Here is a 53,321-nt window from a genome sequence, read left to right as displayed (position 1 = left end):
CCAGCCGCCGCATCCGTCTGGTCTACGATATCCTCGCCGATGAACTGCGCCGGCTGGTCATGTCGGGAGCCGATCCCGGCGAGACACCGGAAGACGCGGACAAGACCGGATGAGGGATCCGGGACGTATTCGGCGTGGCGATGGTCCCGATCTCGCCGCGATCGGCGGGTTGTTCCCGCCGGAACAGCGCCGTCCTGCATCCTCACCGTCACCCGGCCACGGCATGCCGGGGAACAACGCGCCGCCCGGATCGGTTACGCAGACGACTCGGGTGAGGGAGCGGGCCAATGCGGGATCGCCGCGATGCCGACCGTTTTCGGACCGTGCCTCTCCATGGGGCGCTGGGCGCGCTGCTGGGCGCCGCGACCTATCTGCTGATCATCGCCTTCGACATCGGCTTCGTGGGTGGCCTGCTGGCGGCCGAGGCCGAGCAGACCCAGCTTTTCCTGGTGATGCTCGGCATCTTCGCCGGCCATGGTGCGGTCGGCTCGGGCCTCACCGCCTTCTGGTTCCTGGCGACGCAGGACTGACTGGCGCCGCAAGACTGACTGGCGATGCAGGACTGACCGGCGATGCAAGGCTGACGGCGGCAGGCCGGCCTCACTGGCATTCGGTCACCTCGCCGCCCGCGACGCGATGCGTCTGGCAGCGCGGAGGCTCGCGCCCGCAGGAGGCCGAAAGCGTCGCCAGCAGCAGGACGACGCCGATCGGGACGAGCCATGTGTGCCGTGAGGTCATGAGCGGCTTTCGCTGGGGGGCATCGGCGTCGGCCGGGGTCGATTGCAAACCGTTAACGGGCATCGTAGCGATGGTCCATGAAACGCGCTTTGATCGGCATCGGCGGCGCCCTGATCCTGATGACCTTGATCGCGTGGTATCTGCTCAGCGGCTTCGGCTGCGAGATGAACACGGCCGGCTGCCGGACCGTCAGACTGGATATGTCGCGCGATGCGCTGCGTCTGTTCCTGCCGCCGCTGGCGATCGGCCTCGTCCTGGTTGGCCTCGGCCTGCGCAGGAAGCCCCGCCGCCCCGAGCCCGATGCCTAGAGCGTGCTGAGTTGTCTCGGAACCACTGTCGTCATCCCGGGCTTGCCCCGGGATCCATCGGAGGGCTCCAGAGCCTTACGATGGATTCCGGATCGGCGCGGCTGCGCCGCTTGTCCGGAATGACGGTCTGTTTCCGAGTGAAATCAGCGTGCTCTAGCCGCCCGGCGCGCGCCGCGCTGGCCGGCCTCGTCGCGCTCTGCGCCGCGGGCACGGGGCTGAGCGCCCAGCCGCTGCCGGACGGGATCCTGGGAACATGGGCGCTGGAGCCCTCCGACTGCTCGGCCGAAGGCGCAGCCGATTTCCGGATCGAGATCACCGCGACGGAGGTCGTCTTCGCGGCCTCGCACTGGTCGTCGCCGAACTGGAAACCCCTGAAGCAGGGCTGGCGCGCCATGGCGCGGGTCGAGGAGGGCGGAGCCGGCCGCCTGAAAGGCCGCCACGCGATCACGCTGATGCTCGGCCGCGACGGCCGGCTGACGATCAGCCGCCTGGGCGAGGCCGACATCGCCTATCACCGCTGCCCACCCGTGCCCCGGACACGCTGACGACCGGTTGGGTCCTGTCGCCTTCGAAACGACCGGACCGCCATCCCGACCTAGCCGCCGGCACGACGGGAGCCTGTTGCAGCCCCCCTCAGCCCTCATCCTGAGGAGCGGGCGAAGCCCGCGTCTCGAAGGATGCTCCAGGTGGTTCGGAGCCTCCTGAATCATCCTTCGAGACGCCGCTGCGCGGCTCCTCAGGATGAGGGCCGGTGTTTCCAGGCTGCGCCCTACGACCCCGCCACCTCGAACAGCACCTCGTTGCGGCGCAGCGGGCCGGGCGTCCAGGGGTCGTTGTAATAGGCGTAGGTGGCCGCACCCTGGATCGCGATCCCGGCTTTCGCCAGCCAGGCCCGCAGGCTGGCCTCGTTTTCCGCGATCAGCGCGTCCGTCGCGACGCCGGAGAAGCGGACCGCGGCCCGCCGCGCGGCGGGCAGCTGCAGCAGGCGCACATCCTCGCCCGCCGCCTTCGGCAGGGTCTCGAGCGTGTACTTCGACGGCATCACGAAGCGGATCAGCCAGCTCTGCTCGGCGGCCTGCGCCGGCGTCTGGATGACCGGTGCGGTCATGCTGACGGTCTCGCCCTCGCGGCTCTTGGCGAAGATGTAGCCGGCGAGCGGGGAGAAGCCGGCGCGCACCGCCGCCTGCCGGTCGCCGCGCCGCGTCACCTCCGCCACGACCAGCGCGGGATAGTCGCGGATCTCGATGGCGCCATCCTGCCTGACCGAGGCGTATTTGGGCTGCTCGATCGTGCTCATCATATAGATCCAGATTCCCACCGCGATCGCCGCGAGCCCGACGACGAGCCCGAGCCCCGTGAGCGCCAGCGTCTTGAAGGTCCACATGGCCTGGTCCGCATCGCTGGCGTGGCGCCCGCCGGTCGACGGGGCTCTCATTCGGGCAGCCTAGCATGGGCGCCGCCCGGCCGGTGCCCGTCATGACGTCGCGTGCGAGCCGGCACGGCCGGGCTTGCCTCTGAGCGGCGGCGCGGACATCCTGCCCGTGACGCGGGCGGGAGACGGTGCGATGGCGACGAGCGATGCGGACAAGGCCCGGCTGGCGCTGGACGTCTTTGCCCATTTCGAGACCGAGCCGGGTGAGTTGCTGGCGGCCGGCAACCTGCTCTCGATCGCAGCGATGAATGGCTGGGAGACCACCGCGGTCATGGCGAGCTACGAGCACGGCAAGGCGCTCGGCTGGTTCGAGGACGGGCCCAACGGCACCGTCACGATCACGCAAGCCGGCCGCGCGCAGATCTGAGCCGGGCCGCGCCCGGCGACGACCCACGCGATGCCGAAACTCGAGGCCATTCCCCCTGCGATCCGGCGCGCGGCTTGCGCCTTTCACGAGGCCGGGCACATCGCCGTCGGCTGGCATCACCGCCGCGCCATCACCCATGCCTGGCTCAGGCCGCCACAGGGCGTCTCCGGCGAAACCTGCTTCGAACCCTATCGCCGCGGCTTCCAGGCTGACCGCGCCGGCGATCTGCGCCGTGCCGAGGTCGAGATCACGATCCTCGCCGCCGGCCAATGCGGCGAGATGGTCTACTGGAACGGCGCCGAGGGGCTGAAATGGTATCCCGGCGAGCTGCGCTCGCATGGCGACGATCTCGACCAGATGCAGCCCTTCATCGCCCTGCTGCAGCCGCCCGATGCCGGCCTACTGCGGGCGCGCTGCGCCCGCGCGGCCACCGCCATCCTCTACCAGCCGGCGATGCGAACGGCCCATGACGCCATCGCGCGCCGGCTCGCCGCAGCCGGGCGCGTCAGTGCCGACGAGGTCGAGGCCCTGATGGGGGAGGCCGGCGCGCAGCGCGCCCCGTTGCCGGAGCGCTAGAGCGTGCCGCCGGCGCCCGTCTCCCTCAGCGTGCCCTGAGGCTCAGCACATAGGCGATGACGTCGTCGGTCTCGGTGGGGGTGAGCTGGTAGCGCGGCATGTTGCCATGGGGCGTCTGCAGGAAGACCCGCAGCGACAGCGCCGTCTGCGAGGGCATGTCGGCGACGGCGCCGAAATCGGGCGGCACCCGGGCAGGGTCGCGGCTCGCCCCGTCGATCGCATGGCAGGGCAGGCACAGCGCGCTGGCGACCGCCCGGCCGGCCTGCGCATCGCCGGTTGCCTGCGCCATGGCACCGCCCGCGCCCAGCAGCCCCATGATGAGCGCCGCGAGCCCCCCGCGGGCCAGCGCGGTGATCGGGACATGCGACCGGCTCGTGGGATGTGCGCGCATGGTCGGGGTGCTCCTGCTGCCGAGGCGCGCCCGTGTCAGGACGCCGGCTTCCACCGGCGCGAAACGCGCCGGATATAGGCCACGAGCCCGTCGGTCTCGTGCTCGATCAGCTTGAATTCAGGCATGCCGGGGTGGCGCACCACGGTACCGTCGATCAGGACGGGGGCCGGGTTGTCACCGGGGTAGCGCTCGGCGATCAGCGGAAAGGGCGGCGCCTTGGGGTTGGGGCTGGCGCCGCTCGCCTCGATCGCATGGCAGCCGCCGCAATGGCGCTGCGCCACCTGCTTGCCGATCGCGGCGCTCTCGGCGTTGTCGGGCCGCTGCGCATCGGCCGGCATCGCCTGTACCGCCAGGGCGCTGCCAACAAGGGCGAGGCCGACGAGCGCCGCGATCCGCCGGGCGACGATGCGGCCGGTCGATGTCCTTGGGGTCATGTCCGGTTCCCGATCCGAGGTCACCTGACCCCTGTCTGCGCCGGATGCGACAGACCGGCCTTGATCGAGGTCAAGGCCGGCGCTGCGTGTCTTCGACCGGGGGCTCGATGGCCCCGACGAGGTCACTTGCCCTGCAGCGCGGCCAGCAGCTCCGGCCCGTTCTTGCCGATCAGGTTCTTGGACAGTTCGGCGACGAGCGCCCCTTCGAGCTGCTTATGGTAGTGGCGCCGCATCTCGCCGAGCGTCCGCGGCGAGGCGATGACGACGAGATGGCTGATCTTGTGCCCGGTGATCTGGTGGTTGAGCCAGGAGGTCGCCGCGGCCGCATGGGCGTCCTCGTCGATCTGGTGCCCGGTCGGGTTGGCCGAGCTCGAATCGCGCCCGCCGCCGCCGGCCTTGTTGTGCTCGTCGAGATTGGGCGAGGGCATCGCGGCCAGAACCGGGTCGGCTTCGTTGCCGCTGTTGCGAAACAGTTCGAACTGCTTCCCGTCGACGAGGGCGATCACGGCACCATGGGGGAGTTGCATTGAGAAGTCCTCGGCTGGGTCTGGCCCGATGCCCCGGGGACGGGGCGAGGGAACCTGCAGGGCTGTGATCGTCAAACGCAGCCGCGCCCGCATTGATCCCGATCAAGCCGGGTTTCCCCGCCGCGCCGGCGAGGCGCCGCCGCTCGACAGCCCGCGCGTTGCGCGCCTAACCTGCCGCCGCGTCGGCTGGCTCCCGATCCGGGAACCGTTGCTTCACCCCGGCGTCGTAGAAGCCGGTGAGCCGTTTCGCCGTTGAGGATATGAGATGACCACGACTGTCAGCCCGCTCGCGGGCAAGCCGCTCGACCCCAGCCTGCTGGTCGACCTCGCCCGGCTCGGCCAGGCCTATCGCGAGCGGCCCGACCCGGCCGATCCGGCCCAGCGCGTCGCCTTCGGCACCTCGGGCCATCGCGGCTCCTCGCTGCTGCGCTCCTTCAACGAGGCGCATATCCTCGCCATCGCCCAGGCGATCTGCCTCTACCGCCGCGAGCAGGGCATCGATGGCCCGCTCTATCTCGGCATCGACACCCATGCCCTGTCGCGCCCGGCCTTCGAGACCGCGCTCGAGGTCTTTGCCGCCAATGGCGTGACGACGCTGGTCGACGCGGATCTGCGCTTCACGCCGACGCCGGTGATTTCGCACGCCATCATCGGCCACAACCGCGGGCGCAAGCACGGCCTCGCCGACGGCGTGGTGATCTCGCCCTCGCACAACCCGCCGGCCGATGGCGGCTTCAAGTACAACCCGCCCCATGGCGGCCCGGCCGACACCGACGCCACCGGCTGGATCGAGCGCAAGGCCAATGCGCTGATCGAGGCTGGGCTCGCCGGCGTCTCGCGCATCCCCTATGCGCGGGCGCTCGCCGGCGAGCATGTCCGCCGCCACGGCTTTCGCGAAGCCTATGTCGCCGAGCTCGGCAGCGTCCTCGACATGGAGGCGATCCGCGCCGCGGGGGTGAGCATCGGCATCGACCCGCTCGGCGGCGCGGGCCTCGACTACTACGCCCCGATCATCGAGCGCTACGGCTTGAACGCGACCATCGTGGACCAGACGCTGGACCCGACCTTCGCCTTCATGCCGGCGGACTGGGACGGCAAGATCCGCATGGACTGCTCCTCGCCCTATGCGATGACCGGGCTGATCGCCATGAAGGACCGCTTCGACGTCGCCTTCGCCAACGACACCGATGCCGACCGCCACGGCATCGTCACCCGCAGCGGCGGGCTGATGAACCCCAACCATTATCTCGCGGTGGCGATCGACTATCTCTTCACCCATCGCCCGGGCTGGCGCAGCGATGCCGCGATCGGCAAGACCATCGTCAGCAGCGCCATGATCGACCGCGTCGCGGCCAGGCTCGGCCGCCGCATGGTCGAGGTGCCCGTCGGCTTCAAATGGTTCGTCGAGGGGCTCTCCGACGGCAGCTTCGGCTTCGGCGGCGAGGAGAGTGCCGGCGCCTCCTTCTTGCGCCTCGACGGCACGAGCTGGAGCACGGATAAGGACGGGCTGATCCTCGGCCTGCTCGCCGCCGAGATCACCGCCAGGACGGGGGCCGATCCCGGCGAGCGCTATGCCGCGCTGACCCGGGACCTGGGCGCACCGCTCTATGCCCGCATCGACGCGCCCGCGACACGCGAGCAGAAGGCCGTGCTGAAGACCCTGTCGCGCGCTCAACTCGGCACCGACACGCTCGCCGGCGAGCCGATCACCGCCGTCCTCAACGAGGCGCCGGGCAATGGCGCGGCGATCGGCGGCGTCAAGGTGGTCACGGCGCAGGGCTGGTTCTGCGCCCGCCCATCCGGCACCGAGGAGGTCTACAAGATCTACGCCGAGAGCTTCCGCGACGAAGCCCATCTCGCGGAGATCCAGCAGGAGGCGCGGGCAGTCATCGCCGCGGCCTTCGCCGCAGCCTGACGGACTGCGGGTCCCGGCGCGGGAGCGCTACTCGCCAGCGGCCCGGCGCGGCGCCGGCGGCTCGAACCCGTCGGGCCCGGCCGCCTCGGTCGCCTGGCGGCTGCGCGACATCGCCTCGATGAGCTGGCGGTTGGAGTGCTCCAGTGTTCCGACATGGTCGATATGGTGGCGCAGATCGGTGCGCAGCTGCTGGTTGACCCCGGCCAGGAAGTCGGCCTTCGACTGCAGCGCCGAGAGCTTGATGTCGAGGTCGTAGACGGCCTTGTCGCGCTGGGCGAGATCCTCGGCCAGCTTGCGCTCGCGCTGCGCGGCGGCGGCGGCCTGGGCCTCCAGCTCCTTGATCGTCTGCAGGGCGGTGGCGATTCGGGCCTGGGCCTGGCTCGCCGCCTCGTTGGCGCCTTCGCGCTCGCCGCTCAGCTTCTCGGTCAGCCCGGCGATGTCGCGCTGGAGCCGGCTGTTCTCTCCGCTCGCGGCGACGAGGTCGGAGCGCAGCATCGCGACCTCGCGGGCGAGGTTCTGCGCGGCGGCGGACTTCTCCAGGAGCTTCTGGTCGACAACCTGCCGCTCCTCGGACAGCCGCTGCACGCGCGAATCGCTGGTGGAGAGCCGCTGCAGCAGCGCGTTCACCTCGCCCTGCAGCTTGCCATGCTCGATCTCGAGCGCGGCCAGCGCCGCCTGGGTGTGGTCGAGCGCGGCGCGGCTGCGCCCGAGTTCCTCCTCATAGCGCATCGCCAGCGGCCGGTAATGACCAAGCTCGGTCTGCAGCCCGGCGACTTCGCGCTCCTGACGGTGGCAGATGGCGCTGAGTTCCTCGATCTGCGCGGCCTGGTCCTGCGAGGTCTGGATGAACTTCGGCAGGATCTGCTGCATCGTCGCGGTGCGCGTCATCAGCAGGTCGAGCTGGACCGACCAGTTCGAGATCTTGGCGAATTCGACCTGCAGCTCGTTGGACTGCTCGCTGATGGCGGTCATCAGCTGGCCGACCTCGTGCGAACTGCCGGGTTTCGGCGGCGGCGGCAGCAGCGGCTCCGGCGCTTCGCCCGGCTCGTTGGCGGCGGCCTCGGGCGGTGTGAACACAGGGGCCGGCTGCGGCGCTGGCGCCTCGCTCCGCCCGCCGATGAGACGCCTCAGACTGGAACCGATCATCGAACCCACCCCACTTTGCCCCTCTCGACGCGGGGCAGGCCGCCTGCCTCGGTCCGGCGATCGCGACACCCGGACCACAGCTTAAGGCGGTAGCACAGCAGAAGATGTGCCGCGGTCCAAGGCAACATCGCAATGGCGCCCGGCGCGAGTTGCGAACAACTTCTTGGCCGCGCGGCGGCTTCCGGAGTCCTGCGGGCGCGCCGGTCAGACGGCGCGGGAGGCGCCGCCGCCCTGGCGCAGCTTCAACTCCAGCATATAGGCGCGCTGGACGGCCTCGCGTTCCCGCAGCAGCGCCTTCTCGAGAACGCCCTGCTGCGTCTGCAGCACCTCGTTGGCGCGTCCGAGCGTCGCCTCGGCCTTCTGGGCCCGCTGGCTCCAGTCCTGTTTTTCCTTGGCGAGGGCGGCAATCTCGCTCTGCAGCCGCACCTTTTCCTGCTCGGCCTCCTCCAGCGAGCTGCGCGCCTGCTGCAGCACGTTCAGCAGTTGCAACTGCATCGTCTCGAAGGCGGCGCCGGCGCCCGCCACCAGGGCGAGCGTGTCCTGCGGATGCGGCCGGCCGGTCGCGCGCCGCGACAGCGGCCGCAGCGGAATGGGGGCGGCGACGGCGGCTGGTGGCGCGGGCGCGTCCCGCCAGGCCGGGGCGCGCAGCATGGCGCGGCTGAGGCTGGGCGCGTCCTGGCTCACGGTCAGTCGCGCGGCTGGGGACGATGGGCGGGCGTGAATGCGGTCGTCACGGCATCGTGCAGGCGGGCGAGCCAGCCCTCGGCCTCGAGAGCGCGCGCCTCGGCCTGGCGGGCCCGCTCCTCGGAGCGCCACAGCATCTCGTTGGCCGTCGCGACCTGGGCTTCCAGCTCGCGCATGTTGGCGGCCGCCTGCGCGATGGTCTGCTGCAGCCGCTCCTCGAGCTGGGCGTAGCGCAGCTCGCTGATGCGGATCGCCTCGCTGGTCTCCTCGATCAGCGCGAGCGCCGAGGGCCAGTCGCGCTGCGGCGCCGGCGGCGCGGCGGGTGCCGCCGCCGCGGGGGCGACCGGGGCCGGCCGCGGATCCGGCATCGCGGCCGGGAAGGTCGCGATCTTGTCGGAGGCGTTGAGGAATTGCTCCGAGGCCGGCAGGCTCTGGCGCAGGGTGGTGACGGTGGCGAGGTCGCTAACGGCAGGCTGCATGGAGGTGCTCCGTGAGAGCCGGGGAGGGCGGCGGCGGCACGTCCTCTCCGAGGGTGAACGAGGGAGGCATTTCGTCGGCGGCGGGGGGCGGTGCCGTCGCAGCGCCGAGAAGGAGTGGCAGGGCAACAGGCGCAGCCGGCGGCTGGACCGCCATCGTCACGACGCTGCGCCGCTCGGAGAGCTGGTCCTGCAGGGCGCGGCGGTTGGCGCGGGCGAGATCCAGCGCGCGCTGGAGCAGAAGTTTGTCGCGGCGTTCGCCCTGCAGCAGCTCCTCCAGCCGCAGGCACTCGCGCTGCATCGCATCGGTGGCGCCGGCATGATGCGCACGCGCCGCCCGCAACTCGGCCTCGGCGCTTCCGGTCGTCGCGGCGAGCCGCTCGACCTCGGCCGCCTTGTCGGCGAGCGCGGTGCGCAGGGCGGCGATTGCATGCTCCTGCCGGCCCTTTTCGAGCGCCGCCTCGTGCAGCGCCTGCTTCAGCCGACCGACCTCCTGCGCCGAAGCCTGGCGCTGCCCGTCGGAGAGGAGGATGGTCTCGCGATGCCGCTCCAGGGCACGCTCGGCGACGCCCAGTGCCGCCTGGGCCTGCCGGACATGCAGGCGCTCCGCCTCCAGCAGGGTCTCCAGCGCGGCCAGCCGACCGAGAGCGGCTTCGAGCCGAAGTTCGAGAAAGCCCCGTTGGGCATGGGAAAGACGCTGTTGCGGGTCGAGATCTGCCTGCGCAGCGGCCGATGCTGCGCTCGTCGGGCCCGGCAGTCCCGGTCGCTGGGCGATCCAGTCCTGTGAATCGGCGACGGGAAGGGCGTTCAAAGGGATGGCCTCGAAGACGGTGCCGTGGGGAAACTGGGGAACGCCTGGACGAATCGATCGCACAACTTAGCTACTCTTAACGAATCGTATCAATATCGCAGGTCGCTGGCGAGCCGTGTCGCGGCGCCCGTCCGGCCTTATCCCCGGAACGCTCATGCCCGGCCGGGCGCCGGGTTTGCCGCGTCAACCCGGGCACCGGCATCGCGGGATTGCGTGCCTCGCTCTTGCCGGGCCGGCCGTTCCGGCCGACGCATGACGTAGCTGTCCATGCCGCGAGGTCTTCATGACGCAGTCCATCGACCACATCGTCATCGCCGTCACCGATCTCGACGCGGCCATGGCCGACTATGCCGCACTGGGCTTCACCGTCCTGCCGGGCGGCGAGCATCCGCGCGGCTCGCGCAATGCGCTGGTCGTGCTGGCGGACGGCGCCTACCTCGAGATCATCGCCTTCGCGCGCCCGGTGCCGGACTTCCGCTGGTGGAGGGTCCTCGATGAGGCGGGCAGCGGCCTGGTCGACTATGCGCTGCTGCCGGCCGGGTCGCTCGAAGAGGATTCCGCCCGGATCCGCGCCGCCGGCATCGCCATCGAGGGGCCGATCGACGGCGGGCGCCAGCAGCCGGACGGCACGCGGATCGCCTGGCGCTCGGCGCGCCCGCCGGAACCCGACATTCCCTTCCTCTGCGAGGATGTCACGGATCGCGCGCTTCGCGTGCCGGAAGGCAAGGCGCGCCGCCACGGCAACGGCGTCACGGGCGTCGCCGGGATCACCGTCGTGGTCCGCGATCTCACCGCCTCGGTCGCGCGCTACAGGGCAGTGCTCGGTCAGGAGCCGATCGCCACCAGAGCGGCGCCGGGGCTGGGCTTCGGACTGGCGCAGTTCCGGCTCGGCCGCCAGATGCTCTCGCTCGCCGAGCCGCGCGGCGAGGCCTGCGAGGGGCTGACGCGCCATCTCGGGCGGCGCGGGCAGGGCGCTTACGCCGTGTCCTTCTACGGGCCTGCCAATCGCTGCCTCGACCGCGCGCTCGCCCATGGCGCGCGGCTGGAGATCGTCAGGGCCCTGTGACGGCGCCGGCCGCGGCGGGCTCGCCCTGGATCCGAGCCCTCAGAGGGCGACCGCGAAGGACGCCGCGGTCTTCGCCTTGATCTCGTCGAGCGTGACGCCCTCGGCGAGCTCGATCAGCGTCATGCCGCCGCCATTCTCGTCGATCGCGAAGACGCCGAGATCGGTGATCACCATGTCGACGACGCCGGCACCGGTCAGCGGCAGGTCGCAGGCGGCCAGCAGCTTCGGCGACTCGGAGCCGTCCTTGTTCTTGGCGACATGCTCCATCACCACGACGACCTTCTTGACGCCGGCGACGAGGTCCATGGCGCCGCCCATGCCCTTCACCATCTTGCCGGGGATCATCCAGTTGGCGAGGTCGCCGTTCTGGGCGACCTGCATGGCGCCGAGGATGGAGAGGTCGATATGGCCGCCGCGGATCATCCCGAAGGAATCGGCCGAGGAGAAGAAGCTCGTCGTCGGCAGCTGCGTGATGGTCTGCTTGCCGGCGTTGATCAGGTCGGGGTCCTCGTCGCCCTCATAGGGGAACGGTCCCATGCCGAGCATGCCGTTCTCGGACTGCAGCTGCACCGAGACGCCGTCTGGAATGTAGTTCGAGACCAGGGTGGGGATGCCGATGCCGAGATTGACGTAGAAGCCGTCCTTCAGCTCCTTGGCGGCGCGCTGGGCGATCTGTTCGCGGGTCCATGCCATGTCGGTGACTCCTCAGGCCGCGCGCTTGCGGACGGTGCGCTGCTCGATGCGCTTGACGCTCTGCGGCGTGTGGACGATCCGCTTCACGAAGATGCCCGGCGTGTGCATGTGATCGGGGTCGATCTCGCCGGCCTCGACCAGATGCTCAACCTGCGCGACGGTGAAGCGCGAGGCCGAGGCCATCATCGGATTGAAGTTGCGCGCCGTCTTCCGGTAGACGAGGTTGCCTTCGGTGTCGCCTTTCCAGGCATGCACCAGCGAGACGTCGGCGAAGATGCCGCGCTCCATGATGTAGCGCTCGCCGTCGAACTCGCGCTCCTCCTTGCCCTCGGCGACCAGCGTGCCGACGCCGGTCTTGGTGAAGAAGGCCGGGATGCCGGCGCCGCCGGCGCGGATGCGCTCGGCCAGCGTGCCTTGCGGCGTGAATTCGAGTTCGAGCTGGCCGGAGAGATAGAGTTCGGCGAAGAGCTTGTTCTCGCCGACATAAGACGAGATCATCTTCCGGATCTGGCGGGTCTCGAGCAGGATGCCGAGCCCGGCACCGTCGACGCCGGCATTGTTGGAGACGAAGGTCAGATCCTTCGCGCCGCTGGCGCGGACCGCTTCGATCAGGATGTCGGGAATGCCGCACAGGCCGAAACCGCCGGCCATGATCGTCATGCCGTCCTTGATGACGCCGGCGAGAGCCGCCGTGGCGTCCGGATAGACCTTCTTCATCATATCGCCTCTGCCGCTGAAAGGATGCCGCCGGACGGCGCGGTCCAGAACTAGCCGAGCCGGCGGCACGGTGGCAACTCCCCGTTGGGCGGAGACGGCGTCTTGCCGCGCCCGGCGCGAGGTCACAGCAAAACGCGGCGCAGGGCGCCGCGTCTCGATCGGTCCGGGAGGGATCCCGCCGCGCTGCGGCAGGGGCGTGTCAGCGGCGGAAGCCGCCCCCCAGCGCGCCGCCGATGGCGCCGCCGACGATGGTGCCGAAGATCGCGGCGCCCGCCGCACTGCCGCCGCCGGCACGCTCGCGCTCGAGGTCGCGGCGGATCACCGGATCGCGCTCATAGGCGACACCGCCGCGGGTGCGGACCTGCGGCTCGACCGGCTCGCGCGCGGTGCGGCTGCGCGGAGCCGGCGCGGGCTTGGCCTGCTCGGCGAGCGCGCGCTGATAGGCCGGTTCCGTCTGGGCGCGCAGCGCCTTGAGCTGGAGCGGGGCGAGGAAGCCGGTCGGCTCGAGGCCGCGGGTCGTCTGCCATTCCTTGATCGCGCTGCGCTGGCTCGGTCCGAAGGTGGCGCTGCTCTTGCCGGGCTTGAAGCCGGCGAGGCTCAGGCGCCGCTGCAACTCGCGGCGGTCCTTGGCCTGCAGCTTCAGCGCCGCTTCCGTCTGCGCCGTGGCCGCCTCGCTCTTGAGGGCCGTATCGTCGGGCACGGCCGACTGGGTGTCGCGCGACGTGGCTGAGACTGCCGGTAGCGCCGCGACCGCGGGCGCCGCCGGTTCGAGCCGGGCGAGCCGGTTCTTCGCGAAGGCGGCGAACTGGCCGGTCGGGAAGGCGTCGAGATAGGCCTTGTAGTCGCCCGGGGTATTGCCGCGCTCGGCGGTTTCCCACATGCGGATGTCCATCTGGACGCGGTCGAGGCCGACCGGGGCGGGCGCGGCCGGCACCGGTACGGCGCCGTCGATCGCCTTGATCGTCACGGAGGGATCGACCGCGGCGAGCTTCAGCGTCGGGTTCAGCTTGAACTCGCCGATGATCGAGGAATTGGTCCAGGGCTTCTGCTTCTTGCCGGTCAATTCCCAGACATCGGCGCGCACACGATCCATGACGGTGGTGATCGACACCTCTGGCGTCTCGATATGCTTCAGCAGGGCGGCGGTGAACGGGCTGTTGCCGTCCTTTTCGCCATCGAGAGCCGTGGCGCGCGGGTCGGTGGCGAAGGCGATCAGGATGCCCGAGGCCGACTGCGTTTCGATCGCGGTGAGGCCGCGGGCGACGGAGCGCGACCGGGCGGCGAGTTGCGTGGCGAAGGGGTTGTCGCGGCAGGCGTCGAGGATGAGGACGTTGACGCGCTCGTCGCGCTGCATCTGGCGCAGGATCAGCTGCACATTGACCGCGCGGAAATCGAGGTCGGCCTCGGACTTCAGCGAGGCGTCGACGGGAATGAGATAATTCTCGTCGCCCACCGCGATGCCATGCCCGGCATAATAGACGACGCCGGCCTTGGCGCCGTCGAGCTTCTGGGCGAATTCGCGGACAATGCCGGTCATCTCGTCCATCCGCAGGTCATAACCCTCGACGACCTCGAAGCCGAGGCGCTTCAGGGCAGCCGAGATCGCGGTGGCGTCGCGCTGCGGGTTGGCGAGCCGGGGAACGGCCGTATAGGCGCTGTTGCCGATGACGAGCGCGACGCGGCGCTCAGGCACGGCCTGCGCGGGCGATGCCAGCAGCAGGACGGCGAAGCCGAGCGGCACGGCCGCGAACGTGTGCCTCAGCAGGCAGCCCAGAATGGCGAAGCGGGCGGAGATCGCCGAACCCAAGGTCGCGAAGCTCACGGTAACCTCCCTCGATCGGTCCGCCAATGCCGGAAATGCCCGCTCCAGCGCCGGCGGAAGCGCAAAGCGGAGGGACGGGCCGCCATCATGCGGCCGCAGGATCGCCAGGAAACAGCCCGAAACATTACTTGAAAACGACACCGGAGCAAACCGGGTTTCAGGCTGTCTTCGAAACGTTCGTCGCGCCGGGAGCGCTCTCGGTTCAAGTCGGCGAGACGGGGTCGGTTAACGCACGAGGGGCGCCCGGCGCATCCTCCGTTTGGATGATCGCGAGAAGGGCAGCCGTCCGGTCCGGAGGCGGCTGTCTACGACGAAGGGATGAGCCCTGTTTCACAAGGCCGTATGGCCGGTTGCGCAGCGTTGACTCATGCGGCGAGCGCGGTGCAGCATGACATACAAGGGAGACGGTCCAGAACAAGAAAGACCAAGTTATGACTGCAAGCGTTGCGCATGGCTGAGGATATCATTCTCGCCACGACGGGTTTGACGAAGGATTTCGGCGGCTTCTCGGCCGTCAGCGGCGTGGACCTGAAGGTCAGGCGCGGGACGATTCATGCGTTGATCGGGCCCAACGGCGCCGGCAAAACGACCTGTTTCAATCTCCTGACCAAGTTTCTTGCGCCGACCAAGGGATCGATCGTCTATAACGGGCGCGACATTACCCGCCAGAAGCCCGCCGAGATCGCGCGGCTGGGCTTGGTGCGCTCCTTCCAGATCTCGGCGGTGTTTCCGCAGCTCAGCGTCAAGACGAATGTCCGCATCGCGCTGCAGCGCAAACGCGGTGATTCCTTCGATTTCTGGCGCTCGGAAGAGGTGCTGAAGCCGCTCGACGAAGAGGCCTTGCGCCTCGTCGAGGCGGTCGGCCTCTCGGCCTTCGCCGAACTGCCGGCGGTCGAACTCTCCTACGGCCGCAAGCGGGCGCTCGAGATCGCGACCACGCTGGCGCTCGACCCCGAGATGATGCTGCTCGACGAGCCGATGGCCGGCATGGGCCGCGAGGATGTCGAGCGGATCGAGACGTTGATCCGCAAGGTCTCGGCGAATCGCACCATCCTGATGGTCGAGCACAATCTTTCGGTCGTCGCCTCGCTGTCCGACCGCATCACCGTGCTGGCGCGCGGACAGGTTCTGGCCGAGGGCGACTATGCCGAGGTCTCGAAGGATCCGCGCGTGATCGAGGCCTATATCGGTTCGGGGGTCGGCCATGCTCATTGAGGCCGCGGGATCCCCCGTCGCCGCCACCGTGGCGCCGATGCTGAAGGTGCGCGGGCTCGAGGCCTGGTACGGCGAATCCCATGTGCTGCACGGCATCGATTTCGACGTCGCCCAGGGTGAGGTGGTCACGCTGCTCGGCCGCAACGGCGCCGGCAAGACGACGACGCTGAAGTCGATCATGGGCGTCATCGGCAAGCGCAAGGGCTCGGTCGTGCTGGAGGGCACCGAGACGATCGGGCTGCCCTCGCGGGCGATCGCCCGGCTCGGCATCGGCTATGTGCCCGAGGAGCGCGGCATCTACGCCTCGCTCAGCGTCGAGGAGAACCTGATGCTGCCGCCGCGCGTGCGGCCCGGCGGGCTCTCGCTCGACGAGATCTTCACGCTCTTCCCCAACATCAAGGAGCGGCTGAAGAGCCAGGGCACGAAGCTCTCGGGCGGTGAGCAGCAGATGCTGGCGATCGGGCGCATCCTGCGCACTGGCGCGCATTTCCTCCTGCTCGACGAGCCGACCGAGGGGCTCGCTCCCGTCATCATCGACCAGATCGGCGCCACCATCCGCAAGCTCAAGCAGCAGGGCTACACGATCATCCTGGTCGAGCAGAACTTCCGCTTCGCGGCGACGGTGGCCGACCGTCACTATGTCGTCGAGCAGGGCAAGGTGATCGACATGATCGAGAACGACCAGCTCGACGCCAATATCGACAAGCTGCACGGCTATCTCGGGGTCTGAATGCGCCGCCTGGCGGATTCGAAGGCCCCCAATCCGATCCATATCGGACCTCACGTCGAAAACGACGCCAATCTCAGGGAGAGACAGATCATGAAGCTCAAGACATTTGTGACCACGACCGCCTTCGCCGCGCTGATGGCGGCGCCCGCGCTGGCCCAGCAGATCAGCATCAAGGCCGGCGTCCTCAACGACCGCTCCGGCCTCTATGCCGATCTCTCGGGCGAGGGCTCGGTGATTGCCGCCCGCATGGCGGTCGAGGACTTCAAGGCGGCCGAGAAGGGCATCAAGGTCGAGATCGTCTCGGCCGACCACCAGAACAAGCCGGACGTCGGCTCGACCATCGCCCGCACCTGGTACGATCAGGACGGCGTCGACCTGATCCTGGACGTGCCGACCTCCTCGGTGGCGCTCGCCGTCAACCAGATCACCCGCGAGAAGAACAAGATCCACATCAACTCCGGCGCGGCCTCATCCGACCTGACCGGCAAGGCCTGCTCGCCCAACACCGTGCACTGGACCTATGACACCTATGCGCTGGCCCAGGGCACCGGCGGCGCCATGGTCAAGGCCGGTGGCGACAGCTGGTACTTCCTCACCGCCGACTACGCCTTCGGCCATGCGCTGGAGCGCGACACGTCGGCGATCGTCACCAAGAACGGCGGCAAGGTGCTGGGCGCGGTCCGCACGCCTTTCCCGGGCACGGACTTCTCCTCCTTCCTGCTGCAGGCGCAGGCCTCCAAGGCCAAGGTGATCGGCCTCGCCAATGCCGGCGGGGACACCATCAACTCGATCAAGCAGGCGGGCGAGTTCGGCATCGTCGCCGGCGGCCAGAAGCTCGCCGGGCTGCTGGTCTTCCTCACCGACGTGCATTCGCTCGGCCTCGCCACCGCACAGGGGCTGGTGCTGACGGAGTCGTTCTACTGGGACACCAACGACGGCACCCGCACCTGGTCCGACCGCTTCGCCAAGGCCAATGGCGGCAAGAAGCCGACCATGGTCCAGGCCGGCGTCTATTCCGGCATGCTGCACTATCTCAAGGCGGTCGAGGCGGCGAAGTCGAAGGACTCCGCGGTGGTGATGGCCAAGATGAAGGAAATGCCGACCGACGATCCGCTCTTCGGCAAGGGCTCGGTGCGCGCCGACGGCCGCAAGATGCACGACATGTATCTGTTCGAGGTCAAGAAGCCCGGCGAGTCGAAGGGGCCGTGGGACTACTACAAGCAGGTCTCGGTGTTGCCGGCGGCGCAGGCCTTCCGTCCGCTCGCCGAGAGCGAGTGCCCGCTCGTCAAGAAGTGAGCGGCTGACGCTTCCCGCGGCGTCATCCTGGGGCGACCGAAGGTCGTCCCGGGATCCATCGTAGGCCACCGCGCCCTAGGATGGATCCCGGATGGCAGCTTCGCTGCATCCAGGATGACGGCGAAAACGCACGACACCTACTGTCCAGATGATCTGAGCCCCGCATGTTCGAACTTCTCGGTGTCCCGCCCCAGGCGCTGTTCGGCCAGGTCCTTCTCGGCCTGATCAACGGCTCGTTCTACGCCATCCTCAGCCTCGGGCTGGCGGTGATCTTCGGGCTGCTCAACATCATCAACTTCACCCATGGCGCGCAGTACATGATGGGCGCCTTCGTTGCCTGGATGTGCCTGAACTATCTCGGCATCAACTACTGGGTCGCGCTGCTTCTGGCGCCGCTGGTGGTCGGCGCGATCGGCATCGCTATCGAACGGCTGCTGCTCAAACGCATCGCCCATGTCGACCATCTCTACGGGCTGCTTCTGACCTTCGGACTCGCGCTGATCATCCAGGGCCTGTTCCGCAACGAATTCGGCTCGTCGGGCCTGCCCTACCAGATTCCCGCCGAATTGCGGGGCGGGCAGAATCTCGGCTTCATGTTCCTGCCCTATTACCGCGGCTGGGTCGTCGTCGCCTCGCTCGTGGTCTGCCTCGCGACCTGGTTCCTGATCGAAAAGACCAGGCTCGGCGCCTATCTGCGCGCCGCGACCGAGAACCCGACGCTGACCCAGGCCTTCGGCATCAACGTGCCGCTGCTGGTGACGCTGACCTACGGCTTCGGCGTGGCGCTGGCGGGCTTCGCCGGCGTGCTCGCCGCGCCGATCTATTCGGTCAACCCGAACATGGGGGCCGACCTCATCATCGTCGTCTTTGCCGTCGTCGTCATCGGCGGCATGGGCTCGATCCTGGGCGCCATCGTCACCGGCTTCTCGCTCGGGCTGGTCGAGGGCCTGACCAAGGTCTTCTACCCGGAGGCTTCGGCGACGGTGATCTTCATCATCATGGTGCTGGTGCTGCTCGTGCGGCCGGCCGGCCTGTTCGGACGGGCCGCGTGATGATGCTCTCGTCATTGCGAGCGCAGCGAAGCAATCCAGCTTCCAGCGCGACCACTCCTGGATGGCTTCGCTACGCTCGCAATGACGGGTGGAGGATTTGACCATGGCCGATACAATTGCAGTTCAGGCTAGCGCCACCGACACCGTCCTCCCGGGCGAGGCCGACCAGGGCACCCTGCGCCTGCACCGCGCCATCATGATCGGCATTGCGATCGCGCTCGTGATCGCGCCCTTCGTGGCCTATCCGGTCTTCGTCATGAAGGTCCTGTGCTTTGCGCTGTTTGCGCTCGCCTTCAATCTGCTGCTCGGCTATGGCGGCCTGCTCTCCTTCGGCCACGCCGCCTATTTCGGCATGGCGAGCTATGTCTGCGCCTACACCGCCAAGAACTGGGGGCTGACGCCGGAACTGGCGATCCTGCTCGGCACGGCCGTCTCGGGCGGGCTCGGCCTCGTCTTCGGCGCGCTGGCGATCCGGCGCCAGGGCATCTATTTCGCCATGATCACGCTGGCGCTGGCGCAGATGGTGTTCTTCTTCTCGCTGCAGGCACCGCGCTTCACTGGCGGCGAGGACGGCATCCAGGCGGTGCCACGCGGCCATCTGTTCGGCATGATCGACCTCGCCGACGACCGCACGCTCTACTGGCTGGTCGCGGCGATCTTCATGGCCGGTCTGCTCGCGATCTACCGCATCATCCACTCGCCCTTCGGCCAGGTCTGCAAGGCGATCCGGGACAACGAGCCGCGCGCGATCTCGCTCGGCTACCGCGCCAACCAGTACAAGCTCGCCGTCTTCGTGCTCTCGGCCAGCCTGGCGGGCCTCGCCGGCTCGACCAAGGCCATCGTCTTCCAGCTGGCCTCGCTGACCGACGTGCACTGGTCGATGTCGGGCGAGGTCGTGCTGATGACGCTGGTCGGGGGCCTGGGCACCGTCTTCGGGCCGATCGCGGGTGCGATCGTCATCGTCTCGATGCAGAACTACCTCGCCTCGCTCGGCGCCTGGGTCACGGTGGTGCAGGGCGTGATCTTCGTGATCTGCGTCATGACCTTCCGCGAGGGCCTCGTCGGCGTGATCTCGAAATGGATCAGGAAGCCGCTCTAGACGTCCGCGGCCGCAACCGACGCCGTCATCCTGGGCGAGCGAAGCTCGACCGGGATCCATCATAAGCCGCCGCCGAACCCTATGATGGATCCCGGCCTTCGCGGCTTCGCTGCTCGCCCAGGATGACGGCGGGTGGCCGGGTAAGTAGCCCCCGCCCTACTTCACCAGCTTCAACGCCTCGCGGAAGCGGGGATGGGCGGCGTCGCGCAGCCATTCGAAGATCACCATCTCGGTGGTGACGATTTCGGCGCCGTGGCGCGCGAGGCGGGCCAGAGCGGCGTCCTTCGAGTCCGGGCGCCGCGAGCCGCTGGCGTCCTGCACCACGGCGACGCGGCGGCGATGGGCGAGCAGGGAAAGCGCGGTCTGGCCGAGGCAGACATGCGCCTCGCAGCCACAGAGCACGAGCTGGCCATCGCCCGCCAGCGCCTCCAGGAACGCTCCTTCCACACAGGCGTCGAAGCTCGTCTTGGCGATCACCGGCCCGGCGCCGGCGAGTTCCGGCACCGTGCTGCCCAGCCCCGCCGGATTCTGCTCGGTCATCACGATGGGCACGCCGAGCAGGCGGGCCGCCGCGACCAGCCGCTGCGCATGGGCGACAAGGGCCGCGCCCTCATGGATCGCCGGCATCAGCCGTGCCTGGAAATCGATCAGGACGAGGGTCGAGTCGCTGGCGCTGAGCAGGGGCATGGGCCTCGTCCGGTTGCGGTCATCATAGCGGGCCTCCGTCGCACCGGAAGCCCCGGCCGGCGGATCGCCGCGGGGTTTCCGGGTCTCGAAGCGAATCCGAAGGGATGCGCGGGGCGAAGTGGCGTCGCAGTCGACGGGCTGCGTGCCGATGTCGATGTCGAATGTCGTGTCGAAGCAGCGCCAACAGCCGCCACCTCGCCCAGCGCGCGGTTCTCTTTGGTGCTTTCGTCGCGCGTTTCGTCCCTCACGGACCGGGTTGTGGTCGACCCGGGCGACGAAGCCCCTCCATGGCGTCCGACCCGCGACGGTCGTCCCCCATGAACACCGCACCCTCCCCGGCCACACGACGCCTCGCGAAGCCCCCTCGGTCGGGGAGAGCGAGGGGAGAATAGGCACAGGCTTGGGCTGCGGGGATAAGGTGCGGACGCTATCCCCGACCCACTCGAATGGGTTCATCAGCGCCCGTCATCCTGGGCTTCGCGCAGCGAAGACCGGGATCCATCATCAAGCGCCGGACCCCTTCGATGGATCCCGGGCCGACCTGCTGTCGTCCCAGGATGACGGTTGGGGTGGGCCGGCAGAGACCCCGCCTAACCCGGCGTCCCGCCCGGAAGCGGGATCTCCTCCTCGATCTCATGATGGCCCACCGCGCGCTCGAGGCCGTCGGGGCCGCGGACGCGGTACTGCTCCTCCTTGTTGTCGCGCGGCGGCATCAGCCGCGTGATCTCGAAGGGGCCGGGCCGGACCTGATTGTGGAAGCCGGCGGTGAGCTGGACGAGATCGCCGAGCTTGTAGGGGGGGCGTGCCATGTCGTCAGCCCTTCCCGGCGATGTCGGCGACGGTGAGGCGGTGATAGCTGCCCTTTTGGCGGCCATAGGCCGCTGCGGCCGCGCTCAGGATGGCGTCGCGATGGCTGTCGAAGGTCGCCAGCATCTGGGCCTCGCCCGGCTCGGCGCCGAGCCGGCGCAGCGCGTCGATCTCGATCTGGAAGGCGATTTCGAGCGAAGCGTCCGAGCCCCAGAAGCTGACGCAGGAGCGGCCGGGATCGAAGCTGCGGACGGGATTGGGAAAATTCAGTGCCATGATCGACTTTCTGCTTTCGGCTGCGGCTCAGGACGCCAGGAACGCGGCCTGGGAGACCGGTACCGAGACATGGACCGGAACGGGCGACGGCCGACGCGGGGGGGTGGGTGGCCGTTCATCGGCACGCAGACGCTCGTCGAGGAGGCCGAGGACCGCATCGTCGACCGTCGCGTCGAACTTGCGGGCGAAGAGACAGGGGCTCGCCAGAAGCTCCGGCGCGTCGGAGGCGAGATAGGTGCGCGGACGCAGCTTGATGTCGCCGTCCGGGACCCAGTCGATCATGCGCAGATCGTCGCTGACGACCTCGCCATGCTCGGCCGTGTTCATCATCACCGTCTGGAAGAAGCCCTCGTCGGCGATGAAGGTGTTGCGGTAGAAGGCCTTGTAACGCGCGGCCTCCGGATCGTGGCAGACGAATTCGCAGAAGCGCCGGCTGACGATCATCCACTGATTGCCGATATAAGGCGAAACGCCGGCCATGAAGGCGCGCGGGAAGGGCGTCCGGACGATGCGCGTCTCGAACTCGACGACATAGCGGCTGACCCGCGTCATCGTCTCGGGCCGCGCCTTGCGCTGGTCGAGGACCTTGATGAACTCCTTGCCGCGGTTGCGCTTCAGGAAGGTTGCGATCTCGTCCTGGCTCTTGAGCGGGTAGTCCTGGCCGCTGAGATTGACGAAGAACTCCCAGTCGGCGCCCATTTCCAGCAACTGCGCCATGCCGCGCAACTCGGCATCGACGAGGCTGTATCCGCCCCAGCGGGCGTGATGGCTCGCCAGGATGGCGCTGTTGGGAAAGCCGCGCAGAAACCGCCGGATATCGGCCTCGAGCTCGGGCCCGGAATTCTTGTCGACATGGATCAGATAGTGATTGGCGGGATCGTAGATCGACTTGAACATGCGCTTGAACTGCGCGGGGTAGCGGTGGACCAGAACCAGGTAAGCGATCAACGGGGATGTCCTTGAAGCGGGAGCGAACAGGATCAGAGCCATGGCGCGCACCACGGCCAGCGCCTCGGTCGCGCTCCGGCAACCGAGGCGCGACGGCACTCCCCGCCTCCCGACGGGAAGCGCGGCCGTATATCGTCTTGTCTCGAGGTCGGCCGTGACGAATAGCACCAGCCGCAAAGGCGGCTGCTCGCGTCGACCGTGAATCCGACATGGGGAAGCCGACCTGCGATTGTAAGGTCGCGGCGGAAATAAGACGCGGGTTCCATGCCGCGGCGCATGGCTGCCAGACCAGCCCCGCTCGTCCTGCCTCTGGCGCATGACCGGGCCGGCACCTAGACTGGCGCCTTCCTCAGACGCACGGGCGGACGCGGCACTTCATGGATCAACGGGTGGATCCCCCGGCGCATCAGGCGGCGGCCGCGCCAGCGCCGATGCGCCACGAGGACATCCGCAGCATCCTGTTCGGCATCATGCTCGCCATGTTCCTGGCGGCGCTCGACCAGACCATCGTCGCCACCGCGATGCCGACGATCGGGCGCGAACTCGGCGACGTCACGCATCTGCCCTGGGTGGTGACGGCCTATCTCCTGGCCTCGACCGCGGTGACACCGCTCTATGGCAAGCTCGCCGACATCCATGGCCGGCGCGTCGTGCTGCTCAGCGGCATCGTCGTGTTCATGGCGGGCTCGCTCGCCTGCGCGCTGGCGCCCTCGCTCTGGCTCCTTGTGCTGGCGCGCTTCGTCCAGGGCCTCGGCGGCGGCGGGCTGATTGCGCTGGCGCAGACCATCGTTGCCGACATGGTGCCGCCCAAGGAGCGCGGGCGCTATCAGGTCTATATCGCCTCCGTCTTCATGGCGTCTTCGCTGCTCGGCCCGGTGCTGGGCGGCGTCATCGCGGAACGGCTGCACTGGACGGTGATCTTCTGGATCAACCTGCCGCTCGGCGCGGCCGCCTATGCGATGACGAGTTCGGCGCTGAAGCGGCTGCCGCGACACGAGCGGCCCCACAGGCTCGACCTGCTCGGCGCCGTGCTGATCACCAGCGCGACGATGACGCTGCTCTTGGCGCTGTCCTGGGGCGGAACGCGCTATCCCTGGCTTTCGGCGCCGATCGGCGGGCTCGTGGCGCTGTCGCTTCTGCTCTGGCTCGCCTTCGCCTGGCGCCTGCGCACGGCGCAGGAGCCGTTGATCCCGCTCGACATCCTCGCCAACAAGGTGGTGCGGATGGGCACGATCGCGGCCGGCTTCGGCATGGGCACCTTCATCGGCCTGACGATCTACCTGCCGATCTATTTCCAGAGCGTGATGGGTCTGAGCGCCGCCTCCTCGGGGCTCGGCCTGTTGCCGCTGACGGTGGGCACGGTCATGGGCGCGACGCTGTCGGGCCGGGCGATGACGCGGCTGACGCATTACAAGCGCGTGCCGGTGATCGGGCTCAGCGTCGCGCTGGTCGGGGTGGCGCTTCTGGCCTGGCAGGCCGGGCGGATGCCGCTGGTGCCCTTCTGCGCGCTGCTGGCGCTGATCAGCCTCGGGCTCGGCACGATGCTGCCGGTCGCCACCGTCTCGATCCAGAATGCGGTCCTGCCGCACCAGCTCGGCACCGCGACGGGCGCGGCCAACTTCTTCCGCCAGATCGGCGGGGCGCTGATCGTGGCGATCTTCGGCGCGATCGTGCTCGGCGGCATCGGGGGCGCCGGGCCGGGACTGTCGCATGAATCCATCCGGCTCGACGGCGTCGATCGCGACACGATGGTGCGGCTGTTCCAGTATGTCTTCGGGGCGACCTGCCTCGGCTTCGCCAGCGCCCTCGGTTTCCTCCTGCGGATGGAGGAACTGCCGCTGCGCAGCGGCGCGGCCCAGGCTACCAAGGCGCCTGTGGTCGATTGATCCAGATCGTACGGCGACGGCCGCTTTCGGCTAGCCTCGCCACAGACCCGTCAAGAAGCGTGGTCTAGTCTGCGACACCATCTGCGGCAGGAGAGCCCCATGTCCGATCTCGTCGTCATCGTCTACCCGACCGAAGCGCGCGCCGAGGAGATGCGCCAGAAGGTCTTCGCCCTGCAGAAGGAATATCTGATCGAGATCGGCGACGCCGCGATCGCGGTGATGCAGGAGGGCGGCAAGGTGAAGCTCAACCAGCTTCTCAACACCACCGCCATGGGCGCGGCCTCGGGCTCCTTCTGGGGCCTGCTGATCGGCGCGATCTTCCTGATGCCGCTGGCCGGCGCGGCGCTGGGCGCGGCCTCGGGCGCGCTCGGCGGGGCGCTGACCGATTACGGCGTCGACGACAAGTTCATGAAGGAGCTGGCCACCAGCCTGCAGCCGGGCAATGCGGCGCTGTTCGTGCTGGTCAAGCGCGTCACCGGCGACAAGGTGCTGGAGGCGATCAAGGGCAGCGGCGGCACGGTGCTGAAGACCTCGCTCGACCACTCACGCGAGCAGGCCCTGCGCGATGCGCTGGCGGGGGTGAGCGCGGCGGCGCCGGCGGCGGGTGGGTCGTCGACGGTGGGGTGACGAGATCTCGCGTCATGGTCGGGCTTGACCCGACCATCTCACGACCAGACGGCTCCATTGTCCCATCCGGCCAGAGATTCTCGGGTCGAAGCTGTGCTTCGCCCGAGAATGACGGATGTGATCAATCCCGGAGCAGCTCGTTGATGCCGGTCTTCGAGCGCGTCTGGGCGTCGACGGTCTTGACGATGACGGCGCAGGAGAGCGCGGGGCCCGGCGTGCCGTCCGGGAAGGGCTTGCCCGGCAGCGAACCCGGCACCACGACCGAATAGGGCGGCACCTTGCCGATGTGGATCTGGCCGGTGGCGCGGTCGACGATCTTGGTCGAGGCCGAGATGAAGACGCCCATCGAGAGCACCGAGCCCTCGCCGACGATGACGCCCTCGACGACCTCGGAACGGGCGCCGATGAAGCAGTTGTCCTCGATGATGGTCGGATTGGCCTGCAGCGGCTCGAGCACGCCGCCGATGCCGACGCCGCCCGAGAGATGGACGTTCTTGCCGATCTGGGCGCAGGAGCCGACGGTGGCCCAGGTGTCGACCATGGTGCCGGAGTCGACATAGGCGCCGATGTTCACGAAGGACGGCATCAGCACGACGTTGGGCGCCAGGAACGAGCCCTTGCGCGCGGCCGCCGGCGGCACGACGCGGAAGCCCGCGGCGCGGAAGCGGTTCTCGCCCCAGCCGGCGAACTTGGAGGGCACCTTGTCCCAGAACACGGCGTCGCCGGGGCCGTTGGCGATGATCATGTTGTCGGTCAGGCGGAAGGAGAGCAGCACCGCCTTCTTCAGCCACTGGTGGACGACCCACTCCGTGCCCTGCTTCTCGGCCACGCGAGCGGTGCCGGCGTCCAGCATCTCGATCGCCTGCTCGACCGCCTCGCGCACCGCGCCCTTGGTGTTGAGGCCGATCTCGGCCCGGGCCTCCCAGGCGGCGTCGATGGTGGCGGCGAGATCGGTCAGCGACATGGCGTGGCTCCGGCGTGCGTCTGGGGAAAACGCGGGAGCGATGGCGGATGAGCGCCGCGCCGTCAAGGCGCATGGCCTGGAACGCGCCCCTGCGTGGCCGGCGCCCGTGGCTCGTCCCGTCCACTGGAACGCGACGCCGCCGGCCGTGTTAGAGTGGGCAACGATGCCGCGAACCGGCCGGAGGCCCCCATGACGCACCTGACCCTGTCCCTGCTGCTCCTGCTCGCAGCCGCGCCCGCGCTCGCCCAGTCGCGCCCCTCGACGCCGGAGCGCAGCTGCGCCGCCAACCGCCAGAGCGTCGCGACAAGCGGCGCGATCGTGCTCGGCACCGGCGGCTTTACCTATGACCGCTTCGTGCGGGACCGCCGCTTCTGCGCGCATGGAGAGTTCCTCGAGCCCGCCTTCGTGCCGAGCCGCGACAATCCGCAGTGCTTCGTCGGCTATCGCTGCAAGGTCGACCAGCCCTGGGATTGAGGGGCGGCGCTTTACCTCGCCCGGTCGCGGCGGCAGTGTCGCTCACGAGCTCGCCAATCTGCCGGAATTCCCATGCGCCTCTGGATCAGGAACCCGCTCGGCATCGTCGCCGAGAACGCCTCGGGCGGTGTCGTGGTCGAGGGGGGCGTCATCGCCGAGCTCGTCGCGGCGGGGGCCACGCCAGCCGCGCCGGTGGAGGCCGTGTTCGATGCCTCCGAGCATGTCGTCCTGCCCGGCCTGATCAACACCCATCATCACTTCTATCAGACGCTGACGCGCGCCCATCCGGCCGCGATCGACCGCGAGCTGTTTCCCTGGCTCACCGCGCTCTACCCGCTCTGGGCGAGGCTGACGCCCGACGATCTGCGGCTGGCCGTACGGGCGGCGCTGGCCGAGCTGCTGCTTTCGGGCTGCACCACCGCGGCCGACCATCACTATCTCTATCCGCCGGGGCTGGAGGATGCCGTCGACATCGCGGTGGAGGAGGCGTGCGCGCTCGGCATCCGCGCCACCATCTCGCGCGGCTCGATGAACCTGTCGCAGAAGGATGGCGGGCTGCCGCCCGACACCGTGGTGCAGGACGAGGATACCATCCTCGCCGACAGCGAGCGCGTGCTCGGGCTGTTCCACGATCCCGCGCCCGGCGCGATGATCCAGATCGCGCTCGCACCCTGCTCGCCGTTTTCGGTGACGCCCTCCCTGATGGCGAAGTCGGCGGATCTCGCCGCGCGTTTCGATGCGCCGCTCCACACCCATCTCGCCGAGACGAAGGATGAGGACGCCTATTGCCTCCAGGTCTACGGCAAGCGCCCGCTCGACCTGCTCGAGGAGACCGGCTGGATGCGGCCGAAGACCTGGCTCGCCCATGGCGTGCATTTCTCCTGCGAGGAATGCGACCGGCTGGGCCGGGCCGGGGTCGGCGTCTGCCATTGCCCGACCTCGAACGGTGTGCTCGCCTCCGGCTTCTGCCGCACGCGCGAGCTGGAGGCGGCCGGCGCGCCGCTCGGGCTCGGCGTCGACGGCTCGGCCTCCAATGACGGCTCGAACCTGATGGAGGAGCTGCGGCACGCGCTGCTGGTCAACCGGCTGCGCTATGAGAGCGCCGCCGCGGTGACCGCCCGCGACGTCATCCGCTGGGCGACGGAAGGCTCGGCGCGCTGCCTCGGCCGCTCCGACATCGGCATGATCGCGCCGGGAATGCAGGCCGATCTGGCGCTCTACCGGCTGGACGAACTGCGCTTCTCCGGCGCGCATGATCCGGTCGCGGCGCTGGTTTTGTGCGGCGCGCACCGGGCCGATCGCGTCATGGTTGCCGGGCGCTGGCGCGTGATCGACGGGGCGATACCCGGCCTCGATCTCGCCGCGCTCAGGCGGGCGCATGGTGCGGCCTCGCGCCGCTATGCCTGAGCAACTTCGCAATCTCGACTCATTTGCGGCCTTCTCTGGCAGAGGCCATTTCGACCAAGATCGTGCCGACGAAGGATGCCGGACATGAAGATCGCGCCGCTCGCCGCCCTTGCCCTGGCGCTGACCGCCAGCGGCTGCATGACGCTGGAGGAGCGCCGCGCGCTCGATATGGAGCAGTGTCGCGGCTATGGCTTCCGGCAGGGCACGGACGCCTTCGCGCAATGCATGCAGACGATCGATGTCGAGCGGGCGGCGGCGCGGCGCACCTATGTCTACCAGGATTTCGGCGGCTTCTACGGCGGCTATGGCTTCGGCTACGGCTATCGCCGCTGGTGACTTAGCCGCCCTCGCCGGAGGACGGGACGAAATCGCGCAGCGCAGGCAGCCGTGCCTGCATCCGGCGCAGGAAATCGAGCAATTGCGCGCGCTCCTGCGGGCTGAAGCCCTCGAGCATCAATTGTTCGCGCGCGGTCGCGAGCGCGATCAGCTGGTCGTGCAGGGCATAGCCGCTTGCCGTGAGTTCGAGGAGCTGGCGGCGGGCGTCGCGCGTGTCGGGCCGTTCCGCGACATGGCCGGCCGCCACCAGCGCCGCGGCGCTGCGGCTGACGGCGCCCTTGTCGAGCGCGATGACCTCGCAGATGCGCTGGGCCGGAATGCCGGGCTCGATCGCGAGCTGCGACATCACCCGCCATTCGGTGACGCCAATGCCGAAGCGCTCAAGATAGAGCCGCGACGAACTGCGCGACCACGTGTTGGAGATCGCGGTCAGGAAATAGGGGACATAGCCGCCGAGATCGAGGACATCCCGCTCGGCGCCCTCTCCGGCGGCCCTGTCGCGTCTGGTCGAAGGCATGGCGCGTCCCGCAGTCGATGCCGGCATCTGGCATGGCCGCGCGGCGCGGGGCAAGCGGTGGCCGGTCCTGAAGGATGGCGACGGTCTCCCTCCCCCCGCTTGCGGTGGGGAGGGTTGGGGTGGGGGGGCAGTGCCGCTCGGCAAGACGATCAAGGACAGCGCTCCGGCTTTGCGGCCCCCCATCCCTAACCGTTCCCACCGCAAGCGGGGGGAAGGGGATGCGGCTTGCCCAACCGGCCGTCGCTTCAATCGCTCCGCCGCAGCAGATAAATGTCCATGATCCAGCCATGGCGGGCCCGGGCCTCGGCGCGGATGCGCGCGATCGTCTCGGCGACCTCGGCGAGCGGGCCGGCGATCAGGATCTCGTCGGGCGTGCCGAGATAGGCGCCCCAGAAGATCTCCAGCCCCTCGGGCGCAATCTTGGCGAAGGCCTGTTCGCCGTCGAGCATCACGACGACGCCGTCCGGCGCCAGCGGCAGTCCCTCCGCCAGCTTGCGGCCGGTGGTGATCAGCACGGGCTCGCCGATGCGGTTGAGCGGGATGCGATGGCGGGCGGCGAGCGCCTGGACGCTGCTGATGCCGGGGATGACGTTCCACTCCAGCGGCAGGCCACCGGCGCGGACGCGCTCGACGATGCGCAGCGTGCTGTCATAGAGCGCGGGATCGCCCCAGACGAGCAGCGCCCCGGTCTGCCCTTCCGCCAGTTCCCGCCGGAACAGGGCCTCGTAGGCCGCGGCGATGCGGGCGTGCCAGTCATCGACGACGCCGCGGTAATCGTCACCGGCTTCCGCGCGACGCGGGGTTTCCATCATCACGCTGCGCCAGGGCTTTGCAATGAAGCGCGCGCAGATCGCTTCGCGCAGATGGCGTAGCGCCGCCTTCTCCTGCCCCTTGTCGGGCAGGAAGATCACATCCGCCTGGTTGAGCGCCGCGATCGCCTGGACCGTCATCTGGTCCGGGTCGCCGGCGCCGATCCCGATGATCAGCAATCTGCGCATCGTCACCTCGTTTGCGGGCGCGCGGGCAGCCGTCCGGGCTCCCATCCCGCCTTGACCAGCTCGGGCACCTCGCTCTCGGCTTCCGGCCAGCCGATGCAGAGCCAGGCGATCAGCTTCCAGTCGGGCGGAGCGCCCAGCGCCTCCCGCACCACCTCCGGCTCCAGGATCGAGACCCAGCCGACACCGACGCCCTGAACCCGCGCCGCCAGCCAGAACTGCGTGATCGCGGCGACCACCGAATAGTCGAGCATTTCGGGCATGGTCTTGCGGCCGAGGCCATGCCCCTGCGCCGTGCCATGGTCGCAGAACACCGCGATCTGCTCGGGCGCCTCGCGCATGCCTTCGAGCTTCAGCGTCGCATAAAGCCGCGCCCGCTCGCCCTCGAAATCCGCCAGCGCATCGGCATTGCAGCGTCGGAAGCTGTCTTGCGCTGCGTCGCGCTGCGCGGGATCGCTGACACGAACCCAGCGCCAGGGCTGCGAATGACCGACCGAGGGCGACAGCTCCGCCTGCGCCAGCAGCCGCTCGACCAGCCCGTCGGGCAGGGCGTCGCGGCGGAAGCGCCGGACATCGCGCCGCCAGGTCAGGAGCTCGGCGAACTGCGCGGCGAACGCCTCGTCGAAGCGGGGAGGGGAGTTGGACATCCCCCTCAGCCCTCATCCTGAGGAGCGCTGCGCAGCAGCGCGTCTCGAAGGATGCTCCAGCTTGCGCGGGAGCCTCCTGGAACATCCTTCGAGACGCCGCTGCGCGGCTCCTCAGGATGAGGGCTGTGGGAGAATGGGCGTGACATCACGCTCACCCCGCCACCGCGATCGCATGGAAGAACGAGCCGGTGACATGCCCGCGCCGGCTGCCGGCGGGGGTGGGTGCCGAGCCATGCGGGTCGGTCACCATCGCCAGCGGCGGGTCCTCGCCCTGGGTGACGATCGTCGCATAGTGGAACTCATGGCCGGTAAGCCCCGCGCCGGCCGCGCCGAGCGGCGCGTCGGCCTCGAGCACGGCGCGGCGATAGCCGAGATTCATCTTCCGCTTCGCGAAGGAGGTTTCCACCGAGAGCAGACCGGCCATGGTATGGGAGACCCCGTCCGCATCGATCAGGGTGCGCCCCAGCACCATGTAGCCGCCGCACTCGCCATGCACCGGCCGTGTCTCGGCAAAGGCGCGCAGGCCGCCGAGAAAGCGCCTGGCGCCGGCGATCGCGCCCGCATGAAGCTCGGGATAGCCGCCCGGCAGCCAGCAGGTATCGCACTCCTCGGGCGGCGGCTCGTCCGCCAGCGGCGAGAACGGCACCAGCACGGCGCCTGCCGCCCGCCAGCCGGCCTCGACATGCGGATAGACGAAGCTGAAGGCGGCATCGCGCGCGATCGCGATGCGCCGGCCGGGCGCCGGCAGGCGTGGGATCGCCGTTGCAATTGCCGGCAAATGAGTCGTCTGCGCGACGCCCCTCACCGCGTCGAGATCGATCGCTGCCGTCACCGCATCGGCGAGTGCCTCGAGCCGCGCCTCGAGATCGGCGGTCTCGCCGGCCTGGACCAGCCCGAGATGGCGTTCGGGCAGGATCAGGCTGGCCTCGCGCGGGAGCGCGCCGAGCACCGGCAGGCCGATCCGCTCCATGCCCTGCGCCACCAGCCGGCGATGCCGCTCGCTGGCGACCTTGTTGAGGATCACGCCGGCGATGCTGATGCGCGGGTCGTAATGCATGCAGCCGAGCGCGATGGCGGCGGCCGACTGCGCCTGGCCGGAGACGTCGATCACCAGCACGATCGGCCAGCCCAGCAGCGCGGCGATGTCGGCGCTCGCGCCGGTATGTCCCTCTGGCCCCGGCACGGCGTCGAACAGCCCCATCGAGCCCTCCGCAATGACGAGGTCGGCACCCTCGGCCGCATCGCCCGCGATTTCGCGCAGCAGCGCGTCGGGCATGGCGAAGGAATCGAGATTGGCGCTCGGTGCCCCGGTCGCGGCGGCATGGAAGGCGGGGTCGATATAGTCCGGACCGCATTTCAGCCCGCGCACCACCAGCCCGCGCCGCGTCAGCGCCCGCTGCAGCCCGAGCGTGATCGTGGTCTTGCCCGAGCCGGAGCGCGGTGCGGCGATGATCAGGCCGGGCGCGGTCATGGACAGGCTCCTCCGTCATTGCGAGGAGCGACAGCGACGAAGCAATCCAGGGGGACGTCGAGCGAGCCGGTCTGGATTGCTTCGCTGCGCTCGCAATGACGGGTGCGGCTGGGGAGCCTCATACCCCGCCCCCCGGCCGGAAGCGGCGGTCATAGCCGGTGGAATAGAGCGCGCTCTCGCCGAAATCCTCGGCCGCCAGCGCCGGGCCGACCAGGATCAGCGCGGTGCGCTCCAGCCCGGACCCGCGCACCTGCGCCGTAATTGTGGAAAGCGTCCCGCGCAGCACGCGCTCATCCGGCCAGGACGCCCGGAACACGATCGCGACCGGACAGGCCTCGCCGTAGAACGGCGACAGCTCCGCCACGACCTGCTCGACGACATGGATCGAGAGATGGATCGCCAGCGTCGCGCCCGAGGCGGCGAAGGTGGCGAGCCGCTCCCGCTCCGGCATGGCGGAAGCCCGGCCCGAGGTCCGCGTCAGCACCAGCGACTGCGCCAGCCCCGGCAGGGTCAGTTCCCGCTTCAGCGTCGCGGCGGCGGCCGCGAAGGCCGTCACGCCCGGCGTGACGCTGTAGGGGATGGCCAGCGCATCCAGCCGGCGCATCTGCTCGCCGGTCGCGCTCCAGATCGAGAGATCGCCGGAATGGAGCCGCGCCACGTCCTGCCCGGCCGCATGGGCGGCGGCCATCTCGGCGATGATCGCGTCGAGATCGAGCGGCGCCGTGTCGACGATGCGCGCGCCCGGCGGACACCAGTCGAGCATCGCCTTCGGGATCAGCGAGCCCGCATAGAGGCAGACCGGGCAGGCTGCGATCAGGTCGCGCCCGCGCAGGGTGATCAGGTCGGGCGCACCGGGGCCGGCGCCGATGAAGTGGATGGTCATGCCGCGCGCTTCATGAGGATGACCGCGCCAGCGCGCAGGTGACGCGTGCGGTGGCGATGCGCGGCTGCACCAGGGTCCCGCCCGGCCCGGCGGCCGCGAGCGCGGCGGCTTCCGCCACCGAGCCGACGCCATAGAGCGATGCGATGCGTGTGGAGCGCGTCGCGCAACTGGCCTCGAAACCTTTCAGCGCCTCGTCGGGCACGCCGATCAGCTCGGCGGCCCGGCTGACGGCCGCGGCCGCGAGCCCGGGCTCGGCCATCCGGCTCGCCAGCGTCGCCAGACGCGGCGTCGCCTCGCCCGTCAGCCCGGCGAGCGCCAGCGCCTCGTCGACGCAGGCGAGGATGTCGGCCTCAGGGGTGCCGGCGCGCAGGCCCAGCCCGACGACGAGACGGCCGGTCATGGCTTCTCAACCCGCCACTGCGTCACCGGCATCGCCGGGCGCCAGCCATGCTTGCCGCCGACGGGCACGAGCCGGTCGATCGCGATGCGCCGCAGCGAGCCGCCATGGAGCGCATGCAGCGCCGCGAGCTTCACCTCGCCCTCCAGCGTGACGACATTGGCGACGAGGCGCCCGCCGGGCTTCAGTGCAGCCCAGGCGCCCTCGAACAGCCCCTCAACCGTCAGCCCGCCGCCGATGAAGACGGCGTCGGGCGCGGGCTGCCCGGCAAACCCCGCCGGCGCCTCGCCGGTGACCTTCACCGACAGCCCGCCCAGTTCGAGACTGTTGCGGGTGATCCGCTCGATGCGCTCCGCCTTGGCTTCAAAAGCGATGGCCGCATTGCGCGGATGGCGCTGGCACCATTCGATGCCGACCGAGCCCGAACCGGCCCCGACATCCCAGAGCAGTTCGCCCGCCCGCGGGGCGAGCGCGGAGAGCGTGATCGCGCGGACCTCGGATTTGGTGATCTGCCCGTCATGGGCGAACCACTCCTCGTCGAGCCCCGGCGCGAGCGGTAACACGCGCGCATCCCGGCCCGCCTCGACGGCCACCGCAATCAGGTTGAGCGGCACGACGTCGTCGAAGGCGAAGGCATCGGCACGGGTCTCGCGAACCCGCTCCTGCGGGCCGCCCAGCGATTCCAGCACGGTCAGGCGGCTCGCCCCCATCCCGCGCGCGGTCAGCAGCTCCGCCACCGCCCGCGGCGTCGTCTCGTCCCAGGACAGGGCGAGGATGCGCGCCTGCGGCTGCAGATGCGGCACGATGCGGTAGAGCGTGCGGCCATGCAGCGAGACCAGCGCGCACGCCTCCTGCGGCCAGCGCATCCGGGTGCAGGCCATGGCGAAGGAGGAGATCTGCGGGATGACGTGCATCTCTTCGGCTGGGATCGCCCGGCTCAGGCTGTTGCCGATGCCGTAATGGAACGGGTCGCTGGTCGCGAGCACGCAGACCTTGCGGCCGCGCTCCGCCAGGATCTGCGGCAGCGCGTTGCGGAAGGGCTGCGGCCAGGGCCGCAGTTCGCCGGGCACGGAGCCGATCAGCGCGATATGGCGCTCGCCGCCGAAGATGATCTCGGCCTCGGCCAGCGCCGTCTTCGCCTGCGCGCAGAGCCCGGCGGGGCCGTCCTCGCCCAGCCCGATCAGGGACAGCCAGGGCGCGGTCGCAGCCTCGCCGCTCGACAGGCTCTCGGTTTCAAGCGTAACTGGGGACATGACCGTGCTCATCCTCGGTGGAACCGGCGAAGCGGCGGCGCTCGACCAGCATCTGGCCGAGCAGGCGCCCGAAATCCGCGCCATCATCTCGCTGGCGGGCCACACCGTCGACCCCCGGCCCGCGAATCTCCCCGTGCGCGTCGGGGGCTTCGGCGGCGTCGAAGGTCTCAGGCAGTATCTGCGCGACGAGGGCATCATCGCCGTCATCGACGCGACCCATCCCTTCGCGGCGATCATGCCCTTCAATGCCGAGCATGCCTGCAAGGCCGAAGGCGTGCCGCTGCTCGCCATCCGCCGCGCACCCTGGCATCCGGAAACGGGCGACGACTGGCGCGACGTGCCCGACATGGAAGCTGCGGCCGCCGCGCTCGGCGAAGCGCCCCGCCGCGTCTTCCTGACGATCGGCCGGCTCGATCTGCCGGTCTTCGCGGAGGCGCCGCAGCATCACTACCTCGTGCGCGCCATCGAGCCGATCGGCGACCGCCTGCCGGTGCCGCATGTCGAGGTCATCCAGCAGCGCGGCCCGTTCCGCGCCGAGGATGAGGAGGCGCTGCTGCGCGAGAAGCGCATCGAGATCCTCGTCAGCAAGAATTCCGGCGGCGACGCCACGGCCGGCAAGCTCATCGCCGCGCGCCGGCTCGGCCTGCCGGTGATCATGGTCGCCCGCCCGCCCAAGCCGGATGTCGAGACCGTCGCCCATGTCGATCAGGTCCTGCCCTGGCTGGTGGCACAGGGGCTCTTCGTCACCGAGCGCGGCGTATAGACATAAGGCGCGGCCTCGCCGGGCCGCGCGATCAGCCGCGTGCTCGAGGCGCCGATCATCACCAGCGTCGCCATGTCGGCGGCCGCCGCCGCTTCGATCGCTTCCGCCAGCGTCAGGATGCGCAGGGCCTCGTCGGGGCGCCCGACGGCGCGCGCGAAGATCACCGGCGTCTGCGGCTCGCGATGGCGGGCGGCCAGTTCGAGTGCGGCGCGCAGCTGCCAGGGCCGCGCCTTCGAGATCGGGTTGTAGAGGCAGGTCACCAGATCGGCGGCCAGCACGGCTTCGAGCCGCGCGGTCACCACCTCCCAGGGCTTGAGATTGTCCGAAAGCGAGATCGCGCAGAAATCGCCGCCCAGCGGCGCGCCCGCCTTCGCCGCCGCCGCCAGCATCGCGGTGACGCCGGGCTCGATCGCGATCGGCAACGACAGCCAGGCCGGGTCGCCCGCCTCCAGCGCCTCGAACACGGCCGCCGCCATGGCGAAGACGCCGGGGTCCCCGCCGGAGACGACCGCGACGGTCTTCCCCGTCGCGGCCAGCTGCAGCGCATGGGTCGCGCGGTCGATCTCGACGCGGTTGTCGGAGGCGTGTTTCGTCTGGCCGTCGCGCGCTTGGATACGGTCGAGATAGGGCCCGTAGCCGATCAGGTCGCTGGCGGCGTCGATCGCGGCCTGCGCGGCCGGCGTCAGCCACTGCGCCGGGCCGGGGCCGAGGCCGACGATGGTGAGGGAGCCGCTCACAGCCGCCGCCCCTCGCCGGGCACCAGCACCATCGAGAAATAGGGCGCCTCGTCGTCGGCCTTGTCGGCGAGCCGGGCGACCTTCTGGCCGGCCATCGTCGCCTGCTCGACATAGATCGCCCGCTCGATCAGGCCGGTGGCCTCCAGCGCGCGGCGCACCTTGGGCAGGTTGCGGCCGAGCTTCATGATCACGGCGGCGTCCGTGTCGGCGAGGCGCCGGACCAGCTCGGCCTCCGGCAGCGTGCCGGGCAGCACGGTGAGGATGTCGTCGCCCCAGGTGATCGGGGCGTTGGCACGCGTCCAGGCGCCGGCCATGCCGGTGACGCCCGGCACCACCTCGGTCGGGAAGCGATGCGACAGCCGCCGCCAGAGATGCATGAAGGAGCCGTAGAAGAACGGGTCGCCGTCGCAGAGCACGGCGACGCTGCGCCCGGCCTCCATCTCGGCGGCGAGCAGGGCCGCGGATTCGTCGTAGAAGCGGGTGATCGGGCCGCTATAGCCCTCGTCCTCAACCGGCACCTCGATCGTCACCGGGAAAGCGAGCGCGATCTCGCGCGCGGCATCGGGCCCGACGACGGCATCGGCCGTGATGCGGGCATGGCCGCGCCGACCGCGCTTGCAGAAATGCACCAGCCGGTCGGCGCTCAGGATGATGTCGCGGGCGCGCACGGTCATGTAGTCGGGGTCGCCGGGGCCCAGGCCCACGCCGAACAGCAGTGTCTGCCCCAAAGGATTCTTGGCCGGTTGAAGGCTCACCGGCTCACTCCTTCTCTTGCGCCAGCGCGTTGACGGCGGCTGCCGCCATCGCCGAGCCGCCGCGCCGCCCATGCACGACCAGGAAGGGCACGCGCCCGTCCTGGGCCAGCGCCTGCTTCAATTCCGCCGCGCCGACGAAGCCGACAGGAATGCCGATCACGGCCGCAGGCTTCGGCGCCCTCGCATCGAGCATTTCCAGAAGCCGGAACAGCGAGGTCGGCGCATTGCCGATCACGACGAGCGCGCCCGCCAGATGCGGCCGCCACAGCTCCATCGCCGCCGCCGAGCGCGTCGTGCCCATCTCGGCCGCCAGCGGCGCGGTGCGGGGATCGTCGAGCGTGCAGATCACCGGGTTGCGCGCCGGCAGGCGGGACGGCGTCACGCCATTGGCGACCATCTTGGCGTCGCAGAGAACAGGCGCGCCCGCCTTCAGCGCGGCTTCGGCAGCTCCCGCGAAATCCGGCGACATCTCCACATCGTCAGGCAGGTCGGTCATGCCGCAGGCATGGATCATCCGCACCACGACATGCGCCGCCCGGCCGGCAAAGCGCGACAGATCGGCCTCCGCCCGGATGATCGCGAAGGAGCGCTCATAGATCGCCCCGCCATCGCGGATATAGTCGTACGTCGTCGTCACAAGGAAGATCCTGGAAGCCCGCCCGCCGCGATCAGGCGGGCATGAAGGTCCTGTCCGGGCTGCAATCGCGTCAGCAGGGCGGAAAGGTCAAGGGTAGCGACGGCACTGTCCCGCGCGCTGCCGCCGATGACGACGCGGTAGCGCCCGCCCTCGCCGACCAGTGTGAGATCGCTGGCTGCGGGCCGCGCGCAGGATTTGACGCAGCCCGAGACATGCAGCGTCAGCCCCCCGGCGAGGTCAGGCGCCAGCGTTGCGGCGAGCGCCGCTGCATCCACCATCGCCGGAGCCTCCGCCCGGCTGCAGGCGGGCGCGCCGGCGCAGGCCTGCACCGACAGGCGCGGGTCGTCGTCACGCGTGATCAGACCATCCGCCGCCGCGCTCTCCAGCAAGGCCAACGCATCGGCCTCGGACAACCCGCGGAAGGCGATGCCGCGCCAGGGCGAGAGGCGGATATCCGGGCAGCCCAGCCTAACGGCCGCCTGTGCGAGACGGTCGAGCGATGCCGCATCGGCCCGTCCGAAAGGCAGGCCGATCATTGCGGCATGGCTCGCGCGAACCGCAAACAGCCCGGCCCGTCGCGGCGCGGGGCGCTGTGGCGGCGCCTCGGCCACGGGGAGGTCGCAGAGCGCCGCCAGTTCCGTGGTCGCGAGATCGCCCATGCGGCGGATGGCGTCGGGCGCCTGCGCCCGCCTCGCGGCGAAGCCGGCCATGGTCTGGGCGACGGCGGCTGCGGCCTCGCCTTCGGCGACGGGGCCGAACCAGAGCCGGTCCGCCAGCGCGATCACCACCCGCCCCGGCGCGGTCGCGACGATGCGGATGTCTCCCGCCAAGTCATCGAGCGAAGACGCGCCACCACCATCGACGATGACGGCGAACTTCGCGGACAGCCCGGCGACGTCGCGCCCGCGCGTTTCGATGGCGGCGGCGAGAGCGAGAGCATCGATCAGGTCGCCGCGGCCGGCGGGCGAGGATGGAGGTTGGACGCTTGAACGCGTCATTGCGAGCGAAGCGAAGCAATCCAGACCCGACGCGCGCGACGCCGCCTGGATTGCTTCGTCGCTTTGCTCCTCGCAATGACGGGGGAGGCACGCCACCGGCGAGACCAGCGTCAGCCTTTGCGGTCCATCGCCCTCATGCTCGTCGACCAGCCGCTCCGCCAGCAGCGTCGCGACCAGCTCCGGATGGCTGTCCCCCGTCACCCCGCGCAATTGCATGTTGCCGCGCGCCGAGATCTCGATCAGCCCGTTGCCGTGCCGGGTTGCCAGCGCCGCGATGCGCCGCAGCTGCGCCGGGGTCAGCCGCGCGCCCGGCGGATGCAGCCGCACCAGCCAGCCATCGCCGGTCTCCATCGGTTTGAGCGTGCTCGGGCACCAGCCGCGCCGCAGGGTTTCGCGGGAGGGCGCGTTCATGGCGCAGCCTTCCGGCGCGTCTCACGCGAATGATCAGGCGCGGGAACCCCTTCCCCACCAGGGGGAAGGGAGGAGCCCTTGCCGGTCAAAGTCGCCCGCTTGGTCGAGGCGTCCACTCGCTCCAGAAACGCCCCCACCGAATTGCGTCGGCTGGTCCACAGGCCTCGTCGGGCCGCGTCCGCCAGCCGCGCGCGGATCGCTTCGGCGGCCGGGGCATTGGCGGCCTCGATCGCGGTCCAGACCGCGGCATCGGCGCACCAGGCCTGGAACACCGCGTCGAACAGCCCGTCGGAGACGGCATCCGTGCTCGCGGCGAAGACGAAGAGCGTGTCCACCGCTTCCGCGAGTTCCGCGGCGCCACGCCAGCCATGGGCGAGATGGGAGGCGATCCAGCGCGGATGCGTCAGCCGGCCATGGACGACGCGGGCGATGTCCTCCGCCACCGTGCGCGCCTTCGGCGTCTCCGGGTTAGAGCTGTCGAGGCTATAGAGCGTGGGGGTCGCGCCGAGCGATTGTGCCGCGGCCGCGAGTCCGCCGATGACATCGGCGGCGCTCGAGGCTTCCAGAATGTCGCGCCCGGCGGTGTCGCTGACATGCACGAAGGCGTCGGCGGCACGGATGCGGGCGGAAAAGCTGGCATCGGCCTGGGCCGCACCCTCGGGGCCGCCATAGGCATGGCTGGAGGCTGCGAGATAGGCCGCGCCCAATTCTTCGCGGCCGCTCCAGTCGCCGTCGAGCGCCCGGTCGGCGACGGCGGCGCCATAGCGGCCCGGCGCGGCGCCGAACACCCGCGCCCCGGCCTCGCCGCGGCGCCGTGCGGCGGCGGGTTCGTTCCAGTCGTCGGGTTCGTCGAGAGCCGCGACGGCACGCGCCGCCGCGTCGAGCAGCGCGACCTGCTGCGGAAAGGTGTCGCGGAAGGCGCCGGAGATGCGCACCGTCACATCGACGCGCGGATGTTCGAGCCTGGGCAGCGGCGTGATCGCGAAGCCCGTGACGCGCGTCGAGGCGTCGTCCCAGAGCGGGGCTGCGCCCATCAGCGCCATCGCATGGGCGATGTCCTCGCCGCCCGATCGCAGCGTCGGCGAGGCCCAGAGGTCCATCACGATCCGGCGCGGCGGTTCGCCCTCATCCTGCAAATGCCGCGCGATCACGGCCTGCGCCGCCAGCGCGCCGAGTCGTGCGGCCGCTCGGGTCGGGATCGCGCGCGGGTCCAGCGTCGAGAGATTGCGCCCGGTCGGCAGCACGTCGGGCCGGCCGCGATGCGGCGAGCCGGCGGGACCGGGCGGCACGAAGCGCCCATCGAGTGCGCGCAGCAGCCCCTCGCGCTCGGCCTTCGCGGAGACGGGATCGAGCGCGGACCGGCCGAAGACATGCAACCCGTCGCGGAAAGGCAGTTCGGCAATGTCGCAGAGATGCGCATCGAGCCGCGTCAGCGCTTCGCTCATCGGCAGATCGGGCGTGACGCCGCAGGACGCCGCGAGTCCGCTCGCCTGCGCCCGCGCCCGGATTTCACCGGCGACGATGTCGGCCCGACGTGGATCGAGCACCTGCGCCTGGCTGAACTCCTCGACGAGGTCGCGCAGCAGCGCCGTCTCGCCAGAGGCGCCGATCTCCGCCAGCGGCGGCGGCAGATGGCCGAGCGTCAGCGCCGAGAGCCGCCGCTTGGCTGGCGCGGCCTCGCCGGGATCGTCGACCACATAAGGATAGACCACCGGCAGCCCCTGCGTGATGAGGCGTGGCCAGCAGGAGGCCGACAGCGCCACCGCCTTGCCCGGCAGCCATTCGGTCGTGCCATGGGTGCCCAGATGGATCAGCGCATCGATGCCGGCCGTCTCGCGCAGCGCGCGGTAGAAGGCGAGATAGCCATGGCAAGGCGGCGCATCGGGGTCGTGATAAACAGCCTTTCGGTCGGGCGTCGCATCGCGCGGCGGCTGCAGGGCGATGGTGAGGGCAGCGTCTTGGACGGCTCGGAAGCGGAAGGCGCCGTCCACGCAGGCCGGATCGGATTCGGGCGCGCCATGGGCGGCGAGCAGCGCCTCGCGGGCGTCCGGGGGGATGGTGGCGAGCCAGGCGCGATAGGCGTCGAGCGGGAGGGTGAGCTCGGCCGGGCCGGTGGTGAGGGCGGCCATGAGGGCTCCGCCGTCATTGCGAGCGCAGCGAAGCAATCCAGAACCGTCTCGCTCGACGTCCCCCTGGATTGCTTCGCTGCGCTCGCAATGACGGGATGGGATGTCGTACCCCGCCTCCGCCAGCAGCCCCCGGATCGCGCCGACGCTCGCCGGCGTGTCGAGCCCGACCGCGAAGCCCGCCCGGCCGCCGCGCGCGGGATAATCCGACATCACCAGCCCCAGCCGGCGCGCGGCAACCGGCTTGGACGCCAGCGCGATCCAGCCGGCGACGAGATCGGCGAGCGCGGCGACACCATCCGGATCGGGCACCAGCCGGCGCGTCGCCAACCCCGTCGCGGGGTCGGTGGTCTCGGCCTTGAAGGCGACGGGAATCGTGCCCAGCCGCCCGTCGAATTCCGGCAACGCCACCTGCATGGCGAGATCGGCCGCCGAGAGGCCCCGCGTCGAGGCGGCCCAGGCGTCGCGCGCACTGCCGACCGGCATCGCCTGAAACACGGGGCAATCGGCGGCATCGAGCACGAAATCGGCGCCCTCGCGCGCCGAGAAGGCGGTGGTGGTGACGATCGCCGCCGGCTGCCGCGTCGCGATCAACGCTGCGAGTTCGGCGGTGACAGCCGGGTCCTTCAGGCTGGTCAGGGCGAGGATCAGCGGGGCGTGTCCGCGCGCGGTCAGCGCCGCCACCAGCGCTTCGCCCGTGGCGGTGTCGCCGGCGCTGACGGCCGAGCGATAGACCAGGATCGGCACGAAGGGCCGGTCGGGCAAGGTGGCGAGCGCCTCGCGCCAGGGCATCGGCGCGGCGTTGGCGCCCAGCGCGAACAGCGTCGGGAGGGGCAGAGGCGCAAGGTGAGACGGCGGCCGGTCGCGGCCGAGATACCCCGCCGCCACCGCCAGCAGCCGGCGCATGTTCTCCGCCCCGCCACCGGCGTGGAAATACGACAGGATCGCCCTCGCGCAGGCGGGCGGCACGGTTCCGTACTCTGCCAGCCGCGCGTCGTCGCGGTCGTCGCCGGGCAGCACCGCCAGCGCGATACCTCTGGCGCGGCAGGTCTCGCTGAGCTGCTCGATGCCGTAGCGCCAGTAGTCCAGCCCGCCGAGGCAGCGCACCAGCACGAAACGGCTCCTGGCCACCGTCTTCTCGATCAGGAGATCGACCGAGAGCGGGTGCCGCAGCCGCCGCAGCGAGGCGAGGCGGACAGTGAGTTCACTGTCGCAGGCCGCAGCAGCCAGCGCGGAGAGATCGCTGTCGGCAAAGGACAGGACGACGACATCCCCTGCGGCCAAGCCGAGATCGACGGCGTCCTCGCCGTCGTCGAGCCTGATCTCGCTGGTCGGGAGCAGATGCATGCCTGGCTTTCGAAAAAGGCTGCCGCTCAGGCGCCGGCGAGCGCAGCCTCCACCGCCTTCACGTCGAAGCCCTTGAGCCCGATCACGGTGAGGCGCCCGTCGCGCGCTTCGCCTTCCGTCCAGGCCCTGTCGAAATGATAGCTGACGCGCCGGCCGACGCCCTGCAACACGAGCCGCATCGGCTTGCCCGGCACGGCGGCGAAACCCTTCAGCCGCAACACGCCTTGCGCCTCGGCCGCCTTGCCGAGGCGGGCCGCCAGCGCGTCGGGGGCGAGTCCGTCCGGCAGCGCCAGCGCGACCAATTCGAAATCGTCATGTTCATGGTCCTCGCCCTCGCCGTGATGCGACGGGCGCGACGCCAGATCGGCCTCCGCAGCGGCGCTGAGGCCCAGGATCAGCGCGGGCTCGATCGTGCCCCGGCTGGTCTCGACGATCTTGATCGCCTTGGGCAGATGCGCGGCGATCTCGCTTTTCACCCGCTCGCGCGTCGCCGCGTCGATCAGGTCGCTCTTGTTGAGCAGGATCAGGTCGGCGCAGAGGATCTGGTCTTCGAAGACCTCCTCCAGCGGGTTGTCGTGCTCGACGGAGGCGTCCTGCGCGCGCTGGGCGGCGAGCGCCTCGGGATCGTCGGCGAACTGCCCTTCGGCCACCGCCGGCCCGTCGACCACCGCGATGACGCCGTCGACGGTGACGCGGGCGCGGATCGCCGGCCAGTTGAAGGCCTGCACCAGCGGCTTGGGCAGTGCCAGCCCCGAGGTCTCGATCAGGATGTGCTGCGGCGGGTCGGCCCGGTTCAGCAGCTTTTCCAGCGCCGGCACGAAATCATCCGCCACCGTGCAGCAGATGCAGCCGTTCGGCAGTTCGACGACGTCCTCCTCGGTGCAGCCGGAAATGCCGCAGCCCTTGAGGAATTCGCCGTCGAAGCCGAGATCGCCGAACTCGTTGACGAGCACCGCGAGCCGCTTGCCCTCGGCGTTCTCGAGCAGATGGCGCACCAGCGTCGTCTTTCCGGCGCCGAGGAAGCCGGTGATGATGGTGCAGGGAGTCTTGGCGAGAGCGGTCTTGGACAGGGAATTCATCGGGAACCCGCGATCGGGAGGGGAGGAAGGCGCGCGACCACGCCCTTGCGGATCGCCTCGGCGCGCTCGCGCCAGGGCACGATTCCGTCCGGGGCTTCGCGGTACTGGCGCGCGAAGGTGAGCAGCGTCTCGACGCCCGTCGCGGGGTCGAGATCGCCATAGACATAGGTCCAGCGCCCCTCGCCGCTGAGCGCGACCGTGCAGGGGCGCTTGCAGACGGAGAGGCACTCCACGGTCTCGACGCTGACCGCCGCATCGAGCGTGGAGTCGAGCGCATCGCGAAGGCCGGCGGCGAGAACAGCTCCCGGACGCGGCGCGTCGGGGTCGCCCCCGGCGGCGCGACAGGTCGCGCAGACGAGGATGCGGACGGGAGCCGTGCCCGTTTCCGGGCGCGGCTGCTGCAGGGACGTGCTCATGATCCGGCCGGCGTCAGGCCGTCGCGGGCAGGGCCGCGATCAGGAAGACGAGGCCGACGCAGGCCATGGCGGCGGCCGCTGCGCGCACCGGCAGGGTTGCGGGCATGGAGAACAGCCGCCGCACCAGCAGGATCGTGCCGACGGTGACGGCGGCCTGGATCGCGACGAGCCCGACGAGATAGGCGCCGACCACGGCGGTCTCGGCGCCGATGATCGATTCAGCGAGCGCATGGCCATGGGCAAAACCGGCGGCCGCGAAGAGAGCGGCGAGCGCCGGCAGCGGCAGCGAAGGCCTGAGCACGCCGATGGCGCCGATCAGCACGAGGCTGCCGGCGACCAGAATCTCGCCGGCCGGCAGGTCGATGCTGTTCATATGCGCGAACGCGCCCAGCCCCATGCCGGCGATCCACAGCACGGGCAGCAGCAGCGCGCCGGACGCGTAGCGCGAGGCGACGAGGCCGACCGCGACCAGCGCTGCGAGGTGATCGAGCCCGAGGATGGGGTGGCCGAGGCCCGACAGAAGCCCCTCCGTCAGGGTCGAAGGCGTCGCGCCGCCCATCGGGTGGTGGGCGAGCGCCGGGCTGCAGAGCAGGGCGGTGAAGGCGAGGGTCAGGCGATTGCGCAGCGTCATGGTTCCGGTCTCCGTCAGAAGGCGGCCGATCTTGCGACCGACCTACGTTCCCAAGGACGGAGCCGCATGACGGTCGCCACGCGAACACAGCCGCCGTCGGAACACCCCGTCCGATGGGCCCATAGGAACACTGTCGACGGCAGGTCTCCTGGCTCGCGGGTCTGGTCATTCCACGCCGCCTTCCCGGGATCGCTCCCAGTGGCCGATGGCGCGAAACTCGCCGCTTACAGTTGCGGGGGCAGCCGCGGCATCACACCGCGTTCCCTTTTCACCTCCTCGCGGAGGCACCGTCGGCGACGATCATTAGCCATGTGCGCGAGGCTGTGCAATGCAGAGCGCCGTCATTCTCGGGCGGAGCGGAGCGCAGACCCGAGAATCCCTCTCAAGAGATGCTCGGGTCGAGCCCGAGCATGACGGCGAAGGTCGCTGCCTGTGAACATCCCCCACCTCACCCTCGTCCTCGGCGGCGCCCGCTCGGGCAAGAGCCGCCATGCCGAAGCGCTGATCGAGGCGCTGCCACCCCCCTGGGCCTATATCGCGACCGCCCAGGCCTGGGACGACGAGATGGCCGCCCGAATCGCCGAGCACCGCGCCCGCCGGCCCGCAAGCTGGATCACGCTCGACGCGCCGCTCGATCTGCCCGGCGCCATTCGTGGCCTGCCCGAGGGCCGCCCGGTTCTGGTCGACTGCCTGACGCTGTGGCTGACCAACCTGATCCTTGCCGAGCAGGACACCGCCGCTGCAGTCCGCGTGCTGCTCGATGCCTGCGCACAGGCGACGGCGCCCCTCGTTCTCGTCTCCAACGAGGTGGGGCTCGGCATCGTGCCCGACAATGCGCTGGCGCGGCGCTTCCGCGACGAGGCCGGCCGGCTGCACCAGGCGATTGCGGCAAGGGCCGGCCGCGTGGTCTTCATGGTGGCCGGCCTGGCCATGCAGGTGAAGTGAGACCTGGCTGATGAAGTGAATTGGCAGGTGAAATGGGAATCCGATGACGAACGAGACGGACGAGGCCGCCCGGTACAAGGCGAAGATGGCAAAGCGCAAGGCGCTTCAGGATGCCGAGGTCGCCTCCAAGACGGTCGAGAAGGGCCTGCTGATCGTCAACACCGGCCCCGGCAAGGGCAAGTCGACGGCGGCCTTCGGGCTGATGCTGCGCGCGCTCGGCCATGGCTGGCGCGTCGGCGTGGTGCAGTTCATCAAGGGCGCCTGGGAGACCGGCGAGCGCCGGGCGCTCGACGCCTTCGGCGAGCAGATCGCCTGGCACACCATGGGCGAGGGCTTCACCTGGGAAACGCAGGACAAGGCCCGCGACATCGCCGCCGCCACCCGCGCCTTCGACAAGGTCAAAGAACTGATGGCGGATGAGGGCATCCGCCTGATTGTGCTGGACGAGCTCAACATCGCGCTGCGCTACGACTACCTGCCGCTGGCCGATGTCATCGCCACGCTGCAGGCCCGTCGGCCCGATCTCCACATCGTCGTCACCGGCCGCAACGCCAAGCCGGAGCTGATCGAGGCCGCCGACCTCGTGACCGAGATGACGCTGGTAAAGCACCATTTCACCGCCGGCGTGAAGGCGCAGGAGGGGATCGAGTTTTGAGCGACGCGCGTCATTCTCGGACTTGACCCGAGAATCTCAGCCCGAAAAGGACGCCGGTGCCTCTGTCGGCACGAGATGCTCGGGGCAAGCCCGAGCATGACGGCTAGGCGAATGCTGCCGCCGCGCCGCATCCCGCCAACCCCCACAACAACCCGCAAGCCTTCCGATACAGCCGCAAACCCCGCCGGATGTCGGCCGCCGTCGCGTCCGCCCGGCCATCGCCCATCCAGCCATCCTCAACCGTGACATCGCCATAGATGCGCGGCCCGGCGAGCCTCAGGCCCAGCGCGCCCGCCATCGCCGCTTCCGGCCAGCCGGCATTGGGCGAGCGGTGGCGGTTTGCATCGCGGCGCAGGGCCCGCCAGGCGCCGGCCGCATCGGCATCGCGGTCGAGCACGGCGGCTGCGACGATCAGCAGAGCGGTCAGCCGCGAGGCCGGCAGGTTGACGAGGTCGTCGAGCCGCGCCGAGGCCCAGCCGAAGGCGAGATGGCGCGGCGTCCTGTGGCCGATCATCGAATTGGCGGTGTTGATCGCCTTGTACAGCGCTATGCCCGGCAGGCCGGCCATGCCGAGCCAGAAGGCCGGCGCCGCCACCCCATCGGAGAAATTCTCCGACAGGCTCTCGATCGCGGCGCGCGAGACGCCGGCCTCGTCGAGACTGTCCGGGTTACGGCCGACGATCATCGACACCGCCTTGCGCCCCTCCGTGAGGCCTCCGGTCTCCAGCCCCTGCGCGACGGCCGCGACATGTTCGTAAAGGCTGCGCTGCGCCAGCAGCGTCGAGGCGAGCAGCGCCAGCGGCAGAAGCCCCGCCGGGCCCAGCTGTCGGCATAGCGCGCTCAGCGCCAGCGCCCCGGCCAGCGTCACGGCGAGCAGGATGAGAAGCGCGGCGACGCCCGCTGCCTTCCGGGCGGCGAAGCCGGCCGTCTCCCGGTTCAGCCGGCGGTCGAGCCCGGCGATCAGCGCGCCAATCCAGGTGACGGGATGGCCGATCCGCGCATACAAGCGCTGCGGATAGCCGAACGCGGCCTCGATCGCGAGCGCGGCCAGCAGCAGAAGCAGTGTGTCGGGCCAGAGATCAGACAAAGCCATGAGCGGCGAGACAAACGTGACGGAGGGCATCTGGCATGGCGGCGATCTCGGCCGGGCGCGGGCGCTGTTTCCGGATGCGCCCGAGCCCTGGATCGATCTCTCCACCGGGATCAACCCGATCCCCTATCCGCTTCCTGCGCTGCCGTTAAGCCTCTGGCAGCGCCTGCCCGCCGCCGATGATGAGGCGGCGCTGCTCACGGCGGGGCGAAACGCCTATCGCGTCAGGTCTGACGCTGCGATCGTCGCCGCGCCGGGCACCCAGATCCTGATCGATCTCCTGCCGCGGGTCGTCCCGGCTCTCGTCGGGGCCGGACCGGTCGCGGTGCTGGGGCCGACCTATGCCGAGCATGCGCTGGCGTGGCGGAAAATGGGCGCGACGGTCGTCGAGGCAGATACCTTGGCTCACGCCGACGACGCCGCGACAATGGTGGTGGTGAACCCCAACAACCCGGATGGGCGCCTGCTGTCGGCGTCCGATCTCAAGATGCTCGCCGCGCGCTGCGCTGCCCGTGGCGGGCTGCTGGTCGTCGACGAGGCCTTCTGCGACTTCGCGCCCGAGGCGAGCCTGGTCCCGGCCCTGCCGCCTGCGACGCTGATGCTGCGCTCCTTTGGCAAGACCTATGGTTTGGCCGGTGTCCGGCTCGGCTTCGCCATAGGCGAGGCGGATCTGGTCTCGGCGCTGCGCGAGGCGTTGGGTCCCTGGGCCGTGGCCGGTCCCGCTTTGGCGATCGGCGCGCAGGCGCTCGCCGATGCCGAATGGCTGGCGCAGGCCGGCGCCGCGCGTGCCGCCGACGCCGCGAGGCTCGATGCGCTGATGGCTCCGCTGGGCGAGATCATCGGCGGCACCGCCCTGTTCCGGCTGCTCGCGACGCCCGATGCGCCGGCGCTCTTCGCCCATCTCGGCGCCCGCGGGCTCTATGTGCGACGATTCCAGGCCGATCCGACAAGGCTGCGCTTCGGCCTGCCGGGCGATGTGCCAGGCTGGGCGCGGCTGGAGGCGGCGCTGGCGTCGTTCGTCCCACCTTCGCTGGCATCGTAAAGCCCGCATGCGTCGCGCGCCGGGACAGATCCGAACCGGCTCGCTAACCTGAACACCTAACCTGCCCGAACACGCCTCGCCCCAAGGAACGCACCATGCCCGCCCTGCCGCCTGCCAGCGACCTGACCATCTGTTTCGCCCACGCCGCCTATCAGTTGCAGGACGAGTTCGCGACGCGCGGCCATGCCGCCAAGAGCTTCGAGGTGCGCTCCCTCGACGACTTGAAGGCGCGGGCCCCCGAGGCCGATGTGGTCGTGGTCTCCGGGCTCTGGCGCAACGAGCTGATCGCGTCCTGCCCCAAGCTGCGCTTCGTGCAGTCGGTCAGCGCCGGCACCGACCAGTACGACAAGGCCGCCTTTGCGGCGGCCGGCATTCGGCTGGCGAGCGCTCAGGGAGCCAATGAGCGGGCCGTCTCCGAGCACGCCATGGCGCTGATCCTCGGCCTGACCCGCCAGATCCACCTCGCCCGCGACAACCAGACCGCCGCAACCTGGCGCCCGATGATCGGCGACCGCGCGCGGCGCGAGGACGAACTCGGCGGCAAGACGCTGGTCATCGTGGGCTTGGGCCGCATCGGCCTGCGGCTGGCGACGCTGGCAGCCGCTTTCGGCCTGCGTGTCATCGGCGTGCGCCGCTGCCCGCAGCCGCATCCCGATATCGAGGCGATCGTCCGGCCCGACCAGCTCCACGAGGTTCTGGCTCAGGCCGATATCGTCGCGCTGACCTGCCCGCTGACGCCCGAAACCGAGAACCTGATCGACGCGGCGGCGCTTGGGGCGATGAAGCCCGGCGCGCTGCTGATCAACGTCGCACGGGGTAAGGTCGTCGACGAGCCCGCTCTGGTCGCTGCCCTGAGCGAAGGCCGCATTGCCGGGGCCGGGCTCGACACCTTCGTCGAGGAGCCGCTGGCGGCGGCCTCACCGCTCTGGGCGATGAAGAACGTCATCGTCACGCCCCACAGCGCCGGCGAGACCCGCGCCTACGAAACCAACGTCGTCGACCTCCTCGTGGAGAACCTCGCCAGGCTCGCGCGCGGCGAGACGACCTTGCGCAATCAGGTGGTCTGACCAGCGCCCTCGGAACCACCTCGTCATCCCGGGCCTGCCCCGGGATCCATCATAGGACGCGACATCGCCTTATGATGGATCCCGGAGCGTCGCCGCTTCGCGGCTTGTCCGGGATGACGGGTGTTTCCTCGCCAGGCTGAATGTCGCGCCGCACTCACGCCCGCAAGCCGCGCCACCAGCGGCGCGCCGCGTCGCGGGCGCGGAGCGCGAAGGCATAGGCCGCACTGCTGCGGACCCAGTCGAGCGCCCGGCGCCGCAGCCGGTCGAGCAGGGTCATCAGCCCGTTCAGCCAGCCATAGGTCAGCAATTTCTCCCGGCCGGCGTGGTAGATGCGCTCGACCAGCAGGAAGCTGACGAGATGGGCGAAGGCGAAGACGGCGAGCCCGGTCCGGAACCGGCCATCGGCCATCATCACCAGCCCGAGCAGCTTCAGCGGCTCGGCGATCGCGAATGGGACCGCCAGCAGCGCCAGGATCGACAGCCGTGACTGCCGCGCGATCACGGCCTCCGCTCGCGCCACGATCCGCAGTGACGCCACCCAGTCGATCAGTGGCCGGTAGAGCGGCCGGGCGATCTCGTCGAAGACGACGATGACGGTCAGCACCGCCCGCAGGAGGGCGAAGAGGAGGCGGGCGAGGGCGCCGCGTGTTTCGCCTCGGGGCGGTAGCTCGGTCATCGATCGTCCTTGCGCAGCGCGCGTCAACTCACCGTCTCATCCTGCGCAATCCCAGCAATTCTGAGGCCTTTTCACCACACGCGCCGTCATTCCGGGCGCAGCGAAGCGGAGACCCGGAATCCATCGTAGGGCCTGAGTCCGCCGAGGAAGGCGCACAATGATGGATTCGGAGCTACGTCGCGTCGCGGCTTGTCCGGAATGACGACGAGGCCAGCGGGCAAGACAAGCCCTTTTCACCCCGCCTTCGCATCCTCCAGCATCATCGCCGCGCCCTTCTCGGCGATCATCATCGTCGGGTTGGCGGTGTTGCCGGAGGTGATGGCGGGCATGACGGAGGCGTCGATGACGCGCAGGCCCGCCACGCCGCGCACCCGCAGCCGCTCGTCGAGCACGGCGCGGGCATCGTCCGGTCGGCCCATCTTCGCGGTGCCGACGGGATGGAAGATCGTGGTGCCGAGCCGGGCCGAGGCGTCCAGCAAATCCTCGTCGCTCGTCGCCGCCGGGCCCGGCAGATGCTCCTGCGGCCGGAAGCGCGAAAGCGGCGCCTGCGCGACGATGCGGCGCGTCAGCTTCATCGCGTCGATCGCGACCTGCCGGTCGGCCTGCGTGTCGAGATAGTTCGGCGAGATCGCGGGCGCGTCCTCGGCGTGGGGCGTCGCGATATGGACATGGCCGCGGCTGGTCGGGCGCAGATTGCAGACGCTGGCGGTGAAGGCGTCGAAGTTGTGCAGCCCCGAGCCCCAGGAATCCAGCGAGAGCGGCTGGAAATGATACTGCAGATTGGCGGTTGCGTGCTCGGGCGAGGATTTGGCGAAGGCGCCGACCTGCGAGGGCGCCATCGTCAGCGGCCCGCTGCGCATCGCCGCATATTGCAGCGCCATCAGCGGCCGGCGCCAGATCTTGGCGTAGTCGCTGTTGAGGGTGCGCACGCCCTCGACCTTGTAGACGGGGCGGATCTGGAGATGGTCCTGCAGGTTCTCGCCGACGCCGGGCAAGTCCGCCACAGTCGCGATGCCCAGGCCCTGCAGCCGCGCCCCGTCGCCGATGCCCGATCGCTCGAGCAGCGCCGGCGAGCCGATCGCGCCGGCCGAGAGCACAACCTCGCCCGAGACCTCGGCCCGCAGCTTCTCGCCGCCATGCGTGAACTCGACCGCCGTCGCACGGCCGTCCTCGATCACGACGCGCTCGACGAGCACCTTGATCTCCAGCCGCAGATTGTCCTCGCGCGCGTCGAGCACCGGCCGCAGGAAGGCGTTGAAGGCGCTCAGCCGCCGCCCGCGCCGCTGATTGACCTGGAAATAGGAGGAGCCCTCGTTGTCGCCGGTGTTGAAGTCGTCGATCTTGGCGATCCCGGCCTCGGCCGCAGCCTCGCGGATGGCGTCGAGGATCGCCCAGCGCACGCGCGGGTGCTCGACGCGCCATTCCCCGCCGCTGCGGTGCAGGCCGCTCTCGCCCGGACCGATATGGTCCTCGTGCTTGAGGAAATAGGGCAGCACGTCGTCCCAGCCCCAGCCGGAGAGCCCGAGCTGGCGCCAGCCATCATAGTCGGCGGCCTGGCCGCGCATATAGACCATGGCGTTGATCGCCGAGGAGCCGCCGACGACCTTGCCGCGCGGATAGGCCAGCGCCCGGCCGCCCAGGCCCGGCTGGGCCTCCGTCTTGAACAGCCAGTCGGCGCGCGGATTGCCGATGGCGAAGAGATAGCCGACCGGAATGTGGAACCAGATCCAGTCGTCGCGACCGCCGGCCTCCAGCATCAGCACCCGTGTCTTGGGGTTGCGCGACAGCCGGTTGGCGACGACGCAGCCCGCCGAACCCGCGCCGATCACGACATAGTCGAAACGGCCGATCGTGCGGCGGTCGGTCTCGTCGGCTGCGGCCATGGCGTCCCTCGGGGCTGCGGCGGGTGCGCTCCCGCTCTGCGCCAACGGATAAGCGGCACGGCCTGTGGCGGCAATGGCGCTTAAGTGCGAATGGACTGTGCGCGGGGCCTCACGTCCGAGGCGACCCCGGCCCGCGGCCTTGAGCGAGCGGAAGCCCGGCCCGCCGCTTGCTTGGACCCTCTCGAAGGGTTGTTATGGCGGCGCGGCCGTCGGGCCGTTCGCCCGGGAGAGTGTCGATGGGGTATCGCGTCGCGATCGGCACGCGCAGCTATCTCTTCAGCGATCTGAAGGAGCTGATGGCGAAGGCGACGCCGCCGCGCTCGGGCGACCGGCTGGCCGGGCTTTCGGCCGAGTCGATGGAGGAGATGATGGCGGCGAGGATGGCGCTCGCCGATTTGCCGCTGCGGACCTTCCTGCACGAGGCGCTGATCCCCTATGAGACCGACGAGGTCACCCGGCTGATCGTCGACGGCCACGATGCGGCGGCCTTCGCTCCCGTCGCTTCGCTGACGGTCGGCGCCTTCCGCGACTGGCTCTGTTCGGACGCCGCGACGACGGAGGTCCTCGCCAAGCTCGCGCCGGGCATGACGCCGGAGATGGCAGCCGCGGTCTCCAAGCTGATGCGCAACCAGGATTTGATCCTCGTCGCCCGCAAATGCCGCGTCGTCACGCGCTTCCGCAACACGCTCGGTCTGGCGGGCCGCATGGCGGTGCGCATTCAGCCCAACCACCCGACCGACGATGCCGCCGGCATCCTCGCCGTGACGATCGACGGCCTGAGCTATGGCTGCGGCGATGCGGTCATCGGCATCAACCCGGCCTCCGACAGCACGGCCCGGATCGGCGAACTCCTTCGCCTGCTCGACGAGTTGATCGCGCGCTTCGACATTCCGACGCAGGCCTGCATCCTGACCCATGTCACCTCCTCGATTGCGCTGATCGAACAGGGCGCGCCGGTCGATCTCGTCTTCCAGTCGGTCGCGGGCACGCAAGCCGCCAACGCCTCCTTCGGCGTCACGCTGGCGCTGCTGCAGGAGGGGCTGGAGGCCGGCCGTTCGCAGAAGCGCGGCACGGTCGGCGACAACCTGATGTATTTCGAGACCGGGCAGGGTTCGGCACTCTCGGCCAACGCCCATCACGGCGTCGACCAGCAGACGCTCGAGGCGCGCGCCTATGCCGTCTGCCGCGCCTATCAGCCGCTTCTGGTCAACACCGTCGTCGGCTTCATCGGCCCGGAATATCTCTATGACGGCAAGCAGATCATCCGCGCCGGGCTGGAGGACCATTTCTGCGGCAAGCTGATGGGCGTGCCGATGGGCTGCGACATCTGTTACACCAACCATGCCGAGGCCGATCAGGACGACATGGACACGCTGCTCACCTTGCTGGGCACGGCCGGCGTCAACTTCATCATGGGCGTCCCCGGTGCCGACGACGTGATGCTGAACTACCAGTCGACCTCCTTCCACGACCAGCTCTACATCCGCGAGGTGCTCGGCCTGAAGCGCGCCCCGGAATTCGAGGACTGGCTCGCCCGCATGGACATCACCGACGCGGCCGGGCGCCTCAGCGCCGGGCAGGGCGGGCCGGCCCTGCTCGCCGCCCTGCAGGACCGTGCCGCATGAGCGGGCCGCAGACACCGCCGGCCCCGAACCGCTTCGCCGAGCTCGCGCGGCTCACCCCCGCCCGCATCGCGCTCGGCCGGGCCGGCGCCTCGCTGCCGATGCGCGAGGTGCTGCGCTTCGGCCTCGCCCATGCCCAGGCGCGTGATGCGGTGCACACGCCGTTCCGCCCCGAGGAGGTCGCCGCAGCCCTCGCGAGGCTCGGGGTTGAGACGCTGCCGGTCGAAAGCGCGGCCCGTTCGCGCGCCGATTATCTGCGCCGGCCGGATTGGGGGCGCAGCCTGTCGCCGCAGAGTCTCGCTGCGCTGCAAGCCCGGCAGGGCCGGTTCGATCTCGCCATCGTTATCGCCGACGGCCTGTCCTCCACCGCC

Annotated in this window: 60 protein-coding genes and 1 riboswitch (2 of these 61 cut by a window edge); of the genes, 25 read left to right on the top strand and 35 right to left on the bottom strand. The window is 70.0% G+C overall.

Going from position 1 to position 53,321, the window contains the following annotated elements; genetic code table 11:
- Positions 1 to 113: the final stretch of a LysR family transcriptional regulator gene (locus SJY11_RS23965; protein WP_376989210.1), read on the top strand. 820 nt of this gene lie to the left of the window's left edge; the window shows 113 of its 933 coding nt (coding positions 821-933); its start codon lies off the left edge, out of view; its stop codon occupies positions 111 to 113.
- A gap of 174 nt (positions 114 to 287) precedes the next feature.
- The gene (locus SJY11_RS23960; protein ID WP_326905667.1) at positions 288 to 530 is read left to right on the top strand and encodes a hypothetical protein; all 243 of its coding nucleotides are present in this window, start codon (positions 288 to 290) and stop codon (positions 528 to 530) included.
- Positions 531 to 600: 70 nt separating this feature from the next.
- On the opposite strand, the gene SJY11_RS23955 is transcribed toward SJY11_RS23960, so the two are convergent.
- Positions 601 to 738, bottom strand: a complete 138-nt coding sequence (locus SJY11_RS23955) for a hypothetical protein (protein ID WP_376989209.1) — start codon at positions 736 to 738, stop codon at positions 601 to 603.
- Between the two features lie 89 nt (positions 739 to 827).
- Between SJY11_RS23955 and SJY11_RS23950 the strand changes: the two genes are divergently transcribed.
- Both SJY11_RS23950 and SJY11_RS23945 read left to right on the top strand, forming a co-directional pair.
- Complete coding sequence (locus tag SJY11_RS23950; RefSeq protein ID WP_376989208.1) at positions 828 to 1,046, top strand: hypothetical protein; 219 nt, start codon at positions 828 to 830, stop codon at positions 1,044 to 1,046.
- Positions 1,047 to 1,183: 137 nt separating this feature from the next.
- Entirely contained in the window at positions 1,184 to 1,591 is a 408-nt protein-coding gene (locus tag SJY11_RS23945; RefSeq protein ID WP_376989207.1) for a hypothetical protein, read from the top strand.
- A gap of 224 nt (positions 1,592 to 1,815) precedes the next feature.
- On the opposite strand, the gene SJY11_RS23940 is transcribed toward SJY11_RS23945, so the two are convergent.
- The gene (locus SJY11_RS23940; protein WP_376989206.1) at positions 1,816 to 2,481 is read right to left on the bottom strand and encodes an SOUL family heme-binding protein; all 666 of its coding nucleotides are present in this window, start codon (positions 2,479 to 2,481) and stop codon (positions 1,816 to 1,818) included.
- Positions 2,482 to 2,611: 130 nt separating this feature from the next.
- Between SJY11_RS23940 and SJY11_RS23935 the strand changes: the two genes are divergently transcribed.
- Positions 2,612 to 2,845, top strand: a complete 234-nt coding sequence (locus SJY11_RS23935) for a hypothetical protein (protein WP_376989205.1) — start codon at positions 2,612 to 2,614, stop codon at positions 2,843 to 2,845.
- A 30-nt stretch (positions 2,846 to 2,875) separates the two neighbouring features.
- Positions 2,876 to 3,421 carry a hypothetical protein gene (locus SJY11_RS23930; RefSeq protein WP_376989204.1) on the top strand — a complete coding sequence of 182 codons (546 nt, stop codon included), beginning with the start codon at positions 2,876 to 2,878 and terminating at the stop codon, positions 3,419 to 3,421.
- 25 nt (positions 3,422 to 3,446) lie between these two features.
- Here SJY11_RS23930 and SJY11_RS23925 read toward each other — a convergent pair whose 3' ends face one another.
- The 3 genes from SJY11_RS23925 to SJY11_RS23915 all read right to left on the bottom strand — a co-directional run bounded on the left by SJY11_RS23925 (position 3,447) and on the right by SJY11_RS23915 (position 4,773).
- Complete coding sequence (locus tag SJY11_RS23925) at positions 3,447 to 3,812, bottom strand: c-type cytochrome (protein ID WP_376989203.1); 366 nt, start codon at positions 3,810 to 3,812, stop codon at positions 3,447 to 3,449.
- Positions 3,813 to 3,847: 35 nt separating this feature from the next.
- Positions 3,848 to 4,246: a cytochrome c gene (locus tag SJY11_RS23920; protein ID WP_376989202.1), complete on the bottom strand. Its 399-nt coding sequence runs from the start codon at positions 4,244 to 4,246 to the stop codon at positions 3,848 to 3,850.
- Positions 4,247 to 4,368: 122 nt separating this feature from the next.
- Complete coding sequence (locus tag SJY11_RS23915) at positions 4,369 to 4,773, bottom strand: baeRF12 domain-containing protein (protein WP_376989201.1); 405 nt, start codon at positions 4,771 to 4,773, stop codon at positions 4,369 to 4,371.
- Positions 4,774 to 5,038: 265 nt separating this feature from the next.
- Here SJY11_RS23915 and pgm point away from each other — a divergent pair, with 265 nt between their 5' ends.
- On the top strand, positions 5,039 to 6,688 hold the full coding sequence (gene pgm / locus SJY11_RS23910) for a phosphoglucomutase (alpha-D-glucose-1,6-bisphosphate-dependent) (protein ID WP_376989200.1): 1,650 nt from the start codon (positions 5,039 to 5,041) through the stop codon (positions 6,686 to 6,688).
- A 27-nt stretch (positions 6,689 to 6,715) separates the two neighbouring features.
- Here the strand turns inward: pgm and SJY11_RS23905 are convergent, their stop codons facing one another.
- The 4 genes from SJY11_RS23905 to SJY11_RS23890 all read right to left on the bottom strand — a co-directional run bounded on the left by SJY11_RS23905 (position 6,716) and on the right by SJY11_RS23890 (position 9,805).
- Positions 6,716 to 7,834, bottom strand: a complete 1,119-nt coding sequence (locus tag SJY11_RS23905) for a coiled-coil domain-containing protein (protein WP_376989199.1) — start codon at positions 7,832 to 7,834, stop codon at positions 6,716 to 6,718.
- Positions 7,835 to 8,038: 204 nt separating this feature from the next.
- A complete protein-coding gene (locus tag SJY11_RS23900; RefSeq protein WP_326905655.1) occupies positions 8,039 to 8,518 on the bottom strand; it encodes a hypothetical protein in 480 nt (159 codons plus the stop codon).
- Positions 8,519 to 8,520: 2 nt separating this feature from the next.
- Positions 8,521 to 8,997, bottom strand: coding sequence for a hypothetical protein (locus SJY11_RS23895; RefSeq protein WP_376989198.1), 477 nt, complete (start codon positions 8,995 to 8,997; stop codon positions 8,521 to 8,523).
- Positions 8,981 to 9,805 (bottom strand): hypothetical protein, encoded by an 825-nt coding sequence (locus SJY11_RS23890; protein WP_376989197.1) that lies wholly within the window; start codon positions 9,803 to 9,805, stop codon positions 8,981 to 8,983. The genes SJY11_RS23895 and SJY11_RS23890 overlap by 17 nt, the downstream gene beginning before the upstream one ends.
- 283 nt (positions 9,806 to 10,088) lie before the next feature.
- Between SJY11_RS23890 and SJY11_RS23885 the strand changes: the two genes are divergently transcribed.
- Positions 10,089 to 10,871, top strand: a complete 783-nt coding sequence (locus tag SJY11_RS23885) for a VOC family protein (protein ID WP_376989196.1) — start codon at positions 10,089 to 10,091, stop codon at positions 10,869 to 10,871.
- 39 nt (positions 10,872 to 10,910) lie between these two features.
- Here SJY11_RS23885 and SJY11_RS23880 read toward each other — a convergent pair whose 3' ends face one another.
- The 3 genes from SJY11_RS23880 to SJY11_RS23870 form a co-directional block, all read right to left on the bottom strand.
- Positions 10,911 to 11,564: a 3-oxoacid CoA-transferase subunit B gene (locus SJY11_RS23880; RefSeq protein WP_376989195.1), complete on the bottom strand. Its 654-nt coding sequence runs from the start codon at positions 11,562 to 11,564 to the stop codon at positions 10,911 to 10,913.
- A 12-nt stretch (positions 11,565 to 11,576) separates the two neighbouring features.
- On the bottom strand, positions 11,577 to 12,281 hold the full coding sequence (locus SJY11_RS23875; protein ID WP_376989412.1) for a CoA transferase subunit A: 705 nt from the start codon (positions 12,279 to 12,281) through the stop codon (positions 11,577 to 11,579).
- Positions 12,282 to 12,480: 199 nt separating this feature from the next.
- On the bottom strand, positions 12,481 to 14,103 hold the full coding sequence (locus SJY11_RS23870) for a caspase family protein (RefSeq protein WP_376989194.1): 1,623 nt from the start codon (positions 14,101 to 14,103) through the stop codon (positions 12,481 to 12,483).
- Between the two features lie 450 nt (positions 14,104 to 14,553).
- Here SJY11_RS23870 and SJY11_RS23865 point away from each other — a divergent pair, with 450 nt between their 5' ends.
- The 5 genes from SJY11_RS23865 (at position 14,554) to SJY11_RS23845 (ending at position 19,495) form a co-directional block, all read left to right on the top strand.
- A complete protein-coding gene (locus tag SJY11_RS23865; protein ID WP_376989193.1) occupies positions 14,554 to 15,318 on the top strand; it encodes an ABC transporter ATP-binding protein in 765 nt (254 codons plus the stop codon).
- Positions 15,308 to 16,048 carry an ABC transporter ATP-binding protein gene (locus SJY11_RS23860; protein WP_376989192.1) on the top strand — a complete coding sequence of 247 codons (741 nt, stop codon included), beginning with the start codon at positions 15,308 to 15,310 and terminating at the stop codon, positions 16,046 to 16,048. The genes SJY11_RS23865 and SJY11_RS23860 overlap by 11 nt, the downstream gene beginning before the upstream one ends.
- A 90-nt stretch (positions 16,049 to 16,138) precedes the next feature.
- Positions 16,139 to 17,344, top strand: coding sequence for an ABC transporter substrate-binding protein (locus SJY11_RS23855; RefSeq protein ID WP_376989191.1), 1,206 nt, complete (start codon positions 16,139 to 16,141; stop codon positions 17,342 to 17,344).
- A 164-nt stretch (positions 17,345 to 17,508) separates the two neighbouring features.
- Entirely contained in the window at positions 17,509 to 18,396 is an 888-nt protein-coding gene (locus SJY11_RS23850; protein WP_376989190.1) for a branched-chain amino acid ABC transporter permease, read from the top strand.
- Between the two features lie 103 nt (positions 18,397 to 18,499).
- The gene (locus SJY11_RS23845; protein WP_376989189.1) at positions 18,500 to 19,495 is read left to right on the top strand and encodes a branched-chain amino acid ABC transporter permease; all 996 of its coding nucleotides are present in this window, start codon (positions 18,500 to 18,502) and stop codon (positions 19,493 to 19,495) included.
- Positions 19,496 to 19,651: 156 nt separating this feature from the next.
- Here SJY11_RS23845 and SJY11_RS23840 read toward each other — a convergent pair whose 3' ends face one another.
- From SJY11_RS23840 to SJY11_RS23825, 4 genes are all read right to left on the bottom strand, one after another.
- The gene (locus SJY11_RS23840; RefSeq protein WP_376989188.1) at positions 19,652 to 20,182 is read right to left on the bottom strand and encodes a hydrolase; all 531 of its coding nucleotides are present in this window, start codon (positions 20,180 to 20,182) and stop codon (positions 19,652 to 19,654) included.
- 590 nt (positions 20,183 to 20,772) lie between these two features.
- On the bottom strand, positions 20,773 to 20,991 hold the full coding sequence (locus SJY11_RS23835; RefSeq protein ID WP_326905643.1) for a hypothetical protein: 219 nt from the start codon (positions 20,989 to 20,991) through the stop codon (positions 20,773 to 20,775).
- A gap of 4 nt (positions 20,992 to 20,995) precedes the next feature.
- Positions 20,996 to 21,265: a DUF1488 family protein gene (locus SJY11_RS23830; protein ID WP_376989187.1), complete on the bottom strand. Its 270-nt coding sequence runs from the start codon at positions 21,263 to 21,265 to the stop codon at positions 20,996 to 20,998.
- A gap of 27 nt (positions 21,266 to 21,292) precedes the next feature.
- On the bottom strand, positions 21,293 to 22,213 hold the full coding sequence (locus SJY11_RS23825; protein ID WP_376989185.1) for a beta-1,6-N-acetylglucosaminyltransferase: 921 nt from the start codon (positions 22,211 to 22,213) through the stop codon (positions 21,293 to 21,295).
- Positions 22,214 to 22,590: 377 nt separating this feature from the next.
- Here SJY11_RS23825 and SJY11_RS23820 point away from each other — a divergent pair, with 377 nt between their 5' ends.
- Both SJY11_RS23820 and SJY11_RS23815 read left to right on the top strand, forming a co-directional pair.
- Positions 22,591 to 24,099: an MDR family MFS transporter gene (locus SJY11_RS23820; protein ID WP_376989183.1), complete on the top strand. Its 1,509-nt coding sequence runs from the start codon at positions 22,591 to 22,593 to the stop codon at positions 24,097 to 24,099.
- A 99-nt stretch (positions 24,100 to 24,198) separates the two neighbouring features.
- The gene (locus tag SJY11_RS23815) at positions 24,199 to 24,726 is read left to right on the top strand and encodes a DUF1269 domain-containing protein (RefSeq protein ID WP_376989181.1); all 528 of its coding nucleotides are present in this window, start codon (positions 24,199 to 24,201) and stop codon (positions 24,724 to 24,726) included.
- Between the two features lie 121 nt (positions 24,727 to 24,847).
- Here the strand turns inward: SJY11_RS23815 and dapD are convergent, their stop codons facing one another.
- Positions 24,848 to 25,690: a 2,3,4,5-tetrahydropyridine-2,6-dicarboxylate N-succinyltransferase gene (gene dapD / locus SJY11_RS23810; protein WP_267520310.1), complete on the bottom strand. Its 843-nt coding sequence runs from the start codon at positions 25,688 to 25,690 to the stop codon at positions 24,848 to 24,850.
- A gap of 189 nt (positions 25,691 to 25,879) precedes the next feature.
- On the opposite strand from dapD, the gene SJY11_RS23805 reads away from it, so the two are divergent.
- From SJY11_RS23805 to SJY11_RS23795, 3 genes are all read left to right on the top strand, one after another.
- Positions 25,880 to 26,164, top strand: coding sequence for a hypothetical protein (locus SJY11_RS23805; protein ID WP_376989180.1), 285 nt, complete (start codon positions 25,880 to 25,882; stop codon positions 26,162 to 26,164).
- Between the two features lie 72 nt (positions 26,165 to 26,236).
- A complete protein-coding gene (locus tag SJY11_RS23800) occupies positions 26,237 to 27,571 on the top strand; it encodes an 8-oxoguanine deaminase (RefSeq protein ID WP_376989179.1) in 1,335 nt (444 codons plus the stop codon).
- 84 nt (positions 27,572 to 27,655) lie between these two features.
- Positions 27,656 to 27,907 carry a hypothetical protein gene (locus SJY11_RS23795; RefSeq protein WP_376989178.1) on the top strand — a complete coding sequence of 84 codons (252 nt, stop codon included), beginning with the start codon at positions 27,656 to 27,658 and terminating at the stop codon, positions 27,905 to 27,907.
- Position 27,908: 1 nt separating this feature from the next.
- Here the strand turns inward: SJY11_RS23795 and SJY11_RS23790 are convergent, their stop codons facing one another.
- The 7 genes from SJY11_RS23790 to cbiE all read right to left on the bottom strand — a co-directional run bounded on the left by SJY11_RS23790 (position 27,909) and on the right by cbiE (position 34,070).
- A complete protein-coding gene (locus SJY11_RS23790) occupies positions 27,909 to 28,424 on the bottom strand; it encodes a MarR family winged helix-turn-helix transcriptional regulator (RefSeq protein ID WP_376989177.1) in 516 nt (171 codons plus the stop codon).
- Positions 28,425 to 28,669: 245 nt separating this feature from the next.
- Entirely contained in the window at positions 28,670 to 29,422 is a 753-nt protein-coding gene (gene cobF / locus SJY11_RS23785) for a precorrin-6A synthase (deacetylating) (protein WP_376989176.1), read from the bottom strand.
- A gap of 2 nt (positions 29,423 to 29,424) precedes the next feature.
- Complete coding sequence (gene bluB / locus SJY11_RS23780) at positions 29,425 to 30,066, bottom strand: 5,6-dimethylbenzimidazole synthase (RefSeq protein ID WP_376989175.1); 642 nt, start codon at positions 30,064 to 30,066, stop codon at positions 29,425 to 29,427.
- Positions 30,067 to 30,217: 151 nt separating this feature from the next.
- Positions 30,218 to 31,537, bottom strand: coding sequence for a cobyrinate a,c-diamide synthase (locus SJY11_RS23775; RefSeq protein WP_376989174.1), 1,320 nt, complete (start codon positions 31,535 to 31,537; stop codon positions 30,218 to 30,220).
- A 118-nt stretch (positions 31,538 to 31,655) separates the two neighbouring features.
- Positions 31,656 to 32,420 carry a precorrin-4 C(11)-methyltransferase gene (gene cobM / locus SJY11_RS23770; protein ID WP_376989173.1) on the bottom strand — a complete coding sequence of 255 codons (765 nt, stop codon included), beginning with the start codon at positions 32,418 to 32,420 and terminating at the stop codon, positions 31,656 to 31,658.
- A gap of 10 nt (positions 32,421 to 32,430) precedes the next feature.
- Positions 32,431 to 32,820 (bottom strand): cobalamin biosynthesis protein, encoded by a 390-nt coding sequence (locus tag SJY11_RS23765; RefSeq protein WP_376989172.1) that lies wholly within the window; start codon positions 32,818 to 32,820, stop codon positions 32,431 to 32,433.
- Complete coding sequence (cbiE, locus tag SJY11_RS23760) at positions 32,817 to 34,070, bottom strand: precorrin-6y C5,15-methyltransferase (decarboxylating) subunit CbiE (protein WP_376989171.1); 1,254 nt, start codon at positions 34,068 to 34,070, stop codon at positions 32,817 to 32,819. Before cbiE ends, SJY11_RS23765 begins: the two co-directional genes overlap by 4 nt.
- On the opposite strand from cbiE, the gene SJY11_RS23755 reads away from it, so the two are divergent.
- Complete coding sequence (locus tag SJY11_RS23755) at positions 34,069 to 34,833, top strand: cobalt-precorrin-6A reductase (protein ID WP_376989170.1); 765 nt, start codon at positions 34,069 to 34,071, stop codon at positions 34,831 to 34,833. The genes cbiE and SJY11_RS23755 overlap by 2 nt on opposite strands.
- Here the strand turns inward: SJY11_RS23755 and cobJ are convergent.
- From cobJ to SJY11_RS23715, 8 genes are read right to left on the bottom strand one after another with little or no spacing between them, the layout of a single operon-like run.
- On the bottom strand, positions 34,776 to 35,570 hold the full coding sequence (cobJ, locus tag SJY11_RS23750; protein WP_376989169.1) for a precorrin-3B C(17)-methyltransferase: 795 nt from the start codon (positions 35,568 to 35,570) through the stop codon (positions 34,776 to 34,778). The two genes, SJY11_RS23755 and cobJ, sit on opposite strands and share 58 nt — an antisense overlap.
- Positions 35,567 to 36,325 (bottom strand): precorrin-2 C(20)-methyltransferase, encoded by a 759-nt coding sequence (locus tag SJY11_RS23745; protein ID WP_376989168.1) that lies wholly within the window; start codon positions 36,323 to 36,325, stop codon positions 35,567 to 35,569. The genes cobJ and SJY11_RS23745 overlap by 4 nt, the downstream gene beginning before the upstream one ends.
- A 4-nt stretch (positions 36,326 to 36,329) precedes the next feature.
- Positions 36,330 to 36,962, bottom strand: coding sequence for a precorrin-8X methylmutase (locus tag SJY11_RS23740; RefSeq protein WP_376989167.1), 633 nt, complete (start codon positions 36,960 to 36,962; stop codon positions 36,330 to 36,332).
- Positions 36,959 to 38,371: a hypothetical protein gene (locus SJY11_RS23735; RefSeq protein WP_376989166.1), complete on the bottom strand. Its 1,413-nt coding sequence runs from the start codon at positions 38,369 to 38,371 to the stop codon at positions 36,959 to 36,961. The genes SJY11_RS23740 and SJY11_RS23735 overlap by 4 nt, the downstream gene beginning before the upstream one ends.
- Positions 38,368 to 41,844, bottom strand: coding sequence for a cobaltochelatase subunit CobN (gene cobN, locus SJY11_RS23730; protein WP_376989165.1), 3,477 nt, complete (start codon positions 41,842 to 41,844; stop codon positions 38,368 to 38,370). The genes SJY11_RS23735 and cobN overlap by 4 nt, the downstream gene beginning before the upstream one ends.
- A 26-nt stretch (positions 41,845 to 41,870) precedes the next feature.
- The gene (cobW, locus tag SJY11_RS23725; RefSeq protein WP_376989164.1) at positions 41,871 to 42,923 is read right to left on the bottom strand and encodes a cobalamin biosynthesis protein CobW; all 1,053 of its coding nucleotides are present in this window, start codon (positions 42,921 to 42,923) and stop codon (positions 41,871 to 41,873) included.
- Positions 42,920 to 43,339 carry a DUF1636 family protein gene (locus SJY11_RS23720; RefSeq protein ID WP_376989163.1) on the bottom strand — a complete coding sequence of 140 codons (420 nt, stop codon included), beginning with the start codon at positions 43,337 to 43,339 and terminating at the stop codon, positions 42,920 to 42,922. Before SJY11_RS23720 ends, cobW begins: the two co-directional genes overlap by 4 nt.
- A gap of 13 nt (positions 43,340 to 43,352) precedes the next feature.
- Entirely contained in the window at positions 43,353 to 43,970 is a 618-nt protein-coding gene (locus SJY11_RS23715) for a HupE/UreJ family protein (RefSeq protein WP_376989162.1), read from the bottom strand.
- Between the two features lie 121 nt (positions 43,971 to 44,091).
- A riboswitch (cobalamin riboswitch) is annotated at positions 44,092 to 44,277 on the bottom strand.
- A 125-nt stretch (positions 44,278 to 44,402) separates the two neighbouring features.
- Between SJY11_RS23715 and cobU the strand changes: the two genes are divergently transcribed.
- Both cobU and cobO read left to right on the top strand, forming a co-directional pair.
- The gene (gene cobU / locus SJY11_RS23710) at positions 44,403 to 44,915 is read left to right on the top strand and encodes a bifunctional adenosylcobinamide kinase/adenosylcobinamide-phosphate guanylyltransferase (protein ID WP_376989161.1); all 513 of its coding nucleotides are present in this window, start codon (positions 44,403 to 44,405) and stop codon (positions 44,913 to 44,915) included.
- A gap of 43 nt (positions 44,916 to 44,958) precedes the next feature.
- A complete protein-coding gene (gene cobO / locus SJY11_RS23705; protein ID WP_376989160.1) occupies positions 44,959 to 45,570 on the top strand; it encodes a cob(I)yrinic acid a,c-diamide adenosyltransferase in 612 nt (203 codons plus the stop codon).
- Between the two features lie 103 nt (positions 45,571 to 45,673).
- Here cobO and cbiB read toward each other — a convergent pair whose 3' ends face one another.
- A complete protein-coding gene (gene cbiB / locus SJY11_RS23700) occupies positions 45,674 to 46,663 on the bottom strand; it encodes an adenosylcobinamide-phosphate synthase CbiB (protein WP_376989159.1) in 990 nt (329 codons plus the stop codon).
- Here cbiB and cobD point away from each other — a divergent pair.
- Both cobD and SJY11_RS23690 read left to right on the top strand, forming a co-directional pair.
- Positions 46,662 to 47,702, top strand: a complete 1,041-nt coding sequence (cobD, locus tag SJY11_RS23695) for a threonine-phosphate decarboxylase CobD (RefSeq protein WP_376989157.1) — start codon at positions 46,662 to 46,664, stop codon at positions 47,700 to 47,702. The genes cbiB and cobD overlap by 2 nt on opposite strands.
- A gap of 95 nt (positions 47,703 to 47,797) precedes the next feature.
- The gene (locus tag SJY11_RS23690; RefSeq protein ID WP_376989156.1) at positions 47,798 to 48,769 is read left to right on the top strand and encodes a D-2-hydroxyacid dehydrogenase; all 972 of its coding nucleotides are present in this window, start codon (positions 47,798 to 47,800) and stop codon (positions 48,767 to 48,769) included.
- Positions 48,770 to 48,923: 154 nt separating this feature from the next.
- Here SJY11_RS23690 and SJY11_RS23685 read toward each other — a convergent pair whose 3' ends face one another.
- Entirely contained in the window at positions 48,924 to 49,445 is a 522-nt protein-coding gene (locus SJY11_RS23685) for a hypothetical protein (protein WP_376989155.1), read from the bottom strand.
- 233 nt (positions 49,446 to 49,678) lie between these two features.
- On the bottom strand, positions 49,679 to 51,328 hold the full coding sequence (locus SJY11_RS23680) for a GMC family oxidoreductase (protein ID WP_376989154.1): 1,650 nt from the start codon (positions 51,326 to 51,328) through the stop codon (positions 49,679 to 49,681).
- A 236-nt stretch (positions 51,329 to 51,564) separates the two neighbouring features.
- Between SJY11_RS23680 and SJY11_RS23675 the strand changes: the two genes are divergently transcribed.
- Together SJY11_RS23675 and eutC are read left to right on the top strand one after the other, a co-directional pair.
- The gene (locus tag SJY11_RS23675) at positions 51,565 to 52,953 is read left to right on the top strand and encodes an ethanolamine ammonia-lyase subunit EutB (RefSeq protein ID WP_376989153.1); all 1,389 of its coding nucleotides are present in this window, start codon (positions 51,565 to 51,567) and stop codon (positions 52,951 to 52,953) included.
- A protein-coding gene (gene eutC, locus SJY11_RS23670) for an ethanolamine ammonia-lyase subunit EutC (RefSeq protein ID WP_376989152.1) crosses the window boundary here: on the top strand, positions 52,950 to 53,321 show its beginning. It continues 420 nt past the right edge of the window; the window shows 372 of its 792 coding nt (coding positions 1-372); it begins with the start codon at positions 52,950 to 52,952; its stop codon lies beyond the right edge, outside the window. Before SJY11_RS23675 ends, eutC begins: the two co-directional genes overlap by 4 nt.

The sequence above is a fragment of the Allobosea sp. R86505 genome, from assembly GCF_042466375.1.
Lineage (GTDB): Bacteria > Pseudomonadota > Alphaproteobacteria > Rhizobiales > Beijerinckiaceae > Allobosea.
This window is presented reverse-complemented; position numbering and strand designations above follow the sequence as displayed.

Excerpts from the sequence above, each read along its gene's own strand:
- SJY11_RS23940 (WP_376989206.1), bottom strand. The coding sequence starts at position 2,481 with ATGAGAGCCCCGTCGACCGGCGGGCGCCACGCCAGCGATGCGGACCAG.
- SJY11_RS23720 (WP_376989163.1), bottom strand. The coding sequence starts at position 43,339 with ATGAGCACGTCCCTGCAGCAGCCGCGCCCGGAAACGGGCACGGCTCCC.
- SJY11_RS23755 (WP_376989170.1), top strand. The coding sequence starts at position 34,069 with ATGACCGTGCTCATCCTCGGTGGAACCGGCGAAGCGGCGGCGCTCGAC.
- cbiE (WP_376989171.1), bottom strand. The coding sequence starts at position 34,070 with ATGTCCCCAGTTACGCTTGAAACCGAGAGCCTGTCGAGCGGCGAGGCT.
- SJY11_RS23805 (WP_376989180.1), top strand. The coding sequence starts at position 25,880 with ATGACGCACCTGACCCTGTCCCTGCTGCTCCTGCTCGCAGCCGCGCCC.
- SJY11_RS23835 (WP_326905643.1), bottom strand. The coding sequence starts at position 20,991 with ATGGCACGCCCCCCCTACAAGCTCGGCGATCTCGTCCAGCTCACCGCC.
- SJY11_RS23795 (WP_376989178.1), top strand. The coding sequence starts at position 27,656 with ATGAAGATCGCGCCGCTCGCCGCCCTTGCCCTGGCGCTGACCGCCAGC.
- SJY11_RS23675 (WP_376989153.1), top strand. The coding sequence starts at position 51,565 with ATGGGGTATCGCGTCGCGATCGGCACGCGCAGCTATCTCTTCAGCGAT.
- SJY11_RS23880 (WP_376989195.1), bottom strand. The coding sequence starts at position 11,564 with ATGGCATGGACCCGCGAACAGATCGCCCAGCGCGCCGCCAAGGAGCTG.
- cobW (WP_376989164.1), bottom strand. The coding sequence starts at position 42,923 with ATGAATTCCCTGTCCAAGACCGCTCTCGCCAAGACTCCCTGCACCATC.
- SJY11_RS23885 (WP_376989196.1), top strand. The coding sequence starts at position 10,089 with ATGACGCAGTCCATCGACCACATCGTCATCGCCGTCACCGATCTCGAC.
- SJY11_RS23715 (WP_376989162.1), bottom strand. The coding sequence starts at position 43,970 with ATGACGCTGCGCAATCGCCTGACCCTCGCCTTCACCGCCCTGCTCTGC.
- SJY11_RS23895 (WP_376989198.1), bottom strand. The coding sequence starts at position 8,997 with ATGCAGCCTGCCGTTAGCGACCTCGCCACCGTCACCACCCTGCGCCAG.
- SJY11_RS23875 (WP_376989412.1), bottom strand. The coding sequence starts at position 12,281 with ATGAAGAAGGTCTATCCGGACGCCACGGCGGCTCTCGCCGGCGTCATC.
- SJY11_RS23800 (WP_376989179.1), top strand. The coding sequence starts at position 26,237 with ATGCGCCTCTGGATCAGGAACCCGCTCGGCATCGTCGCCGAGAACGCC.
- SJY11_RS23925 (WP_376989203.1), bottom strand. The coding sequence starts at position 3,812 with ATGCGCGCACATCCCACGAGCCGGTCGCATGTCCCGATCACCGCGCTG.
- SJY11_RS23840 (WP_376989188.1), bottom strand. The coding sequence starts at position 20,182 with ATGCCCCTGCTCAGCGCCAGCGACTCGACCCTCGTCCTGATCGATTTC.
- SJY11_RS23960 (WP_326905667.1), top strand. The coding sequence starts at position 288 with ATGCGGGATCGCCGCGATGCCGACCGTTTTCGGACCGTGCCTCTCCAT.
- cobO (WP_376989160.1), top strand. The coding sequence starts at position 44,959 with ATGACGAACGAGACGGACGAGGCCGCCCGGTACAAGGCGAAGATGGCA.
- SJY11_RS23735 (WP_376989166.1), bottom strand. The coding sequence starts at position 38,371 with ATGAACGCGCCCTCCCGCGAAACCCTGCGGCGCGGCTGGTGCCCGAGC.
- SJY11_RS23850 (WP_376989190.1), top strand. The coding sequence starts at position 17,509 with ATGTTCGAACTTCTCGGTGTCCCGCCCCAGGCGCTGTTCGGCCAGGTC.
- SJY11_RS23815 (WP_376989181.1), top strand. The coding sequence starts at position 24,199 with ATGTCCGATCTCGTCGTCATCGTCTACCCGACCGAAGCGCGCGCCGAG.
- SJY11_RS23905 (WP_376989199.1), bottom strand. The coding sequence starts at position 7,834 with ATGATCGGTTCCAGTCTGAGGCGTCTCATCGGCGGGCGGAGCGAGGCG.
- SJY11_RS23915 (WP_376989201.1), bottom strand. The coding sequence starts at position 4,773 with ATGCAACTCCCCCATGGTGCCGTGATCGCCCTCGTCGACGGGAAGCAG.
- SJY11_RS23685 (WP_376989155.1), bottom strand. The coding sequence starts at position 49,445 with ATGACCGAGCTACCGCCCCGAGGCGAAACACGCGGCGCCCTCGCCCGC.
- SJY11_RS23775 (WP_376989174.1), bottom strand. The coding sequence starts at position 31,537 with ATGACCGCGCCCGGCCTGATCATCGCCGCACCGCGCTCCGGCTCGGGC.
- SJY11_RS23955 (WP_376989209.1), bottom strand. The coding sequence starts at position 738 with ATGACCTCACGGCACACATGGCTCGTCCCGATCGGCGTCGTCCTGCTG.
- pgm (WP_376989200.1), top strand. The coding sequence starts at position 5,039 with ATGACCACGACTGTCAGCCCGCTCGCGGGCAAGCCGCTCGACCCCAGC.
- SJY11_RS23865 (WP_376989193.1), top strand. The coding sequence starts at position 14,554 with ATGGCTGAGGATATCATTCTCGCCACGACGGGTTTGACGAAGGATTTC.
- bluB (WP_376989175.1), bottom strand. The coding sequence starts at position 30,066 with ATGTCCAACTCCCCTCCCCGCTTCGACGAGGCGTTCGCCGCGCAGTTC.
- cbiB (WP_376989159.1), bottom strand. The coding sequence starts at position 46,663 with ATGGCTTTGTCTGATCTCTGGCCCGACACACTGCTTCTGCTGCTGGCC.
- SJY11_RS23765 (WP_376989172.1), bottom strand. The coding sequence starts at position 32,820 with ATGACCGGCCGTCTCGTCGTCGGGCTGGGCCTGCGCGCCGGCACCCCT.
- SJY11_RS23855 (WP_376989191.1), top strand. The coding sequence starts at position 16,139 with ATGAAGCTCAAGACATTTGTGACCACGACCGCCTTCGCCGCGCTGATG.
- SJY11_RS23690 (WP_376989156.1), top strand. The coding sequence starts at position 47,798 with ATGCCCGCCCTGCCGCCTGCCAGCGACCTGACCATCTGTTTCGCCCAC.
- SJY11_RS23860 (WP_376989192.1), top strand. The coding sequence starts at position 15,308 with ATGCTCATTGAGGCCGCGGGATCCCCCGTCGCCGCCACCGTGGCGCCG.
- cobN (WP_376989165.1), bottom strand. The coding sequence starts at position 41,844 with ATGCATCTGCTCCCGACCAGCGAGATCAGGCTCGACGACGGCGAGGAC.
- SJY11_RS23920 (WP_376989202.1), bottom strand. The coding sequence starts at position 4,246 with ATGACCCCAAGGACATCGACCGGCCGCATCGTCGCCCGGCGGATCGCG.
- SJY11_RS23930 (WP_376989204.1), top strand. The coding sequence starts at position 2,876 with ATGCCGAAACTCGAGGCCATTCCCCCTGCGATCCGGCGCGCGGCTTGC.
- SJY11_RS23830 (WP_376989187.1), bottom strand. The coding sequence starts at position 21,265 with ATGGCACTGAATTTTCCCAATCCCGTCCGCAGCTTCGATCCCGGCCGC.
- dapD (WP_267520310.1), bottom strand. The coding sequence starts at position 25,690 with ATGTCGCTGACCGATCTCGCCGCCACCATCGACGCCGCCTGGGAGGCC.
- cobF (WP_376989176.1), bottom strand. The coding sequence starts at position 29,422 with ATGCGCAGATTGCTGATCATCGGGATCGGCGCCGGCGACCCGGACCAG.
- cobM (WP_376989173.1), bottom strand. The coding sequence starts at position 32,420 with ATGACCATCCACTTCATCGGCGCCGGCCCCGGTGCGCCCGACCTGATC.
- SJY11_RS23680 (WP_376989154.1), bottom strand. The coding sequence starts at position 51,328 with ATGGCCGCAGCCGACGAGACCGACCGCCGCACGATCGGCCGTTTCGAC.
- SJY11_RS23935 (WP_376989205.1), top strand. The coding sequence starts at position 2,612 with ATGGCGACGAGCGATGCGGACAAGGCCCGGCTGGCGCTGGACGTCTTT.
- cobD (WP_376989157.1), top strand. The coding sequence starts at position 46,662 with ATGAGCGGCGAGACAAACGTGACGGAGGGCATCTGGCATGGCGGCGAT.
- SJY11_RS23845 (WP_376989189.1), top strand. The coding sequence starts at position 18,500 with ATGGCCGATACAATTGCAGTTCAGGCTAGCGCCACCGACACCGTCCTC.
- SJY11_RS23820 (WP_376989183.1), top strand. The coding sequence starts at position 22,591 with ATGGATCAACGGGTGGATCCCCCGGCGCATCAGGCGGCGGCCGCGCCA.
- SJY11_RS23790 (WP_376989177.1), bottom strand. The coding sequence starts at position 28,424 with ATGCCTTCGACCAGACGCGACAGGGCCGCCGGAGAGGGCGCCGAGCGG.